This window comes from Sphingomonas sp. BL-S-28, from assembly GCF_055521515.1.
The window spans coordinates 3,677,792-3,733,994 of the sequence record NZ_CM145484.1 but is presented as its reverse complement, the minus strand read 5'-3'; the positions used below and the strand labels follow the sequence as shown (position 1 = coordinate 3,733,994).

Annotated in this window: 49 protein-coding genes (2 of these 49 cut by a window edge); 32 read left to right on the top strand and 17 right to left on the bottom strand. The window is 66.0% G+C overall.

Going from position 1 to position 56,203, the window contains the following annotated elements; translation table 11 throughout:
• The 4 genes in view from ACZ1JC_RS26065 to ACZ1JC_RS26050 are tightly spaced (at most 11 nt apart) and all read left to right on the top strand, a layout consistent with a single transcriptional unit that may run on beyond the window.
• Window positions 1–511, top strand: partial view of an MBL fold metallo-hydrolase gene (locus ACZ1JC_RS26065; protein WP_465137400.1) — the 3' portion only. The gene continues 503 nt to the left of window position 1, outside the view; 511 of the gene's 1,014 nt are visible here — the last part of the coding sequence; its start codon lies beyond the left edge, outside the window; the stop codon is at window positions 509–511.
• The gene (locus tag ACZ1JC_RS26060; RefSeq protein WP_465137401.1) at window positions 508–966 is read left to right on the top strand and encodes a hypothetical protein; all 459 of its coding nucleotides are present in this window, start codon (window positions 508–510) and stop codon (window positions 964–966) included. Before ACZ1JC_RS26065 ends, ACZ1JC_RS26060 begins: the two co-directional genes overlap by 4 nt.
• Window positions 963–1,835, top strand: coding sequence for an alpha/beta hydrolase (locus tag ACZ1JC_RS26055; RefSeq protein WP_465137402.1), 873 nt, complete (start codon window positions 963–965; stop codon window positions 1,833–1,835). The genes ACZ1JC_RS26060 and ACZ1JC_RS26055 overlap by 4 nt, the downstream gene beginning before the upstream one ends.
• Before the next feature lie 11 nt (window positions 1,836–1,846).
• Window positions 1,847–3,172 carry a family 1 glycosylhydrolase gene (locus ACZ1JC_RS26050; RefSeq protein WP_465137403.1) on the top strand — a complete coding sequence of 442 codons (1,326 nt, stop codon included), beginning with the start codon at window positions 1,847–1,849 and terminating at the stop codon, window positions 3,170–3,172.
• A gap of 133 nt (window positions 3,173–3,305) precedes the next feature.
• On the opposite strand, the gene ACZ1JC_RS26045 is transcribed toward ACZ1JC_RS26050, so the two are convergent.
• The 4 genes from ACZ1JC_RS26045 to ACZ1JC_RS26030 all read right to left on the bottom strand — a co-directional run bounded on the left by ACZ1JC_RS26045 (window position 3,306) and on the right by ACZ1JC_RS26030 (window position 7,811).
• Window positions 3,306–4,079, bottom strand: a complete 774-nt coding sequence (locus ACZ1JC_RS26045; RefSeq protein WP_465137404.1) for a DeoR/GlpR family DNA-binding transcription regulator — start codon at window positions 4,077–4,079, stop codon at window positions 3,306–3,308.
• Window positions 4,080–4,147: 68 nt separating this feature from the next.
• Complete coding sequence (rhaT, locus tag ACZ1JC_RS26040) at window positions 4,148–5,224, bottom strand: L-rhamnose/proton symporter RhaT (RefSeq protein WP_465137405.1); 1,077 nt, start codon at window positions 5,222–5,224, stop codon at window positions 4,148–4,150.
• 26 nt (window positions 5,225–5,250) lie between these two features.
• A complete protein-coding gene (gene lldD / locus ACZ1JC_RS26035) occupies window positions 5,251–6,396 on the bottom strand; it encodes an FMN-dependent L-lactate dehydrogenase LldD (RefSeq protein WP_465137406.1) in 1,146 nt (381 codons plus the stop codon).
• Window positions 6,396–7,811, bottom strand: coding sequence for an FGGY-family carbohydrate kinase (locus ACZ1JC_RS26030; RefSeq protein WP_465137407.1), 1,416 nt, complete (start codon window positions 7,809–7,811; stop codon window positions 6,396–6,398). The genes lldD and ACZ1JC_RS26030 overlap by 1 nt, the downstream gene beginning before the upstream one ends.
• A 110-nt stretch (window positions 7,812–7,921) precedes the next feature.
• On the opposite strand from ACZ1JC_RS26030, the gene ACZ1JC_RS26025 reads away from it, so the two are divergent.
• The 3 genes from ACZ1JC_RS26025 to ACZ1JC_RS26015 all read left to right on the top strand — a co-directional run bounded on the left by ACZ1JC_RS26025 (window position 7,922) and on the right by ACZ1JC_RS26015 (window position 14,889).
• On the top strand, window positions 7,922–10,045 hold the full coding sequence (locus ACZ1JC_RS26025) for a bifunctional rhamnulose-1-phosphate aldolase/short-chain dehydrogenase (protein ID WP_465148424.1): 2,124 nt from the start codon (window positions 7,922–7,924) through the stop codon (window positions 10,043–10,045).
• A 64-nt stretch (window positions 10,046–10,109) separates the two neighbouring features.
• Complete coding sequence (gene rhaI, locus ACZ1JC_RS26020) at window positions 10,110–11,402, top strand: L-rhamnose catabolism isomerase (protein ID WP_465137409.1); 1,293 nt, start codon at window positions 10,110–10,112, stop codon at window positions 11,400–11,402.
• A 97-nt stretch (window positions 11,403–11,499) separates the two neighbouring features.
• On the top strand, window positions 11,500–14,889 hold the full coding sequence (locus ACZ1JC_RS26015) for a glycosyl hydrolase (RefSeq protein ID WP_465137410.1): 3,390 nt from the start codon (window positions 11,500–11,502) through the stop codon (window positions 14,887–14,889).
• Window positions 14,890–14,989: 100 nt separating this feature from the next.
• Here ACZ1JC_RS26015 and ACZ1JC_RS26010 read toward each other — a convergent pair whose 3' ends face one another.
• Both ACZ1JC_RS26010 and ACZ1JC_RS26005 read right to left on the bottom strand, forming a co-directional pair.
• A complete protein-coding gene (locus tag ACZ1JC_RS26010; RefSeq protein WP_465137411.1) occupies window positions 14,990–16,648 on the bottom strand; it encodes a SulP family inorganic anion transporter in 1,659 nt (552 codons plus the stop codon).
• A gap of 64 nt (window positions 16,649–16,712) precedes the next feature.
• Window positions 16,713–17,582 carry a helix-turn-helix domain-containing protein gene (locus tag ACZ1JC_RS26005; protein ID WP_465137412.1) on the bottom strand — a complete coding sequence of 290 codons (870 nt, stop codon included), beginning with the start codon at window positions 17,580–17,582 and terminating at the stop codon, window positions 16,713–16,715.
• A 133-nt stretch (window positions 17,583–17,715) separates the two neighbouring features.
• Between ACZ1JC_RS26005 and pobA the strand changes: the two genes are divergently transcribed.
• Window positions 17,716–18,885 (top strand): 4-hydroxybenzoate 3-monooxygenase, encoded by a 1,170-nt coding sequence (pobA, locus tag ACZ1JC_RS26000; RefSeq protein WP_465137413.1) that lies wholly within the window; start codon window positions 17,716–17,718, stop codon window positions 18,883–18,885.
• Between the two features lie 321 nt (window positions 18,886–19,206).
• On the opposite strand, the gene ACZ1JC_RS25995 is transcribed toward pobA, so the two are convergent.
• A complete protein-coding gene (locus ACZ1JC_RS25995; RefSeq protein ID WP_465137414.1) occupies window positions 19,207–19,518 on the bottom strand; it encodes a 2Fe-2S iron-sulfur cluster-binding protein in 312 nt (103 codons plus the stop codon).
• 14 nt (window positions 19,519–19,532) lie between these two features.
• The gene (locus tag ACZ1JC_RS25990; RefSeq protein WP_465137415.1) at window positions 19,533–20,738 is read right to left on the bottom strand and encodes a cytochrome P450; all 1,206 of its coding nucleotides are present in this window, start codon (window positions 20,736–20,738) and stop codon (window positions 19,533–19,535) included.
• A gap of 281 nt (window positions 20,739–21,019) precedes the next feature.
• Between ACZ1JC_RS25990 and ACZ1JC_RS25985 the strand changes: the two genes are divergently transcribed.
• The 4 genes from ACZ1JC_RS25985 (at window position 21,020) to mdoH (ending at window position 26,992) form a co-directional block, all read left to right on the top strand.
• A complete protein-coding gene (locus tag ACZ1JC_RS25985; protein WP_465137416.1) occupies window positions 21,020–22,201 on the top strand; it encodes a TolC family protein in 1,182 nt (393 codons plus the stop codon).
• The gene (locus tag ACZ1JC_RS25980; protein WP_465137417.1) at window positions 22,194–23,411 is read left to right on the top strand and encodes an efflux RND transporter periplasmic adaptor subunit; all 1,218 of its coding nucleotides are present in this window, start codon (window positions 22,194–22,196) and stop codon (window positions 23,409–23,411) included. The genes ACZ1JC_RS25985 and ACZ1JC_RS25980 overlap by 8 nt, the downstream gene beginning before the upstream one ends.
• A 180-nt stretch (window positions 23,412–23,591) precedes the next feature.
• A complete protein-coding gene (locus ACZ1JC_RS25975; protein WP_465137418.1) occupies window positions 23,592–25,175 on the top strand; it encodes an OpgD/OpgG family glucan biosynthesis protein in 1,584 nt (527 codons plus the stop codon).
• Entirely contained in the window at window positions 25,172–26,992 is a 1,821-nt protein-coding gene (gene mdoH / locus ACZ1JC_RS25970) for a glucans biosynthesis glucosyltransferase MdoH (RefSeq protein ID WP_465137419.1), read from the top strand. The genes ACZ1JC_RS25975 and mdoH overlap by 4 nt, the downstream gene beginning before the upstream one ends.
• A 161-nt stretch (window positions 26,993–27,153) precedes the next feature.
• Here mdoH and ACZ1JC_RS25965 read toward each other — a convergent pair whose 3' ends face one another.
• On the bottom strand, window positions 27,154–28,041 hold the full coding sequence (locus tag ACZ1JC_RS25965) for a LysR substrate-binding domain-containing protein (protein WP_465137420.1): 888 nt from the start codon (window positions 28,039–28,041) through the stop codon (window positions 27,154–27,156).
• Window positions 28,042–28,137: 96 nt separating this feature from the next.
• On the opposite strand from ACZ1JC_RS25965, the gene ACZ1JC_RS25960 reads away from it, so the two are divergent.
• The 3 genes from ACZ1JC_RS25960 to ACZ1JC_RS25950 are packed head-to-tail and all read left to right on the top strand — an operon-like array spanning window position 28,138 to window position 30,493.
• Window positions 28,138–29,250: an S-(hydroxymethyl)glutathione dehydrogenase/class III alcohol dehydrogenase gene (locus tag ACZ1JC_RS25960; RefSeq protein ID WP_465137421.1), complete on the top strand. Its 1,113-nt coding sequence runs from the start codon at window positions 28,138–28,140 to the stop codon at window positions 29,248–29,250.
• Window positions 29,250–30,083, top strand: a complete 834-nt coding sequence (fghA, locus tag ACZ1JC_RS25955) for an S-formylglutathione hydrolase (RefSeq protein WP_465137422.1) — start codon at window positions 29,250–29,252, stop codon at window positions 30,081–30,083. The genes ACZ1JC_RS25960 and fghA overlap by 1 nt, the downstream gene beginning before the upstream one ends.
• Complete coding sequence (locus ACZ1JC_RS25950; protein WP_465137423.1) at window positions 30,080–30,493, top strand: ketosteroid isomerase-related protein; 414 nt, start codon at window positions 30,080–30,082, stop codon at window positions 30,491–30,493. Before fghA ends, ACZ1JC_RS25950 begins: the two co-directional genes overlap by 4 nt.
• A 139-nt stretch (window positions 30,494–30,632) precedes the next feature.
• On the opposite strand, the gene ACZ1JC_RS25945 is transcribed toward ACZ1JC_RS25950, so the two are convergent.
• The 4 genes from ACZ1JC_RS25945 to ACZ1JC_RS25930 are packed head-to-tail and all read right to left on the bottom strand — an operon-like array spanning window position 30,633 to window position 36,516.
• Window positions 30,633–32,171 (bottom strand): DcaP family trimeric outer membrane transporter, encoded by a 1,539-nt coding sequence (locus ACZ1JC_RS25945; RefSeq protein WP_465137424.1) that lies wholly within the window; start codon window positions 32,169–32,171, stop codon window positions 30,633–30,635.
• Window positions 32,172–32,186: 15 nt separating this feature from the next.
• On the bottom strand, window positions 32,187–32,675 hold the full coding sequence (locus ACZ1JC_RS25940) for a GNAT family N-acetyltransferase (protein WP_159827998.1): 489 nt from the start codon (window positions 32,673–32,675) through the stop codon (window positions 32,187–32,189).
• A 15-nt stretch (window positions 32,676–32,690) separates the two neighbouring features.
• A complete protein-coding gene (gene adiC, locus ACZ1JC_RS25935; protein ID WP_465137425.1) occupies window positions 32,691–34,202 on the bottom strand; it encodes an arginine/agmatine antiporter in 1,512 nt (503 codons plus the stop codon).
• Between the two features lie 13 nt (window positions 34,203–34,215).
• Window positions 34,216–36,516 carry an Orn/Lys/Arg family decarboxylase gene (locus tag ACZ1JC_RS25930; RefSeq protein WP_465137426.1) on the bottom strand — a complete coding sequence of 767 codons (2,301 nt, stop codon included), beginning with the start codon at window positions 36,514–36,516 and terminating at the stop codon, window positions 34,216–34,218.
• 535 nt (window positions 36,517–37,051) lie between these two features.
• Here ACZ1JC_RS25930 and ACZ1JC_RS25925 point away from each other — a divergent pair.
• From ACZ1JC_RS25925 to ACZ1JC_RS25910, 4 genes are read left to right on the top strand one after another with little or no spacing between them, the layout of a single operon-like run.
• On the top strand, window positions 37,052–38,413 hold the full coding sequence (locus tag ACZ1JC_RS25925; protein WP_465137427.1) for a TolC family protein: 1,362 nt from the start codon (window positions 37,052–37,054) through the stop codon (window positions 38,411–38,413).
• Window positions 38,410–39,423: an HlyD family secretion protein gene (locus ACZ1JC_RS25920; protein WP_465137428.1), complete on the top strand. Its 1,014-nt coding sequence runs from the start codon at window positions 38,410–38,412 to the stop codon at window positions 39,421–39,423. The genes ACZ1JC_RS25925 and ACZ1JC_RS25920 overlap by 4 nt, the downstream gene beginning before the upstream one ends.
• Window positions 39,423–40,553, top strand: coding sequence for an ABC transporter permease (locus tag ACZ1JC_RS25915; protein WP_465137429.1), 1,131 nt, complete (start codon window positions 39,423–39,425; stop codon window positions 40,551–40,553). Before ACZ1JC_RS25920 ends, ACZ1JC_RS25915 begins: the two co-directional genes overlap by 1 nt.
• The gene (locus tag ACZ1JC_RS25910) at window positions 40,550–41,650 is read left to right on the top strand and encodes an ABC transporter permease (protein ID WP_465137430.1); all 1,101 of its coding nucleotides are present in this window, start codon (window positions 40,550–40,552) and stop codon (window positions 41,648–41,650) included. The genes ACZ1JC_RS25915 and ACZ1JC_RS25910 overlap by 4 nt, the downstream gene beginning before the upstream one ends.
• A gap of 1 nt (window position 41,651) precedes the next feature.
• Here ACZ1JC_RS25910 and ACZ1JC_RS25905 read toward each other — a convergent pair whose 3' ends face one another.
• Window positions 41,652–42,527 carry an amidohydrolase family protein gene (locus tag ACZ1JC_RS25905; RefSeq protein ID WP_465137431.1) on the bottom strand — a complete coding sequence of 292 codons (876 nt, stop codon included), beginning with the start codon at window positions 42,525–42,527 and terminating at the stop codon, window positions 41,652–41,654.
• The gene (gene ligK / locus ACZ1JC_RS25900; protein WP_465137432.1) at window positions 42,520–43,194 is read right to left on the bottom strand and encodes a 4-carboxy-4-hydroxy-2-oxoadipate aldolase/oxaloacetate decarboxylase; all 675 of its coding nucleotides are present in this window, start codon (window positions 43,192–43,194) and stop codon (window positions 42,520–42,522) included. The genes ACZ1JC_RS25905 and ligK overlap by 8 nt, the downstream gene beginning before the upstream one ends.
• A gap of 137 nt (window positions 43,195–43,331) precedes the next feature.
• Here ligK and ACZ1JC_RS25895 point away from each other — a divergent pair, with 137 nt between their 5' ends.
• Complete coding sequence (locus ACZ1JC_RS25895) at window positions 43,332–44,486, top strand: LysR family transcriptional regulator (protein ID WP_465137433.1); 1,155 nt, start codon at window positions 43,332–43,334, stop codon at window positions 44,484–44,486.
• A 61-nt stretch (window positions 44,487–44,547) separates the two neighbouring features.
• Here the strand turns inward: ACZ1JC_RS25895 and ACZ1JC_RS25890 are convergent, their stop codons facing one another.
• A complete protein-coding gene (locus ACZ1JC_RS25890) occupies window positions 44,548–44,847 on the bottom strand; it encodes a GIY-YIG nuclease family protein (RefSeq protein ID WP_465137434.1) in 300 nt (99 codons plus the stop codon).
• 443 nt (window positions 44,848–45,290) lie between these two features.
• Between ACZ1JC_RS25890 and ACZ1JC_RS25885 the strand changes: the two genes are divergently transcribed.
• From ACZ1JC_RS25885 to ACZ1JC_RS25835, 11 genes are all read left to right on the top strand, one after another.
• Complete coding sequence (locus tag ACZ1JC_RS25885) at window positions 45,291–46,154, top strand: NAD(P)-dependent oxidoreductase (protein WP_465137435.1); 864 nt, start codon at window positions 45,291–45,293, stop codon at window positions 46,152–46,154.
• A gap of 2 nt (window positions 46,155–46,156) precedes the next feature.
• Window positions 46,157–47,182, top strand: a complete 1,026-nt coding sequence (locus ACZ1JC_RS25880) for an amidohydrolase family protein (RefSeq protein ID WP_465137436.1) — start codon at window positions 46,157–46,159, stop codon at window positions 47,180–47,182.
• A complete protein-coding gene (gene ligA, locus ACZ1JC_RS25875; RefSeq protein ID WP_465137437.1) occupies window positions 47,179–47,616 on the top strand; it encodes a protocatechuate 4,5-dioxygenase subunit alpha in 438 nt (145 codons plus the stop codon). The genes ACZ1JC_RS25880 and ligA overlap by 4 nt, the downstream gene beginning before the upstream one ends.
• Before the next feature lies 1 nt (window position 47,617).
• Window positions 47,618–48,517, top strand: coding sequence for a class III extradiol dioxygenase subunit beta (locus ACZ1JC_RS25870; protein ID WP_465137438.1), 900 nt, complete (start codon window positions 47,618–47,620; stop codon window positions 48,515–48,517).
• Between the two features lie 69 nt (window positions 48,518–48,586).
• On the top strand, window positions 48,587–49,543 hold the full coding sequence (locus ACZ1JC_RS25865; RefSeq protein ID WP_021234768.1) for a Gfo/Idh/MocA family oxidoreductase: 957 nt from the start codon (window positions 48,587–48,589) through the stop codon (window positions 49,541–49,543).
• Complete coding sequence (locus tag ACZ1JC_RS25860) at window positions 49,543–50,547, top strand: aldo/keto reductase (RefSeq protein WP_465137439.1); 1,005 nt, start codon at window positions 49,543–49,545, stop codon at window positions 50,545–50,547. Before ACZ1JC_RS25865 ends, ACZ1JC_RS25860 begins: the two co-directional genes overlap by 1 nt.
• Window positions 50,548–50,709: 162 nt before the next feature.
• Entirely contained in the window at window positions 50,710–51,606 is an 897-nt protein-coding gene (locus ACZ1JC_RS25855) for a formate/nitrite transporter family protein (protein ID WP_465137440.1), read from the top strand.
• 35 nt (window positions 51,607–51,641) lie between these two features.
• Entirely contained in the window at window positions 51,642–52,478 is an 837-nt protein-coding gene (fdhD, locus tag ACZ1JC_RS25850; protein WP_465137441.1) for a formate dehydrogenase accessory sulfurtransferase FdhD, read from the top strand.
• A 93-nt stretch (window positions 52,479–52,571) separates the two neighbouring features.
• Complete coding sequence (locus tag ACZ1JC_RS25845; RefSeq protein ID WP_465137442.1) at window positions 52,572–53,789, top strand: toxic anion resistance protein; 1,218 nt, start codon at window positions 52,572–52,574, stop codon at window positions 53,787–53,789.
• Between the two features lie 18 nt (window positions 53,790–53,807).
• On the top strand, window positions 53,808–54,533 hold the full coding sequence (locus ACZ1JC_RS25840; protein ID WP_465137443.1) for a hypothetical protein: 726 nt from the start codon (window positions 53,808–53,810) through the stop codon (window positions 54,531–54,533).
• A 72-nt stretch (window positions 54,534–54,605) separates the two neighbouring features.
• Window positions 54,606–54,974: an EthD domain-containing protein gene (locus ACZ1JC_RS25835; RefSeq protein ID WP_465137444.1), complete on the top strand. Its 369-nt coding sequence runs from the start codon at window positions 54,606–54,608 to the stop codon at window positions 54,972–54,974.
• Between the two features lie 143 nt (window positions 54,975–55,117).
• Here the strand turns inward: ACZ1JC_RS25835 and ACZ1JC_RS25830 are convergent, their stop codons facing one another.
• On the bottom strand, window positions 55,118–55,909 hold the full coding sequence (locus ACZ1JC_RS25830; protein ID WP_465137445.1) for an SDR family oxidoreductase: 792 nt from the start codon (window positions 55,907–55,909) through the stop codon (window positions 55,118–55,120).
• A gap of 197 nt (window positions 55,910–56,106) precedes the next feature.
• Between ACZ1JC_RS25830 and ACZ1JC_RS25825 the strand changes: the two genes are divergently transcribed.
• Window positions 56,107–56,203 carry the 5' end (the start) of a CoxG family protein gene (locus ACZ1JC_RS25825; RefSeq protein ID WP_465137446.1) on the top strand. Its footprint extends 617 nt past the window's final position, so 97 of the gene's 714 nt are visible here — the first part of the coding sequence; the start codon lies at window positions 56,107–56,109; its stop codon lies beyond the right edge, outside the window.

Below are 56,203 nucleotides of genomic sequence, written 5' to 3'. Positions count from 1 at the left end.
TGCCGATGGCCAGACGCTCGATCTGGGGCAGGGGGTGACCGTCAAGGCCGCCGCCAACAGCCACTTCGATCATGACGGCAAGCCCGATGCGAAGAACGTCTCGCTCAGCTATCGCTTTGGCTTGGGATCGCGCAGCGTCACTTACACCGGGGATACTGGGCCCAGCGCCGCCGTCACCGCGCTGGCGAAGGGCAGCGACATGTTCGTCAGCGAAGTGATCGCGCTGGATGCTCTGCTGGGCGAGATCCGCAGCCGCCGCAAGGACGCCTCGCCGGAGATGCAGGCAGGCATGGAGCGCCATCTTTCCACCCATCACCTGAAGCCGCAGGCCGTGGGCGAGATTGCCGCGCAGGCGGGCGTGGGCCGGGTAGTATTGACGCATTTCGCCGTGCCGCCGGGGCCGCTGCCGCAGTTCGAGCCTGCCATTCGCGCAGGCATCGCCGCCAGTTATCCGGGCGCCGTCGATCTCGCGCGCGATCTTCAGAGCTTCGATGTGGGATGCCGGCCATGAACATTGCAGCCCGGCTGCGACGCGAACAGCGCGTCAGCGGCGCGATCAACCTTGTGCTGAGCGCGGCGTTCTTTCTCGGTGTGTTCGGCGTGGAAGTACGCCCACTGCGTTTCTCCGCCCCCGATCATTTCGCGCTGGATTTCTTTCCGCAAGCGGCCGCGATCGGGCTGATGTCCGCGCTGGTTCCGCTGCTGGTGGTTTCGGCCAGTTTGCGCAAGACGGGACTCTATTCCGGCGGCAGCGGGTTCATTGCGTGGACGGTGATCCGCGTGGTGCTGGCCGGGCTGGCAAGCGCCGCCGTTCTTGCCGCGATTTGCCTACTGGGTCCATGGCGCGAGATCGCCTGGTCCGTCGCGCTCGTATCGAAGCTGATCTATGGAACCGTGCTGGGCGTGGCGGGCACGACATTCGCGCTGACCCGGCTGTTCCAGAACCAAGGGAGTGATGCTACATGACCCATCCCGATGTCGGCAGCGCCATCGCAGCGATGGGCACGAAGCTGGGCCCGGACGTGGTGGCGGCATGCCGCGACCTGTTCGATGCAGAGCAGCAGGCCCTTGCGGCGCGCATTGCCCCCGTCGCGCTTGACTGCGCCTATGGGCCGGACGCGCGCAACCGGCTTGACCTCTATCGTCAGGGCGAGGCGGCCGAACCGCGCCCGGTCTTGCTCTTCGTCCATGGCGGCGGCTTCCTGGTGGGGGATAAGGGCGGACAAGGCGGCGGCCCGGATAGCTGGGCCAATGCCCATGTCGGCCGCTGGGCAGCGGGTCACGGCATGGTGGGCGCGGTGATGAACTACCGCCTTGCCCCCCAGCACATGTGGCCCTCGGGCGCGGAGGACGTGGCCCTCGCAGTCGAGTGGCTGCGCGCGAATATCGCGGGCCATGGCGGCGATCCGGAACGGATATTCCTGCTCGGCACTTCGGCCGGGGCCGTCCATATCTCCGCCTTCCTGAAGGCGCGCGAGGATCATGCCGATCTGGTGCGCGGGGCGGCGTTGCTCTCTGGGCTCTACGGCGTTACCCCGCTGGATGAGCGGGACATGCGCTATTACGGCCCGCAGGATTGCTATGCCCTGCGCATGCCGCTGACGGCGGTGATGGAAACGCGCCTGCCGCTGTTCATGGCCAGTGCGGAGTTCGATCCGCCACGCTTCCAGACCGAATGGGCCAGCATGCTGCAGGGCCGCCTGGGCCGCCACGGGCGCCTGCCGCGCGCGCATTATGCCAGCGGGCACAATCACTACTCGATGGCGATGCATCTGGGCACGGCGGACCGCCGCCTGTCCGACGAATTGCTCTCCTTCTTCGCAGACCATTCCTGAGGGGCCCTACGATGACCGACGCTTTCAGTCTGAACCGCCGCGGCGTGCTCGCCGCCGGCGCCATGCTCGCCGCTGCGCCGATGGCCGCCCGTGCTGCCGCCAAGCGCCCCAACCCCGCATTCCCCAAGGGCTTCCTCTGGGGTGCCGCCACCGCGCCGCACCAGATCGAGGGTAACAACACCGCCTCCGACCTCTGGTTCATCGAGAACCAGCAGCCGACCATCTTCGCAGAGCCTTCGGGCGATGCCTGCAACAGTCTGGACTTGTGGGCGACCGACCTCGACATCGTGAAGTCGCTGGGCCTCACCTCCTACCGCTTCGGCGCCGAATGGTCGCGGATCGAACCGGAGAAGGGCCTGTTCTCGCAGGCGATGCTCGATCACTACAAGCGCATCGTCGAAGGCTGCCACGCGCGCGGCCTGGCCCCGCTGGTGACGTTCAACCACTTCACCGCGCCGCGCTGGTTCAGCGCGCAGGGGGGCTGGACCAACCTGGAAGCGCCGCAGCTTTTCGCGCGCTATTGCGACAAGCTGGCCCGCGCCATCGGCGCCGATATCGCCATGGCCATGACGCTCAATGAGCCGAACCTGCTGCTGATCCTGAAGAACATGCTGCCGCCCCCGGTCTGGGACATGCAGAAGAAGACGCTGGACGTGGCGGCCAAGCGCCTTGGTGTCGAGAAGTTCGTCTGCGCCAACGTTGCGGGTGCAGAGGATATTCCTGCGCTCGAACAGGGCCTGCTCGCCGGGCACAAGGCCGCTCGTGCCGCGATCAAGGCCGTTCGCGGCGACTTGCCGGTGGGCTTCACGCTCTCGGTGCTGGACGATCAGGCGGCTGGCAAGAACTCGATGCGCGACAAGGTCCGCGCCGAACTCTACGGCGCGTGGCTGGATGTCGCCCAGGGGGACGACTTCATCGGCGTGCAGAACTACGAACGCGCCGTCTGGAACGACAAGGGTCGCCTGCCGGCGCCTGCGGACGGCGATCACAACTGGTCCGGTACCGAAGTCTGGGCACCGTCACTGGCCGGCGCGGTGCGCTATGTCCATGCCGAGACCAAGGTTCCGGTGCTGGTTTCCGAACACGGCGTCGGCACCGAAGACGACAGCCTGCGCGCGCGCTTCATTCCGGCAGCGCTGGAAGGGCTGAAGCAGGCGATGGACGACGGCGTGCCGGTGCTCGGCTACATGCACTGGTCGTTGCTCGACAACTTCGAGTGGATATTTGGCTACAAGCCGCGCTTCGGCCTGTGCAGCGTGGATCGCACGACGTTCGCCCGCACGCCGAAGCCGAGTGCTTCGGTGCTGGGCGGGATTGCCAAGCGCAATTCGTTGTAAGGGGAACCGGTTCCTCCCCTGCAAGGGGAGGGGGACCATGCGAAGCATGGTGGAGGGGTATCCGCGCCGGCGGTGACACCCCTCCGTCAGCGCTTCGCGCTGCCACCTCCCCTTGCAGGGGAGGATTGTGGCCTCACGCCACCACAACCCGAACCCCGGCTTCCCTGAGCCGCTCGGCCATCTCATCGGGAATGCCGGCGTCGGTGACCACAACGTCCACCTCGTCCAGCCCGCAGACGATCGCGCCGGAGGAGGAGCGGAACTTGGAACTGTCCACCAGCAGGATCACTTCCTCGGCCCGGTCCATGAAGCGGCGCTCGGCGGCGACGAGGATCACGTCCTGCTGCATCACCCCCTGCGGCCCGACGGCGGCGGCGCCCATGAACAGCTTGGGTGCGTGGAAGCGCGGCATCGAATCTTCGCCAGCCGGGGCAAGCACGATGTTCTGTTCGCGGAACACCGTGCCGGAGGGCAGCAACACGCGCGTGCCCGGCTGGGGCAGCAGGGCCTGCACGATGTGGAGCGAGTTGGTCAGCACCTGACAGTCCAGACCATCCAGATGCGCGCACATCTGCAAGGTGGTGGTGCCGCCGTCGAGCATGATCGCCTCTCCCGGCTGGCAGAGCGCGGCGGCGGCCTTGCCGATGGCCTGCTTGGCGGGAAGGTGCTGGGTGATCGACTGTTCGAACGGCGTGCCGGCAAGGCCCGGCTGGCGGTCAGCGCGTTCCTCCGGCAGCTTGGCGCCGCCGTGAACGCGCAGAAGCTGGCCTTCCTCCTCCAGTCGCGAGAGGTCGCGCCGGATCGTCGCGGGGGAGGCGGCAAGCTGCGCTTCCAGATCGCGATAAGTCACGAACCCCGTGGGGCGCAGGGCTTCGAGGATCAGTCTTTCACGCTCGGTAGAATGCATCGGTTCCTGTCCGCCATGCCGGGGGATCGCCCTGCCAACCCCATGCCGCCAATTTCGCTCAAAATCCATCAAATCGATCCACCGGCATCGAGCATGTTGCCTGCGCCGATCACGATCGTTGCACCCAGCAGCATGCCGATGCCGGTCAGCACCATGGCCCGCGTGCGGGTGCTGGCGCCGCGCCATTCCTTCAGCGCAAAGCCCCAGAGTGTGGAGAACAGGATGATGGAGGCCATGTGCAGCGTCCATGAAGAGAAGCCGTAGCGGCCCATCTGGCTCTCGCCCATCGTGTAGAAGAAGAACTGGAAGTACCACAGCGTGCCGCCCAGCGCGGCCAGCAGATAGTTGGCGAGAAGCGGTGCGCGGGCATTGCCGCCTTCCGCGTTGCTGGCGCCGAAGAACTGGCCGAAGCTGCGGTTGCGGCGGATCAGCAGCGCGCACCAGATCAGGTTGGTGGTAAGGCCGCCCGCCAGCACCACGCAAAGCACCGGCAGGCCCTGGCTCAGCGGATCGGTGCCCGCCGCCAGTGTCAGATCGCGGATCGGCTGGCCCGCGTCGAGCCCCCAGGCGAAGCAGCCCGACATCACACCGGAAAACACCGCGATCAGCAGGCCCTTGCGCAAGTCGAACTCGGCCACGCCTTCGCTCGCCTGGCCGCCCAGATCCTTGTCCTTCGAATGCCCCGCCCGTGCGACGACGACGATGGCGACCAGCGTGATCACGATGCCCAGCAGGGTAAGCTGGCCGCTGGTGCGGCTGGCGATTTCACCGATGGTGCCGTGGAAGATCGGCGGCCCCATCGTGCCGATCACCGTGGTCAGCCCCAGCGCCACCGCCATGCCCAGCGAGAGGCCGAGGTAGCGCATGGTCAGCCCGAAGGTCAGCCCGCCGAAGCCCCACATCACGCCCCAGAACCAGCACCACAGCAGCGTGGAGGTTGGCGTGGCGGAGAGCACGCCCAGCAGGTTCTCGGTCCGCAGCGAGGCGAAGACCCAAGGCGCGATCAGCCACGAGAAGATGCCCCCGGCCAGCCAGAAAATCTCCCACGACCACAGCTTGATCCGCTTGTAGGGCACGTAGAAACTTGCCGAGGCAAAGCCGCCCAGCCAGTGAAACACGACGCCGAGCGCCGGATTGCCTCCCATCGGTGTGTTATCCTCTCGTTTTGTTGTTATGAGTCAGCAAGGCAGCTGCGGTTGATCTCGGAGATTTTCGTGGTTCCGGTCAGCGCCATGGCGACGCGCATCTCTGCCTCGATCAGCTTCAGCATCTTGGTCACGCCCGCTTCGCCGCCGGCGCCCAGCGCCCAGGCCCATGCGCGGCCCAGCAGCACGCCCTTGGCGCCCAGCGCCAGCATCCGCACCACGTCGAGGCCGGAGCGGATGCCGCCATCGGCCAGCACCGTCATCCGGTCCCCCACCGCATCGGCAATCGGCGGCAGTGCGCGGGCGCTGGACAGCACGCCGTCCAGCTGGCGGCCGCCGTGGTTGGACACGACCAGCCCGTCCGCGCCGAGTTGAGCGGCTTCCTTCGCGTCCTCCGGATCAAGGATGCCCTTGATGACCAGCGGCCCTTTCCATTCGGAGCGGATGAAATCGAGGTCGCGCCAGTTGATCGAGGGGTCGAAATTGTTGCGCATCCAGGCGAAGAAATCCTCGATCCCGGTCTTGCCCTGCAGCACCGGCGCGACATTGCCCAAAGTGTGCGGGCGGCCGTTGATGCCGACGTCCCAGGCCCAGTCGGGCTTCACGGCGGCCTGGGCGAAGCGCCACGCCGCGCCTTTCAGGCCGCCGGTGCCGGCTAGGCCGGTGTGATAGTCGCGGTAACGGCTGCCGGGCACGGGCATGTCCACCGTGAAGACCAGCGTGGAACAGCCGGCCTCCACTGCCTTTGCCAGCAGGTCCTTCATGAAGGCGCGGTCGCAGATCATGTAGAGCTGGAACCAGAACGGCTTGGCTGCCGCCGCTGCCACTTCGCCGATGGTGCAGGCGCCCACGGTGGAGAGCGTAAAGGGAATCCCCGCCTTGTCCGCCGCGCGCACGGCCTGACATTCGCCGCGCCGGGCATTGAGTCCGGCAAGGCCGATGGGCGCAAGGGCTACGGGCAAGGCCAGCTTCTGGCCGAACAGTTCGGTCGAGAGGTCCAGCGCGGAGACGTCGCGCAGCACGCGCTGGCGCAGGGCAAGGCCGGCAAGATCGGAGACGTTGCGGCGCAGCGTTTCCTCGGCATAGGAGCCGCCGTCGATATACTCGAACAGGAAGCGCGGCAGGCGGCGGCGCGCGGCCTCGCGGAAATCGGGGATCGAGGCAGTGATCATCAGGCAGGTTCCCGCAGGTGTTCGCGCCACTTCGCGCGGTAGGCTTCAAGGCGGCCTTCCAGCGGCTCGACGCGCCGAAGGCCGCCTTGCGCCTGCAGCAGCGGGTTGATCAGCCGCAAGGCACCGAACGAGACGTCGTTATGGGCATTGGCGACATAGACCTTGGTGTCCGGCCGCAGCGCGGCGAGGGCGCGCACGAAGACTTCGGCATCGGCGAAGCGCCCTTCGATCAGCAGGCGCTCCTTCGATCCGATCAAGTCCAACGAAGTATCCGCGACCATCGCCGCGTAGAGGCAGATCGCGGCGCGGCGGGCATACCAGGTGCCGGCCCATTCCTCCGGCCGGTTCATCCACTCGGCCTTGCCGTCGGGGAAGGGGCCGAAGCCGGGGGCGAGTGTGGGCAGCATCATCGTGCCGCGTTCCAGCAGGGCGGGCACGGCCTCCATCAGCTTGGGCTGGTCGGGGCGGATATCGACGCGGCGGGTGTCGATCTGGATCACCGATTCAATCTCGCGCCCGCCCATGAAGCGCGCGGAGGGCACCGGCCAGCCATAGGCATCGACATTGACCAGCGTGTCGCGCGCCTCGGGCAAGGCGGAAATCGCGAAAGGCTCTGCCGCAAGGCGCATGGCGATGAACCATGTGCCGGTGGAGAGGATCGTCGCTTCCTGTCGGGCGATCTCGGCAAACCCCCGCGCGGCGAGCAAGGCGGCATTCGAATCGTGCAGACCGGCAAGCACTTTGGCGTTGGCCGGAAGCCCGGTTTCGGCGGCGATTTCTGGGCGCAGGGTGCCGACGACATCGCTGGCCTTGGCGAGCGGCGCAAAGCGCTCTGCCCAGCCGAGCCGCTCCGCCATCGGCGAAAAGCGCGCGTCCGCCGGGCACCAGAGGTCGCTGTGGCAGCCAAGGCTGGTTACTTCGCTGGCAAGCCCGCCGGAAAGGAACCACGCCCAATATTGCGCCCATGGCACCAAGGTCGCGCGTTCCATCGCCTCCGGGTGGCGCTGCGCCATCCAGTAGACTTGCGCGCCAAGGTTCAGGCCATCGGGCAGGGCGGGCGACCCGGTCAGCACGAATCGGTCCCGCTCCTTGCGGTAGGCCGCCATGACGTCAGCGGGGATCGGCTGTTCGTAGTCGAGCGGGGGGAACAGCAGGCCCTCTTCATCGAGTGCCGCGAACCCCGCGCCGTGGGCGACCGGGATCAGCGCTTCCACCGGATGGCCGGACCAGCCGCGCAGCGTGGCGCGCAGCCATTGGCCGATTCCTGCGGCATCCAGGCAGCGCACGCCGTCCACTTCGCAAGGCATGTTGGGCCGCACCTGACGGTCGATCATGCGCCCGTCGCGCGTCCACAGCGTCAGCTTGCTGAGCGTCTTGCCGATATCGACGACAATGAAAGTGCCGCTTCCTGCCATTCTCTCTGCCCGTTTGTCGCCATGCTTGAACATGGTGTTGTTTGATTGGATTTGATCGTTTAGTATCGAATCAGATTGAACCTGAAAAGAGGTTTCGTTAGAGGATGCCCATGGACACTATCGCACCGGCCAAACCGGCGGCTCTCAGCGCCGCGCTTCCCTTCTCGGTCCCCTCCAGCCGTTGGGACGACTCGGTTGCCGCCACGCTCTCCCCCGCCGAATTGCTGCTCTATCGTTCGAACCTGCTCGGTTCGGACCTGACCGTCACCAACTTCGGCGGCGGCAATACCTCCGCCAAGCTGGAAGAGATCGACCCGCTGACCGGCGAGACGGTGGAAGTGCTGTGGGTGAAGGGTTCGGGCGGCGACATCGGTTCGATGAAGCTGGACGGATTCGCCACGCTCTACCAGCACAAGCTGCTCGGCCTTGAGAAGCACTACGCAGGGCCGGAAGACGACGACAAGATGGTCGGTTTCCTGCCGCACTGCACGTTCAACCTGAACGGCCGCGCTGCCTCCATCGATACGCCGCTGCACTCGCTGCTGCCCTTCGCGCATGTCGATCACGTCCACCCCGATGCGATCATCGCGCTGGCTGCCAGCTCGGGCGGCGAGGCGGCTACCAAGGAAATCTGGGGCGGCAAGATCGGCTGGCTCGGCTGGAAGCGCCCCGGCTACACGCTGGGCGTGATGCTGCGCGATTATGTGGCGGCCAACCCCGGCGTCGAGGGCGTCATGCTCGCCGGCCATGGCATCATCTGCTGGGCGGACAGCGCCAAGTCCTGCTACGAACATACCGTAGAGCTGATCGCCGATGCGGCGAACTACCTCAACGCGAAACTTTCCGAAAAACCTGCTTTCGGTGGTGCGGTCCATTCCTCCTCCTCGGACCGCGCGGCCATTGCTGCCGACCTTATGCCCCGCCTGCGTGCCAACATGACGGGCGCGCGGCGTAAGGTCGGCCATTTTTCGGACGATGCCGAAGCGCTGGAATTCGTGAACTCGGCCGAGTTCGAACGGCTGGCTGCCCTCGGCACCTCGTGCCCCGATCACTTCCTGCGCACCAAGATCGCTCCCCTGACGCTCGATCCCGCGCGGCTTCAGGACGATGCCTATCTGGCGCAGAAGATTGCCGATTATCGCGATATGTACGCAGCCTATTACACGCGCTGCAAGCGGGCGAACTCGCCTGCCATGCGCGATGCCAACCCAGTGGTCGTGCTGGTGCCGGGCGTTGGCCGCATCACTTTCGCCACCGACAAGACCACCGCGCGCCTTGCCGGGGAATTCTACGGCAACGCCATCAATGTGATGCGCGGCGCCGAGGCCATCGGCGACTACATCGCGCTCGACGAGCAGGAAGCGTTCGACATCGAATACTGGCTGCTTGAGGAAGCCAAGCTCCAGCGCATGCCCGCACCCAAGCCCTTGGTCGGCCGCGTGGCGCTGGTCACCGGCGGCGCAGGCGGCATCGGCGCCGCTACCGCCGCGCGCCTGATGGCGGACGGCGCCTGCGTGCTCTTGGCCGACCGCGATGCGGGTGCCGTGGAGGAAGTCCGCGCCGGTTTCGCCAAGCAGTTCGGCAAGGACGTTGTCCGCGCCGCCGTCTGCGACGTAACCGACGAAGCGCAAGTCTCCGAAGCCTTCGCCGTGGCGGCGCGGGAATTCGGCGGGCTCGATATCCTGGTCGCCAATGCCGGTATCGCCTCCTCGGCCCCGATCGAGGAGACCACGATCGAACTGTGGAACCGCAATTACGACGTGCTGGCGCAGGGCTACTTCCTCACCAGCCGCGCCGCATGGCCGCTGCTGAAGGGCATGAAGGAGCAGGGCGGCACGTCGGTGGTGTTCATCGGTTCGAAGAACGGCGTGGCGGCGGCTACCAATGCCTCCGCCTATGCCTCTGCCAAGGCGGCGGCGAACCACCTTGCGCGCTGTCTGGCGCTGGAAGGCGCGCCGCACGGCATCCGCGTCAACGTCGTCAACCCCGATGCGGTCATCAAGGGCAGCAAGATCTGGGACGGCGACTGGCGCAAGGAACGCGCGGGCGCCCACGGCATCGACACCGGCAAGGAACTGGAAGAGCACTACCGCAACCGCTCCATGCTGAAGCGCGACGTGCTGCCCTCGGACATTGCCGAGGCGGTCTATTTCCTGGCCGGCGACCAGTCGGCGAATTCCACCGGCAACATGATCAATGTCGATGCCGGTAACGCACAGGCCTTCACGCGCTGATACAAGATGATTTCGGGGAACGCGCGAACCGGCGCGTTCCCCGATCGGGCAAGAGGATACAAGAATGAGCAGACTGCCGATTTCCGAAGAGCTGATCGCCGAAGCCAACGCCCGTGCGGCGGATGCGCTGGAGGATGAATATGCCTCGCTCGGCCGCAAGCTGGAGCGTTCGGGCATCGCCATCGATGCGATCAAGGACAAGGTTGCCGGTTTTTCGGTCGCCGTTCCTTCGTGGGGCGCGGGCCGGGGCGGCACCCGCTTCGCCAAGTTCCCACTGGCGGGTGAACCCACCAACATTCACGAAAAGCTGCAGGACTGCGCCGTCATCAACCAGCTGTCGCGCCTGACCCCGCGCGTCTCGCCGCATTTCCCGTGGGACAAGGTGAGCGATTACAAGGCGCTGCGTGAGGAAGCCGCCAGCCTCGGCCTTGGCTTCGATGCGGTGAATTCCAACACCTTCCAGGACCAGAAGGATCAGGCGCACACTTACGCGACCGGTTCGCTTTCCTCGACCATCGAGGCCACGCGCCAGCAGGCGGTGGAGCACAACATCGAATGCATCGAGATCGGCAAGCAGCTCGGCTCCACCGACCTGACCGTCTGGGTGGGTGACGGCACCAACTTCCCCGGCCAGCAGGACCTTGGCCGCAGCCTCGATCGCTATCTGGATGCTGCTGCGCAAGTCTATGCCGCGTTGCCCGACGACTGGCGGATGCTGCTGGAACACAAGATGTTCGAACCGGCGTTCTACTCCACCGTCATCAGCGACTGGGGTTCCTCGATCCTTGCCGCGCAGGAACTGGGCCCCAAGGCCAAGTGCCTTGTCGACCTTGGCCACCACGCGCCGAACGTGAATATCGAGCAGATCGTGGCCCGCCTCCACCGCTTCGGCAAGCTCGGTGGCTTCCACTTCAACGACAGCAAGTACGGTGACGACGATCTCGATTCCGGTTCGATCAACCCGCACCAGCTGTTCCTGGTGTTCAACGAACTGGTCGAGGCGGAACTGGCCCCGCGTGACGGGTTCAAGCCCGCCTACATGATCGACCAGTCGCACAACGTCACCGATCCGATCGAGTCCATGCTCTCCTCCGCCGAAGCCATCGGCTCCTGCTATGCCAAGGCGCTGCTGGTGGACCGCGAGGCGCTGCATCTGGCGCAGGAAGCCAACGATACGATGATGGCCTTCCAGGCGCTGCGCCGGGCCTACAACGTCGATGTCGGCCCGATCCTTGCCAAGGCGCGCGTGGAGGCGGGCGGCGCGGCGGACGTGCTGGGCGTCTACCGCGAAAGCCGCTGGCGCGACCGCAAGGCGCAGGAACGCAAGGCCGTGGGCCTGGGCGCCGGGATCGTCTGATCCGCCTCGATACCTGAACTGCCGCCGGGAAGGGCAAAAGCCCTCCCGGCATCGCCACTGCGCGAAAAATCATAACCATCTGGATCCGGGAGGGACTATGCCGATCCACACGCTGCGTACTCTGCTGTGCGTTGCCACCGCACTTGTTGCCGTTCCCGCCATCGCGCAAGAGCAGGCGCCTGCTTCTGCCGATACCTCCGCTGCCCCGCTGGAAGACCAGTTTCGCGATCCGCCCAATTCCGCGCGGCCGCGCGTCTGGTGGCACTGGATGAACGGCAATATCTCGAAGGACGGCATCGCCAAGGACATGGCATGGATGAAGCGCGTCGGCATCGGTGGCCTCCAGAACTTCGATGCCAATCTGCAGACGCCGCAAGTGGTCGATCACCGCCTCGTCTACATGACGCCGGAGTGGAAGGATGCCTTCCGCTTCGCCGCGCATGAGGCGGATCGGCAGGGGCTGGAACTGGCCATCGCGGCCTCGCCCGGCTGGTCCGAAACCGGCGGCCCCTGGGTCAAGCCCGAGGATGGCCTGAAGAAGCTGGTCTGGAGCGAGACGGCGGTGACGGGCGGCAAGCCCTTCGCTGGCAAGCTCACCGCACCGCCGGTCTCGACCGGACCTTATCAGGACCTGCCGATGGGCAGGAGCATCGAGGAGATGATCTCCGGCAAGAAGGGTGAGGAGCCGCCGCAGCACTATCAGGACGTGGCCGTACTGGCAGTGCCCATGGCGACCCCCGCGCAGGTAATGCCGCGCGCGACCTTAGCGGACGGCACCGCGATCGACGGTCAGGCTATCGGGGACGGCAACCTGAACACCGGTATCGATGTGACCCATGGCACCCCGGACAGTCCCAGCGCGATCCTGCTCTCCTACGCCAAGCCGCAGACGATCCGCTCCGCCTCGATCTTCCTGCCCGGCGCGCGGCAGATGTTCGGCGGGCCTTCGGTCGCGCCCAGCCTCGAAGCCAGCGACGATGGCAAGACCTGGCGCAAGGTGGCCGATTTCCATGTCGAGCAGGTGCCCACCACCATCGCTTTCGCGCCGGTCACCGCGCGCCAGTTCCGCGTGGTGCTGACGCCGCTTTCGCCGTCGATGTCCAACATGGGCGCGCCCGCGCCGGGCATCGCCATGGATTTCGGCGCGATGATGGGCGGCGCCGCGAAAATGCCGTTCCGCCTGGTGGACCTGCGGCTTTCGGGCGAAGCGGTGATCGATCAGTCGCAGCTCAAGGCCGGCTATGCCACCGTGCATGACTACTACGCGCTGGCCAATCCGGCCGACGGCGCCAAGGGCCCTGATGCGGCGAAAGTGATCGACCTTACCGGCAAGATGCGGCCGGACGGCACGCTCGACTGGACGCCTCCTGCCGGCAACTGGCGCGTGATCCGCATGGGCTATTCGCTGCTGGGCACCACTAACCATCCCGCGCCGCCCGAGGCGACCGGGCTTGAGGTGGACAAGTTCGATGGCGACGCGGTGCGGCGCTACCTCGAACACTATCTGGGCATGTACAAGGATGCCGCCGGGGCGGATATGGTGGGGCAGCGCGGCGTGCGCGCATTGCTGACGGACTCGATCGAAGTCGGCGCCGCCAACTGGACGCCGAAGATGGTGGAGCAGTTCAAGCGCCTGCGCGGCTATGACCCGACGCCGTGGCTCCCTGCGATCACCGGCACCCTGATCGGCAGCCGCGAGGACAGCGACCGCTTCCTCTACGACTATCGCCGCACTCTGGCCGACCTGATGGCAAGCGAGCACTACGGCACCGTTGCCAAGGTAGCACACGAGAACGGCCTGAAAGTCTATGGAGAAGCGCTGGAAGATCATCGCCCCTCGCTGGGCGACGACATGACCATGCGCAGCCACACCGATGTGCCGATGGCGGCGATGTGGACGCACTCGCGCGAGCAGGGGGCAAACCCCAGCTATCTGGCCGACATCAAGGGCGCGGCATCGGTCGCGCACCTCTATGGGCAGAATCTGGTGGCAGCGGAATCGATGACCGCCGCGCTCAATCCGTGGAACTTCGCGCCGAAGGACCTGAAGCGGATCATCGATCTGGAGTTCATCACCGGCGTCAACCGGCCGGTGGTGCACACATCGGTCCACGTGCCGGTGGATGACAAGAAGCCGGGCCTCTCGCTGTTCATCTTCGGCCAGTATTTCAACCGGATGGAAAGCTGGGGCGAGATGGCGAAGCCCTGGGTGGACTACATCTCGCGCTCCTCACTGCTGCTTCAGGAAGGGCGGAACGTGGCCGATGTGGCCTATTTTTATGGCGAGGAAGCGCCGCTGACCGGGCTTTACGGCGATAAGCCGGTGGCCGATGCGCCGGTTTCGCATGCCTACGATTTCCTCAGCTACGATGCGCTGACCGGGCTGCTGTCCAATGACGGAAACGAAGTCGTCGCACCCAGTGGTGCACGCTATCGGGCGATCTACCTTGGCGGATCCTCGCAGCGCATGACGCTGGGGGCGCTCAAGAAGCTGGCGGCGCTGGTCGAAGGCGGTGCGACGGTGATTGGCAATGCGCCGGTCTCGACGCCCAGCCGAATGGCTGCGCAGGACGCGGAATGGTCCGCGCTGGTGGCGAAGCTCTGGCCGGGCAGCGGCGATGCGACCGTCGGCAAGGGTCGCGTGATTGCGGGCAAGGACGTGGAAAGCGCGCTGGGGACCATGGGCGTGGCGCCGGACTTCCGCTTCACCGGCGCGGCGCCGGGCGCGAAAATCCCCTTCGTCCACCGCCGCGACGGACAGGGGGAGATCTACTACCTTTCCAACCCGCAGGCGGCGCCGCAGAGCATCGAGGCGCACTTCCGCGTCACCGGCAAGGTGCCCGAACTCTGGCATCCCGAAACCGGCAGTGCCGAGCCGGTCAGCTACCGGATCGAGAATGGCGAGACGGTGGTGCCGCTGTCGCTGGTCGCGGACGATGCGGTCTTCGTGGTTTTCCGCAAGGCGGCCACGCAGCAGAGCCTGACGCTGCCGGCCAAGCCGGTGCAGACGCTCGCCTCGCTGGACGATGGCTGGGCGGTACGCTTCCAGGCCGATCGCGGCGCGCCCGCTTCCGCGCAGATGGCGAAGCTGGCGCCGCTCAATGAGAGCAACGATCCGGGCGTGAAGTACTTCTCCGGCGAGGCGACTTATGCGCGCAGCTTCACGCTGCCGAAGGGCGCCAAGGCGGGGCAGCCGCTGTGGCTCGATCTTGGGCAAGTGGGCGATCTCGCCGAAGTGCGGGTGAATGGCCAACTTGTCGGCGCGGTCTGGCATGCGCCTTACCGGATCGACATCGGCAAGGCGGTGAAGAAGGGCGCCAATACCATCGAGGTGAAGGTGGCCGATCTTTGGGTGAACCGCCTGATCGGCGATGCCCAGCCGGGCGCCAAGCCGATCACCTGGAGTGCGATGCCGACTTACAAGCCGGATGCGCCTTTGCGGCCTGCGGGTCTGATCGGGCCGGTGGTGCTGGAAGGCGGCAAATAAGCTCAAGTCCTCCCCGGGACGGGGAGGGGGACCGCCCGAAGGGTGGTGGAGGGGAGTCGCGGTTCACACGAACGTCTCGTGAGGACGCCAATCCCCTCCGTCAGTCCTGCGGACTGCCACCTCCCCGTGCCGGGGAGGACAGGTCTTCCGAAACCTCCGCCGCGCGCCGCGCCGCCTGCGCCACGCTGAACGTGGACCCTTCCGCCAGCACATCGCATCCCGCCGCCGCCAGCACATCACGCACCCGGTCATGCGCGCGGGCGAGGATCACGTGCTTGCCGGCTTTCTCCAAAGCTTGCGTGAACTCGGCGACAACCTCGATGGCGGTGCTGTCGAGATCGTTGCTCTCCTCAAGGCTGAGCACCACCACTCGCGCGGCGCTGGCCCGAGCGCGGCGGGCGATCGTGCCCAGCACCGTCTCGGCATTGGCGAAGACGAGCTGGCCGTTGGGCCGGAAAATCACGACGCCCGGCAGCCGATGCGCCTGCGTATGGCGCGTGAGATCGACGAACTCATGCCCGTCGCCCAGTTGGCCCAGTTCGCTGATCGACGGGTTCGCCAGTTCGTACAGCATGTGCATGATGGATAGCACCACCGCCAGCAGCATGCCGTTGAGCACGCCCAAAGTCAGCACGCCCAGAACGGCGGCCAGCGCGATCCAGTGGTCGCGGCGGATGCGGAACAGGCGCAGCAGCGGCCCGGGCGAAAGCGCGTGGGTCAGCGCAGCGATGACGATGGCCGCCAACATCGGTTGCGGAATGCGCGCGATCCAGCCGGAAGCGAACAGCGCCATCGCCAGCAGGGCAAGGCTGGCCGCCGTCGCCGCCCAGCGGCTGGATGCGCCGGCTGCCTCGTTGGCGGATCCGGCCGAGAAACCCGCGCCCACCGGCATCCCCTGCACCAATGCGGAGGCGAGGTTGGCGGTGCCGATAGCGGCCAGTTCGCGATCGGCCGAAAGCGCGTCGCCATGGCGCAGGGCCAGCGTGCGCATGGTGCCCCAGCTTTCGGCAAACAGAATCAGCGCAATCGGCGCGGCGAGTTGGACGAGGTGCGAGAGCGTGGTGGTGGAGAACGGCCATGCACTGTCCGGCCATTCCAGCCCGACCGGTCCGGCGATGGCGATGCCATGGGCGGGCAGGTCCACTGCGGCCCCTAGCGCGACGGCAGCGACCAGCACGATCAACGCGCCGGGAATCTGCGGCATCCGGCGCAGCGCCAGCAGCACCGCCAAAGTCGCCATGCCGAGCAGGCAACTGAGCACGTGCCACTGCGTCACCCGCCCTGCGAGACCGGTTAGAACCGTGAAGATCGTGCCCGATGGCACCGAGATGCCCGCTATCGCCGGCAACTGCCGCACGATGATGGTGATCGCGAGCCCGAAAGCAAAACCCCGCAGCACCGGGCGCGAGACGAAGCTGGCAAGGCTCCCCAGCCGCAGCAGCGACAGCAGCAGGAAAATCAGCCCGGTCATGCCCACCAAAACCGTCGCCAGTCCCTCCCGCGCGGGGCCGGTGGCGGAGAGGCTGGCCAGCGTCGCGGCAAGGATCGCGGCGGCGGAGGAGGTGGGGGAAACCACGGCGAAGCGGCTGCGCCCCACCAGCACATAGGCCAGTCCCCCGGCAATCGCCGCCGCCAGCGCGCGGCCGGGCGCAAGGCCGGCGATCTCCGCATAGGCGACGCTTTCCGGCAGGATCAGCCCGGCCATGGCCAGCCCGGTTAATCCATCGCGCGGGCCATCGCGCCAGACGGGTTTGCTCATCGCGGGAATGCGCCTTTCATCTCTCTCGAATGTGTCTCTTAACCCGGCGCAGCAGCGGAATAAATCAGGCTTCTGCCGTGTGGCCGTGGGTGGATTTGTCCAGATGCGGCCGGTGCCCGGTCATCCGCAGGTAGAAGCGCGAGAAGTACGAAGGGTCCGAAAAGCCCAGTTCGTTGGACACCTGCACCACGCTGGCATTGGCGAAGCAGAGCAGCCGCTGCGCCTCCAGCGCCAGCCGGGCGTGGAGCATGTCCTGCGGCGTGCAATCCAGCCGCGCGCGGGTGAGGCGTGTCAAAGTGCGCGTGGTCATGCCCAGCCGCTCCGCATACCAGCCCACCGGCAACTGGTCGCGAAAGTGCAGTTCGACCAGATGGCGCAAATGCGAAATGCGCTGGTCGCCGCTGCCGTCGTCCGCTGCTTCTTCCTCTGGCAGCAGAGAGCGCAGCAGCGCCTCCGCCATCGACAGGAACAGCGCATTCGGCCGTCGCCAGTCCTGCGGGATGGCCAGCATCTCGGCGCAGAGAAATTCGACCCGCCCCAGTATTTCCAGTGGCGTCGATGCGAAACGGCCGTGGGTCGCGGCGTGGAGCAGTGGATCGCCCGCTCCGCTGCGCCGCTCCGCAAAACCGCTGCTGAGCATCAGCACATAGCCGACCGTCTCGGGCCGAAAGCGGAAACCGTGGATGCTGCCGGCGGGGATGACGATGTGGCAGGGCGCTTCCAGAGTCTCGGTCGTATCGTCGATGGTGAGCGTCACCTGTCCCTTCGATACCAGCATGACCTGCACGCCGCGGACATGGCGATGCGGGGCAATTTCCCAGTCGTGCAAGGAACTTCGCGCCGCAATCGTCTCGATATGTCCGAATTCCGCTAGGCTTTCGGCGATCTCCTCACCGTAGAGGACGTAGCTGGGAACGGGGCGAGAGGTGGGCATGACCGACTCGAATGTGTCCTGAAAGTACCTGAACAATGGCCGTCCGGTGCATTCCGCCAGAACCGCCGTGGTGTCAATCCAAGGGCAAGTATTGCGGTGGCCCCAGCGGCGCACCCGATCGGGAGAAGGATCTATGCGTACCCAAGTTGCCATCATCGGCGCAGGCCCTGCCGGCCTGCTTCTCGGCCATATGCTGCGGGCCGACGGGATCGACTGCGTCGTCCTCGAACGTCAGACCGGCGACTACGTCCTCTCGCGCATCCGCGCCGGCGTACTGGAACAGGGCACCGTCGCGCTGATGGAGCGGCTGGGCCTCGATGCCCGCATGAAGGAAGAGGGGCTGCCGCACGATGGCTTCAACCTTGCCGACGGCGAGCGCCTGATCCGTATCGACATCAAGGCGCTGACCGGCAAGCAGGTCATGGTCTATGGCCAGACCGAACTGACGCGTGACCTGATGGAAGCGAGCGAGGAACGCGGCCTTGAAGTGATCTATCAGGCCGCCGACGTTGCCCTGCACGATATCGAGAGCGACGCGCCCTACGTCACTTACACCAAGGACGGCGCCGAGCACCGCATTGACGCGCGCTTCATCGTCGGTTGCGACGGCTTCCACGGCCCCTCGCGTCAGGCGATCCCCGCCAGCGTCGGCCAGACCTTCGAGCGCGTCTATCCCTTCGGCTGGCTGGGCATCCTGGCCGACGTGCCGCCGTGCAACCACGAACTGATCTACGCGCACCACGAACGCGGCTTCGCGCTCGCCTCTCAGCGCAGCCACACGCGCAGCCGCTACTACATCGACGTGCCGCTGACCGAGAAGCTGGAAGACTGGAGCGACGACCGGATCTGGGACGAACTGGCGATCCGCCTCGGCCCCGATGCCGCCGCCAACATTACGCGCGGGCCTTCTATCGAGAAGTCGATCGCGCCGCTGCGGTCCTTCGTGTTCGAGCCGATGCGCCATGGCAGCCTGCTGCTCTGCGGTGATGCCGCGCACATCGTGCCGCCCACCGGCGCCAAGGGCCTGAACCTCGCCGCCAGCGACGTCTACTACGCCCACGAAGCGCTGACCGGCTTCTTCAAGAACGCCGATAACGACGCGATTCCGGCCTATTCGACCAAGGCCCTGCGCCGCGTCTGGGCGGCGGAGCGCTTCAGCTGGTCGCTGACCAAACTGATGCACCGCTTCCCCGAAGACGGCCCGTTCGAGCGCCGGATGCAGCTGGCCGAGCTGGACTACATCGCGTCGAGCGAGCATGCGCGGCGGGTGATTGCCGAGAATTATGTGGGGCTGCCGGTTTAAGGGGGGCGGTTTTGACGCGGTAGCGTCCCGGTTCTGAAGACCATGCTCTACGCTCACACCTAACGCTCGTCGCCCCCGCGCAGGCGGGGGCCCCGCTTTTCTTCTGCGACGTTGCGCGAAGGAAGCGGGATCCCCGCCTTCGCGGGGATGACGAAAAGGGGGCAGGCAGTGGTGGATCGGTTGTTTCGGCAACCCAAACCTTCCTCGTCATTGCGAGCGCAGCGAAGCAATCCAGGGCAGCACCACGCCGCTCTGGATTGCTTCGCTGCGCTCGCAATGACGAGGGATGCGTGAGGCCGGGCGGGCTAAACCCGCAACGTATCAACTCTGCGAGGCCGGCGTCTCCACAACCAGCCCCTCAAACGCCTCCGTCACCTGAAGCTGGCACGAAAGCCGCACACGCGGATGCTCGTCGCCGGATGCTTCGATCACCGGCCCTTCGTAGTCCCCCGGCGCGCCGAGCCGTTCGAACCACTCGGGCGTCAGATGCACGCGGCACGTGCCGCAATAGCAGTTCCCCCCGCAGACCGCCTCGATCGCCTCGATCCCTTGCGCGACCGCATTTTCCATCAAGGACATGCCTTCGCTCGCCTCGATTTCGCGCACGGTTCCCCCGGCGTCGATGAACCTCACACACACCATAAGTGTCAGGCCGGATCGCAGGCGACGAGCGCCCCGCGCAGTTCGTAGCCCTGAATGAAGCTGTTCCAGATGATCCGGGGCTCCGAAACGAGGCGGATTCCTGGCAGGCGGAACATCCGGTCGAGGAAAATGCGCGTTTCGTGCAAAGCCACTTGCGCGCCGGGGCAGCGGTGCGGGCCGTCTCCGAAACTCATGTAGGGCCCGACGACTTTCATCCGCTTCGCCCGGTCGGGATCGAGTTCGAAGGGGCAGGGGCCGGTGATCGCCTCGTCCACATTGGCCTCGCGAATGGAGACGCACACCACTTCGCCTTCCGCCATCATCCCCGGCTGATCCTCCACCGCGCGGCGATGGAGCATCGAGGCGACCGGCTCCAGCCGCAGGATTTCCTCAAGGATGGCGGATTGATCCGCCTCGCTGCCCGAAAGATAGCGTTCGCGCAGGTCCGGTTTGTCGAACAGGTGCCAGGCGGCCATGACGATGAATTCGCGCGTGGTCATCATCCCGGCCCCGCCGTAGCTGAGGCACTCCATGATCATGCCCTTGCGCGAGTAATTCTCGCCCACCATGAACGAGATCACGTCCTCGCGCGGTTGCTTGCGGCGCGCCTCTATCGCCGGCACCATGTCCTTGCGGTAGAACCGGCCGACGCGCAGCAGCATCTTGGCATTGAAGATCAGGTTGCCCAGCCGGCCGGGGCGGCGCTCCAGCGAACTGTCCAGCACGGCCTTCACCCGCCTTGCGAGGTTGCGATTGCTGTCGCTGTTCGTCAGGCCGACGATTTCCGCCGTAACGTCCACCGCCATCTGGAAGCTCAGTTCGTCCAGCGGCAGCGGCTTGCCTTCGCGCAGCCGAGCGACGAGTTCGTCCATCGTGCGGTGCATCACCGCCTGATGGCGGGTGACGATGGTCTTGGGCGCGAACAGCCCGGCCACGGCGGCGCGGCGCTTGCGGTGCAGATCGCCGTCTAGGAAGAAGAAGGAGACTTCGTCCGGGTTGGCGATGTCGGTGTCTTCGGCATGGGCGCCGGCCTGTTTCACCTTGGGCGATCGCAGAACGTCGCGCCCCATGGCGAACGAGCCGACCACGCGCGAACCGGCCTGCGGGGTAAGGTTGGCCTCGGCAATGCGGGCGCTCTTGCGGTCGTCCCGCCCTGCGTAAGGGCACGTTTTGGCACTATCGGCCAGTCCGGGTGCGATTTCGGCGTTCATGGCCGCTCTCCTTCCGACAACCCTATTTCTCCCCGTGCGTTTGTACTTGCACGCGCCCGTCTCCGGGGCGCCGATCGGAGGATATGATACGCAATGGATCAAAAGTTAGCCAGCGGCAAATCGGCTTGTGCGGGTGGCATCGGTGGCACCGTCATGCCTGCGCCGGTGATCCGTTTTTGTCCCCGGCTGCAAGAACTTGTGGCCTTCGCACGCGCAGTATGATTGCCTCTCGGGACTTTGCTGCTATCGCTGCGCGCGTGCGAAATGTTGGAGCATCGAACTTGAGGCGCCTGCCCCTGGCCGTTTCCTTAGCCCTGTCGTGCGCGCTTGCGGCGTGCACGGGGCAGGACAAGCCGGCCGCGCAAATGCCGGCCGCGCCGGAGCCTGCGGTGGAGGCGCCAGTCGACGGCGATTGGTGGAAGAATGCCAGCGACCCGCTGCTGGCCGATCTGATCGCCCGCGGCATTGCCGCCGATCACGATCTGGCTTGCCGCGCCGCGCGGCTGAATGCGCAGATGCAGGAAGATGCCTCCGCCGATCGCCGCCTGACCGGCAAGATGCGCAAGCTGGTGGGCGCCGATCAGGGCCTTTCGCGGGCGGCAGCGCTGCGGGCGGACTCCTATGCCTATGCCCAGGCGCGCGCCGAACGCGCGGCCACTGTAGCGCTGGCCTATGTCGAAGTGCGGCGGCTGCAGAAAGTGCTGGTCCTGCGTACCGAGCGGCTGGACCAGTTCCGCGACAATGCCGCGATTGCCGAATTCCGCCGTCAGGCCGGGCTGGTCACGGCGATAGACGGCGGCATCGGCAGCAGCATGGCCGGTGTCGCCGATGCCGATCTGGCGGCGACGCGCGCCCGTTTCGATCGCGCGCGGGCCGAACTGGCGCGGATGACCGGGATGGAAGACGCCGCCCTGCTTTCCCTTCTGGGTGAAACCGGCGATGTGCCCGATCTGGGCCGCGATCCGCCCGGCATTGCCGATGAGGGGCCACTCCACCGGGCGGACCTGCTGGCGCTGCGCTATCGCCTGCTGGCCCGGATCGAGCAGGAGAAGATGACCCAGGCCGATATCGACGCGGCGGAGGCCAAACCGGCGGATCCGGCAACGCCGCCACTGCTGCGCGAAGGCCTGACCGAGTTGGACAAGGCTGAACTGGACGCGCGGGCAGAGATCGGCCGCACGCGTCAGGCGCTCGTCGCGCTCGATACGCGCGAACCGGCGCTGGCGCAGAGCGCGGAACGGTCGCGCCGGGCGGTGCAGGATGCCCGCTCCGCCTATCGCGCCGGCATGGGCGATTTCGCGACGCTCTATGTGTCGGAGGCATCGGCGCTTTCGGTTGAGGAAGCGCGGCTGGGCCTGCGTGCCGAACGCGCGTCGGGCATGATCCGCCTGCACCTTCAGCGCGGCGATGGCTGGTCGGCCGCCGACCTTGCGCCGGCGGCGGGAGATGCCAGCTGTGACTGAGAGCGATGAGGTCGCCCTCGACAGTTTTCTGGGCTTCGGCGCGCGGCGCGGGCGCACGCACCTCTTGCGTATCGCCCTGCTGGCGGCGGCGGTGGTGGCGCTGATCCTGCTGCTGGTGCGCTTTCTGGGCGGCAGCGATACGCCCTACTACACCGCGCTGGTGGAGCAGGGGAGCATCACCCCGCTATTGTCCGAACGCGGCACCGTGCATGGCAGCGGCGAAGTGGCCTTGGCCGCCGCGCTGGACGGCACAGTCACAGCCGAGGGCGTTCCTGCCGGGGGCAAGGTGGAGAAGGGTCAGGTCCTTGCCACCATCGATGCCGAACCGCTGCGCAGCACGCTCACCGCCGACCGCGCACTGGTGGCCGCGGCCGAGGCCGACCTTGCCGCCGCACGCGGCGCGCGGGATGAGGCGACGGCAAAGCTTGCCCGGTTCGAGGATGTCTGGCGCCGGTCCGGCCATCGCGTGCCCGCGATCAACGAACTGGAAGCCGCACGCGCCGCAGCGGAACGCACGTCACGCGAAGTCGCCGCCGCACAGGCACGGGTTGCCGCCGCGCGCAGCAGCCTGAAGGCGGACAGCGAGAAACTGGCCGCCGCCGTGGTGACCGCGCCCTTCGCGGGCTATGTGGTCGAACGCAATATCCGCACCGGGCAGCGCGTGCGCGTGGGCATGAAGCTGTTCACGCTGGCCGCCAGCGGCGAAACGCTGGAGATCGAGATTCCGCTGGCCCGTGCAGGCAATGCCGGGCTGGAGGCAGGCACCGTGGCGCAAGTGCGGCTGGATGCCATGCCGGACGAAGCGCAGCAGGCCACGCTGGCCCGCATCCTGACCGATCGGGCCGACGCACCCGGATCGCGCCGCGCCGTCTTCACGCTGGAAAACCCCACCGAGGCGATCCGCCCGGGCATGGGGGCAACGGTGGAAGTGGCTCTGCCGGAACGGAAAAACGTGCTGCTGGTGCCAGACGCAGCGCTGACGTTCGAGCCGGGTAGCCCGGGGGCCGGCAATGGCGAGGCTCGTCCGGGGGGCAACTCGACTGGTCGCAATCAGCCGCGCATCTATCTCGTCTCGGGCGACGGAGAGCCGCGCCGCGTCTATGTTTCGGCCGGCGCTGGCGACGGCAAGCGCACGGAAGTCTTCGCCAACGACCTTCGGCCCGGTGCCGAAGTCATCGTTGGATGGCGCAACCAGCCGCAGAAGCCATGAAACCCTACGGACCACGTCGGCACCAGCCGGTCATGGCCCGTTCATTCGCATTTGCATAATGTCTCCGACATTCGGGCTGCGCGTCCGGAATCGGATTGAAATGGAAGAAGGACCCTTACGACGCACTGCAGCGCAACTTTGCGATCGCCGGTGCGTATAGAGCCCATGACACGAAGCAACATGAGGGAAACGGGCCCGCAGACGGGCAACCCGGTCGCTGCCGAGCGCGGCTCCGCACTAGGCCGACGTGAATTTTCGGCCATGCTGGCCTCGATAGCTGGGATTTTCGCGATTCCGCGTCTGGCGGAAGCTGCGGTGGCAGCGGGCCGCGCCCCCAATCTCGGGCCGAATTTCGGACCTTCGCAGCCATTTTCGTGGGATAATCTGGTCAACAATGCCCAGAGTGCGGCGGCGCGTCCGTGGGCGGCACCGGCGGCCTCTGCCCATGCCGCGGCAGACTTCGACACCGCAGTGAAGCTGACTTACGGCAACGCGCAGTCGCTGGCCGGCGATGTGCGCCTGTTCCCCACCAGCCGCGGCGTCGCGCCGCAGGCCGTGAAGATCCACCTCGTGGAAAATGGAGCAGCCCGCCAGCTGATCGACACGCGGGGTTTCTTCGTCGGCAACAACCGCGCCGATCCGGCGGGTTTTCGCGTGATGACGGCCGACCAGCATTCGGACTGGCTGGCGTTCCTGGGGGCGTCCTACTTCCGCGCGTCCGGCTCGCGCGATCAATACGGGCTTTCGGCGCGCGGTGTCTCGATCGACACGGCCATGCCCAAGGCAGAGGAATTCCCTGCCTTCACAGAGTTCTGGATAGAGAAGCTGGGGCCGGAACGGGTGCGCATCCACGCCGCCCTTGATGGGCCTAGCGTGACCGGCGCCTATGCGTTCGACTGCACGCACGGTGTTTCAGGCGGCAAGCAGGCCGTCACCCAGGACGTGCGCGCCAGCCTGTTCTTGCGCCGCGATGTCGAGCGGCTGGGCCTGGCGCCGATCACCAGCATGTTCTGGTACGACCAGTCCGACCCCGCCAAGCGCGGTGACTGGCGCCCGGAAATCCACGATTCCGACGGTCTTGCCATCCACGCCGGCAATGGTGAGCGGATGTGGGTGCCGCTGAGCAACCCGCATCTCACCCGCACCAACGCCATGCGGGCGGACGGTGTGAAGGGCTTCGGCCTGTTGCAGCGCGATCAGCGCTTCGATCACTATCAGGACGACGGCGCGTTCTACGACCGTCGCCCCTCGCTCTGGGTGGAGCCGCAGGGGGATTGGGGCAAGGGCGCGGTCGTGCTCTATCAGATGACCACCAATACCGAGACGGTCGACAATATCGCGGCCTTCTGGCTCTCTGACGAGGCGGCCAAGGCCGGGCAGCGGCGCGATCTGGCCTACAAGCTGACCTGGACGTCCGACGATCCCAGCCAGACCGCATCGGCCCGCTGCGTCGATTCGTGGCAGGGTGCGGCGGGCAAGCCGGGGGACAGCAATGTCCCGAAGGACGCGCGCAAATTCGTGTTCGATTTCGAAGGCCCCGCGCTGAAGGGGCTGACCCGCGACAGCGGCGTTACCGCCGTGACCGGGCTGCCGGCCGCTGCCGTAGTGGCATCGGCCGCCTATCCGGTGGTGGGCGCGGAAAACCGCTGGCGCGTCACGCTGGACTTGCGCCCGTCGGCCATGCCGTCTCCCGAAGTCAGGGTCTACCTGTCTCGCGGGGGACAGGCGCTTAGCGAGACCGTGATTCAGGGAGTGCAGGCATGAACCGCAAGCTGACCCCGCTTCCGCCGGAAGCGCCGCTGGCGATGCCGGTGCAGGACCTCTATGGCATCGCGCCGGGCTCCATCGCCGTGCGCACCAGCCCCCACGGGATGCAAGTGAAGCGCCTGCTGCTGCTGGTCGTTACCGCCGTGATCGCGCTGGCCGCGTCGAGCGAGGTGCGCTTCGCATTGTCCCGCGATGGACTGAGCGTGCTGGACGTGGTGCTGCTGCTGTTCTTCGTGCCGCTGTTCGCGTGGATCTCGTTCGGCTTCGTCACTTCGGCAATCGGATTCCTGCAGCTGATCACCGGCAAGCATCCCGGCTTTACCGCCGTGCCCAGCCCGGCCTCGTCGCTGCGCCATCGCACTGCGGTGCTGATGCCGGTCTACAATGAGAGCGTGGAAGCCACCTTCGGCCGCGTGCGCGCCATGGCCGCATCCATCGCCGCTTCGGGCGGCGCCGAGTGGATCGACTTCTTCGTACTCAGCGATTCCAACGCCTTCCACGGCAAGCGCGAGGAAGCGGCATGGCGCGAAGTGGCCGCCGAAGCGCCGATCAACGTCTATTACCGCCGCCGCGAAAAGAACATCGCGCGCAAGCCCGGCAACATTGCCGAATGGGTGCAGCGCTTCGGCGCGGCTTACGAGAACATGCTGATCCTTGACGCCGACTCGCTGATGAGCGGCGATGCGATCATCGGCATGGCGGCAATCATGGAGGAACGTCCCTCCATCGGCCTGCTCCAGACCGTGCCGATGATCATCAATGCGCAGACGCTGTTCCAGCGCTGGATGCGCTTCGCCAGCGAGGCTTACGGGCCGATTGCTTCGGCTGGACTGCTCTGGTGGTCGGGCGCGGAAGCGAACTTCTGGGGCCACAACGCCATCGTGCGCACGCGTGCCTTTGCCGAATCCTGCGGTCTTCCCGAACTGCCGGGCAAGCCGCCGTTCGGCGGGCATATCCTCAGCCACGACATGTTCGAATCCGCGCTGCTGCGCCGCCGGGGCTGGGCCGTCCACATGGTGATGATCGACGGCAGCTATGAGGAATTTCCGCCCACCATCGTCGATCACGCGATCCGCGACCGGCGCTGGATGCAGGGCAATCTCCAGCACTTGCGCCTGCTCGATGCATCGGGCCTGCACTGGACCAGCCGCCTGCATTTGCTGATCGGCGCTTCGGCCTATCTGACCTCGCCGGGCTGGCTGCTGCTGCTGATCACCGCGATCGCGCAGGCCGCCATGGCACGGGGCGGACAGGGCTTCGTGGGGGCGACCCCGCCAAGTGTTTTGGGGCTTACGGTGCTGCTGCTGTTCGGCCCCAAGGCGATGGGGACGCTCTGGGTGCTGGCCGACCAGACCCGCCGCCGCGCGTTCGGCGGCTGGGGCGGCGCGTTGCGTTCGGTCGCGCTGGAGGTGCCGCTGGCCATCCTGCTGGCGCCGGTGACCATGGTCATGCAGGTGAAGGCGCTGTTCGGGCTGGCGCTGGGCATTCCCGTGCACTGGAACACGCAGGACCGCGACGCCCGGCGCATTGGCGTGCGGGAGGTTCTGCCGGACCTGAAGGAACACATCGCGCTGGGTCTGGCCTTTGCGGCGACGGTGTTCATCGATCCGATGACGGCGCTGTGGCTTTCGCCGCTGACGCTGGGCCTGCTCGCCTCGCCCTGGCTGATCAGCCTGACCTCGCGCGCGACCGTGGGCTCGCAGGCGGAAGCGGGCGGGTTCTTCACCGTGCCCGCGCCGACGATCGTTGCCGCAGACGAGCAGCGTCTGCTTAACGACGACGAGGCCGACGACGCTCCGCTGGCGATTGGGTGAGCCGGGACTTTTCGCGCTCAAACGGCGATCCAATCAAACTCGTCGCCCCCGCGAAGGCGGGGGTCCCGCTGCCTTCTCGCCTAGCCGCGAAGAACAAGCGGGATCCCCGCCTTCGCGGGGATGACGGGGGTGGTTTGGGTAAGCGTTGGTTTAGTGCGCGGTCATGCACTCGCCTCCGCCAGCCGCGCGGGCAGGTTGGCGCGCAGATGCGCCACTAGCGCGCCGACTTTGGGTGAGAGATGCCGGCGCTGCGGATAGACCGCCCAGATCGGCTCCTCCTCCGGCGCCAGTTCCGCCAGCACCGGCTCCAGCCGCCCCGCAGCGACATGATCGCCAAGGTAGAAGGCGGGCAACTGGCATAGGCCCATGCCTGCCAGCGCCGCTTCCAGCAGGGCATTGCCGCTGTTGCAGCGCCAGCGGCCTTGCGGGCGGAAGGTCTTGCCCCCGGTGAAATGCCACTGCGCCGCCGAACCGACGAGGCATTCGTGGTGCCGAAGGTCTGCCAGATCCTGCGGCCGCCCATGCGCATCGAGGTAGGCGGGCGAGGCCAGCGTCACCAGTGCGCGGCTCGCCACGCGCGTCGCCACCAGCCGAGAATCGTCGAGATGTCCGGTGCGGATGGCCAGATCGTACCCCGCCGCGATCAGGTCCACGAGCGCGTTGTCGAGGTCCAGCGTCACCGAAATCGCCGGATAGGCCTGCGACAGTTCGCGCACCAGCGGCGCCACGAACTTCTCGCCGAGCGCGTAGGAACAGGTAACGCGGAGGTGCCCGCGCGGCTCGCCCTGGGAGGTGATGGCGGCAATCGCCTCGTCCCGCTCCTCGATCAGGCGGCGGCAGGTTTCGAGGAAGATCTGGCCCGTTTCCGTCAGCCGCAGGGTGCGTGTCGTGCGCAGCATCAGCTGGACTTGCAGCCGCGTTTCCAGCCGCGCCAGCGCCCGGCTCATATGCGTGACGCTGGCGCCATAGGCCTCTGCCGCCAAGGTGAAGCTGCCGTGGCGCGCCACCATCACGAACTCCTCGATCCCGTCCCACTGGCCGAGCATCATTTTCCCCATATGGTGATAATACTTTTCAGAACGGGCGCTTTATCACAGAACTCGCCGGTCCTACAAAGCGCGCCAGCAGTTCAAGGAGCATACCCCATGAAGACCCGCGCCGCCGTTGCCTTCGAGGCGAAGAAGCCGCTCGAAATCGTCGAACTCGATCTTGAAGGCCCCAAGGCGGGCGAAGTCCTGGTTGAGATCATGGCCACCGGCATCTGCCACACCGATGCCTACACGCTGGACGGTCTGGACAGCGAAGGTATCTTCCCCTCCGTGCTCGGCCACGAAGGCGCCGGTATCGTGCGCGAAGTGGGCGCGGGCGTCACCTCGGTGGTGCCGGGTGACCACGTGATCCCGCTCTACACCCCGGAATGCCGCCAGTGTAAGTCGTGCCTTTCGGGCAAGACCAACCTCTGCACCGCGATCCGCGCCACGCAGGGCAAGGGCCTGATGCCGGACGGCACCACGCGCTTTTCCTACAAGGGCCAGCCGATCTACCACTACATGGGCTGCTCGACTTTCTCGAACTTCACTGTGTTGCCCGAGATCGCCGTCGCCAAGATCCGTGAAGACGCGCCGTTCCAGTCCTCTTGCTACATCGGTTGCGGCGTCACCACCGGCGTCGGCGCGGTCATCAACACCGCCAAGGTGCAGGTGGGCGACAATGTGGTGGTCTTCGGCCTTGGCGGCATCGGCCTCAACGTGATCCAGGGCGCCCGCCTTGCCGGTGCCAACAAGATCATCGGCGTGGACATCAACCCGGACCGTGAGGAATGGGGCCGCCGCTTCGGCATGACCGACTTCCTCAACACCAAGGGCATGAGCCGCGAGGACATCGTGGCGAAGATCGTGCTGATGACTGACGGCGGCGCGGACTATACTTTCGACGCCACCGGCAATACCGAAGTGATGCGCACCGCTCTGGAAGCCTGCCATCGCGGCTGGGGCACCTCGATCATCATCGGCGTGGCCGAAGCGGGCAAGACCATCGAGACGCGCCCGTTCCAGCTCGTGACGGGCCGCAACTGGCGCGGCACCGCGTTCGGCGGCGCCAAGGGCCGTACCGACGTGCCGAAGATCGTGGACATGTACATGACCGGCAAGATCGAGATCGATCCGATGATCACCCACGTCATGGGTCTGGAAGAGATCAACACCGCGTTCGACCTGATGCACGAAGGCAAGTCGATCCGTTCGGTCGTCGTCTACTGATGGAGACGGTCTCCACCAACCGGGCTTTCGGCGGGGTGCAGGGTGTCTACACCCACGCCTCCGCCGAGACCGGCACACCGATGACCTTTTCGGTCTTCGTCCCAGAGCATGCTGTGGGCGCGAAGCTGCCGGTGCTGTGGTATCTCTCGGGCCTCACCTGCACCCACGCCAACGTCACCGAAAAGGGTGAGTTCCGCCGCGCCTGCGCCGAGCATGGCGTGATCTTCGTGGCGCCGGATACAAGCCCACGCGGCGACGATGTGCCGGACGACGAAGGCTATGACTTCGGCAAGGGCGCGGGCTTCTACGTCGATGCGACGGAGGAACCGTGGAGCGCGAACTTCCGCATGCGCTCCTACATCGAGACCGAGCTTCCCGCCGTGATCGCCGAGCACTTCCCCGCCGACATGGCGCGGCAGGGCATCACCGGCCACTCGATGGGCGGCCACGGCGCGCTGACGATCGCGTTGCGCGATCCCAGCCGGTTCCGCTCGGTGAGCGCCTTTGCGCCGATCGTTTCGCCGCTGAACTGCCCCTGGGGCGAGAAGGCGCTGACGGGCTATATCGGCGCGGACCGCGCCGCATGGCGCGAGTACGACGCCTGCGCGCTGATCGAGGACGGCGCCCGCCTGCCGGATCTGCTGGTGGATCAGGGGACGGCCGATGGCTTCCTCGAAGGCCAGCTGAAGACGCATCTGCTGGAAGAGGCTTGCGCCAGGGCCGGCCAACCTGCGACGATCCGGATGCAGGAGGGCTATGACCACTCCTACTACTTCATCTCCAGCTTCATGGCGGACCATGTGGGCTGGCATGCGGAGAGGCTGAAGGCATGAGCGCACACGACAGCATCGCCCTGATCGCGAACTACTACGACGCGTTCAACCGCCACGATATGGAGGCGATGCTGGCGTTGTTGGCGGAGAATGTCGTTCATGAACCCAGTCAGGGCCAGCCGCGCCACGGCAAGGCGGCCTTTGCCGCGTTTCTGGCGCATATGAACCGCTGCTATCGCGAGCATGTGCACGAGCCGGTCGTGCTGGCCACGCCGGATGGTTCGCATGCCTCGGCCGAGTTCCGGCTGACCGGCGAATATATCGAGACGGACGATGGATTGCCGGCGGCTTCGGGGCAGGCTTATGCCTTGCGGGTGGGGGCGTTCTTCGATGTCGATCAGGGGCTGATCGCGCGGGTTTCGAACCACTACAACCTTGCCGACTGGATTGGGCAGGTGGAGCAGGGGTGAGTCCTGTAGATCCTCCCCCATCGGGGGAGGGGGACCGCCCGAAGGGTGGTGGAGGGGGCAGGCGCAACGCTGCCGAAAGCCCCCTCCGTCAGCGCTGCGCGCTGCCACCTCCCCCGAGGGGGGAGGATCTGGGCAATGCCTAACGCACGAAATCGTACTTGATCGAAGCTTGAATCCGGCTCGCATTTCGTGAGGAGCCGTCCTGCCGCTCCAGCCGACCCCACAGCCCTTCGACGCCTACCGAGAACGAGGTGGCCGGCGCCCAGATCACGTTCGCCGCGCCGTATTCACTGCTGGAGAAATCGTCCGCCGCCAGCAGCCCGCCATCGCGGATCCCCAAGGCGCCGAACACGAAGTTGGAGCGCACTTTGTCCGTCCAGTAATGGGTATAGGCGCCGAAGCCGCCGATGTGTTCGATCAGCCGCAGCGACCCGTCGGCGCGCAGCGCGGCGTCGAGGCCATAGCCGTTGATGTCGTTGACGTAGTGCGTCGCGCCTTTGCCCCAGGTGCCGCCCAGCGCGATCGAATCCTGCCCGAAAGTCGTGAGCGAGCCGGAGGCGGAAAGGGCGAAGCCGGTGGCATCCGCGCCGTTGCGCTCACCCTCGGCCGGGTCCGATGCGCGGTAGCCGATCCGGCGGACCACGCCGCCCAGTTGCAGGTGGCCCTTGGCATCCTCGTACCGGGCGACCAGCACCACATCGGGCATGGTTTCCGCCGTGCTCTGGTTGTCGGCCAGCGTCAGGTCGGAATCGGGCTGCTCCAGCGAGAACGTGAGGTGGGTGTTGGTGGCCACCTTGAACGACTGGCGCACCGATGCCGTGCGGAGGAACACCGCGCCGCCGGGGCCCCAGTTGTCGAGAGTATCGGGCAGGGCGTCCGCGTCGACCAGCGCCGAATAGCCGAAGCCGCCATACGTGTTGCCCACCTGCCCATAGGCATGGTTGAGGTGGAACTGATAGCTGGATCCGTCGCCGTAGAAGTCGTTTTCGACATAGAAACGCAGGTTGCCGAGTGCGGAGGGGCGGCGCACTTCGAGGCTGAAACGAGTGGCGCGGGCGCTGACGTCGGCGCGGTTGCGCCCGTGCGTGTCGAAGGGGATTTCGGGGACAGCGAACTCGTCCCGGTCGCCGCCGGCGGTCCTGGGGTCGTAGATCAGGTCCACTTTGGCGAAGCCGCCGATGCGCACGGCGGTTTCGGTGCCGGGGATCGGGATGAAGCCCTTGAGGTCGGGGTCGTTCGGCGGGCTCTGGTTGTTGGGGCGCGAGGCGCCGGTAATGCGATCGCCAATAGTGTCGCGGCCCGGCAGGGGGGAGGCAGTGACGCCAAGGTTGCTGGCGGCGCTGGCGACTTGCGCACTGTCGAGATGGGCCGGGGGCGCCGGCGGCGTTTCGAGCGGGGCGGCGGGCGTGCGGCCGGAGGCGGTGATCGTGCCGGGGGCGGCGGCAGCGGCAGCCGGTGCGGCGACTACTGCCGGGGCAGCTTGCGTCGGGGACGTGCCCGTTTGCTTCATCGCCACAATCTCGGCCTTCAGCGCTTCTACCGTGGCCCTGAGGTCGGCCACTTCGCCGCGCAGTGCGGCGACGTCCTGCGCGTTATCCTGCGCCTTTGCGGGCAGGGCGGCGGTCGCAGAGACTGCCGCGCAGGCCAGAGCAAGGCTCCGGCCGGAAGAGTGGATCATGCATAACCCCCTTCATCAGACAGGGCGCACGAGCATCCTCGCTTCGGGGCCGTAGCCCTTGGCCGGATCGAGCAGCCCGTCGCCGAGCAGGCCGAAGCCCTGCTTTTCCCAGAAGCCGTGGGCGTCCCCAACGGCGATCAGCACCACGCGCGAAAGCCCGCGCGCCTTGGCCTCGTCCACCGCGATCCGTACGGCCTCGCCTGCGAAACCGCGCCCGCGCGTGGAGGCGCCGAGGGCAAGGTCGTGCAGGAAATAGCAGTCGAACGGTTCGGCAAGGCCGGTCATCGGCGTGTCTATCACCGGCGGCCGGTCCTGCCGGCCGGGGTGGGAGACGAGGTAGCCGGCGACCTTTCCGTCATCCCCTTCCAGCACGTGGCAGCCGGAAGGGTAATGCCGGAAGCAGGCGGCGAAGACTTGCGCGTTCTCGGGGTAGTCGAGGTGGACGATGTCCGCCACGTCCGCCACATGAGCCACGTCGTCTTCGCGCATTTCCCGCCAGTGCATCGTCTTGCCGTTCCCTTAGTTCGCGCCAGACGGCGCCATCTGCTGCGCGGTCTCCCCCGCCTCTGCCGGCGCCTGTTCGCGCGAGCGGAGGTCGAGATCGCTGTGCCGGCCGACCGATAGCCAGAACATCACGACCAGGGCAACGACGGTCACCCCCAGCGCGAGGTAGCGCACCCAGACCGGGGCCACGCCGCCGGGGTGGATGTGCTTCTCCTCAAGATCGCGTTTGCGGGTGATGGAGGCGGAATAGAACACGATGGTGGCGATCACGAAGATCAGCGACCAGCGTGTCTGTTCGCCATCCGAACCGACCAGCGCGATCATGCAGTAGACCGCACCGGCAAGGCCCGCCGCCACGAAAAAGGTGTACTGGCCGTGCGGCATCTTGCCGTAGCCCAGCACCTTAATCGCGATGCAGGAGTAGATGTAGGGCAGCAGCGTCATGATGACGGCGATCGAGGCGATCTTGCCGAACTGTTGGCTGGCCGTGGGCGACATCGTGGCGAGCACTTGCACGCTCATGATGACAGCCACGATCACGAGGCCGAGCGAGGGCACGCCGCGCTTGTTCACTTTGGCGAAGATGCCGGGGAACAGCCCGTCGTCCGCCGCCGCCTTGGCCGACTGGCCGACCAGCAGCGTCCAGCCCGCCAGCGAGCCGAGGCAGCCCACCGCCGCGCAGAGCGCCACGGTGCTGCCTGCAAAGTCGCCCAATGCAAGCCGCGCCGCGTCCGCAAAGGGTGCGGAGGAGGCGATCAGTTCCTTGTTGGGGATCATGCCCATGATTACCGAGGAACTGAGCACATAGGCCACCGAAGCTAGCACCACGCCGCCCACCGTGGCGATCGGCACGTTGCGAGAGGGATTGGCGACGACACCGGCCGAGACCGAGGCGCTCTCCACCCCGATGAAGGCCCAGAGCGTGAAAGTCAGCGTGGCCATCACCGCGTTCGGGCTGGACTGGCCCGAGACGTTCCATGCGGAAGAGAAGATCTCCGGCTTGAACCAGAACCAGCCGAACAGCGCCATGCCGAAGATCGGCACGAGGGCGAACACCGTGGTGAAGCTCTGCAACCGCCCGACGACCTTGGGGCCGAGGATGTTGGCGTAAGCGAAGAACCAGATGATCGCGATCGACCCGAAGGCCATGACGATCGGGATCTTCAGCGCCGGGAAGAAGTGCGAGAGATAGCCCAGCCCCGCGACCGCCAGCGCCACGTTGCCGACCACGTTGGCCAGCCAGTAGATCAGGTTGGTCTGGTATCCCATGTAGTCGCCATAGGCCTTGCGGGCGTAGGCATAGGGCCCGCCCGCCGCCGGATCGATGGCGGACAGTTTGGCGAAGACCAGCGCCAAAGCCACCGCGCCCACCACGGTCAGAAGCCAGCCGATCAGCGCGATGGAGCCGATGGCCGAAAGGTTGGCGGGCAGCATGAACACGCCCGATCCCATCATGTTGCCCGCCACCATCAGGGTGGCGGGAACGAGTCCGATCTTGCCGCTGTCGTCGGCCGCTGCTGTTGCCATCACCGGTCTCCCCTTACGACTTCTTGGCCGAGTTCTTGACCACCAGGACGTTGTAGACGCCGTCCTCCGCCTCCACGCCGTGGGTATCGTGGCCGAACCCGGGGAAGCGCAGGTCGAAATGCTCCAGCGCGCGCAAGTAACCGATCAGCGCGCCCTTGGCGGGACCGGCGTTTTCGCCCGGCATCAGCAGCGGAATGCCCGGCGGATAGGGCACGATGCCGGTGGCCAGCGTGCGCCCGGCCAGGCCGTCCAGCGTTACCTTCTCGATATTGCCGCGCACCAGTTCCTCGTAGGCGGAAACCGGGCTCATGTCCGGCGTGGGCAGGATGCCGAAGGCTTCGGACATGGTGGCGGTGGTTTTCAGGTCGCCCATTGCCGCGAACATCAGGTCCGCCAGTTCGCGCAGGCCCATTCCGGAATAACGCTCCGGATAGTCGGCCACGAGCGAGGGGATCGTGCGTTCCAGCGAGACGTTGGCGTCGTAGTCCTGGCGGAAGTCCAGCAGGGCGTTGACCAGCGTGCCCCACTTGCCCTTGGTCACGCCCAGCGAGAACAGGAACAGCACGGTGAAGTCCGTGGTCTTCTCCACCACGATCCCCCGCGCGCCGAGGTAGGCGGTCAGGATGCTGGCCGGAATGCCGACCGCGCGCAGCGAACCATCCGGGTCCATGCCGGGCGTCAGCACCGAAACCTTGATCGGATCGAGCATGCAATAGCCCGGCTCGATATCGCCGAAGCCGTGCCAGTCGGCATTGGGAACGAGCTGCCAGCAGGCGGGATCGGTGGCCAGATGCTCCGGATCGCATTCGTGGAACGGCACCGTGCGGCCGCGCGCGTCATGCACTTCGTCGGGCTGCCAGATGTCGAAGAACCAGGCGTTATCGTCCGCGCTTTCGGCATTGAGGCGGGCGATCATCTGGCGGAAAGCCACCGCCTCGCGGATCGAGACATCGGTGAGATGCTCGCCGGAGGAGTCCATCATCGCCGCCGACACATCGTTGGAAGCGATGATCGGATAGCAGGGCGAGGTGGAGGCATGCATCATGAACGCCTCGTTGAAGCGGGCATGATCGATCGGATTTCGGCCGTCGCGCACATGGATCATCGAGGCTTGCGAGAGTGCCGCTAGCAGCTTGTGCGTCGATTGCGTGGCAAAGACCGATGGCTTCGACTTGTCGCGCGTTTCCGGATCGCCGTGCATGCCGAAGCGTTCGCGGTAGATCGGGTTGAAGCGGGCATAGCCGTACCACGCCTCGTCGAAATGCAGGCGGTCCACCGTGTCGCCCAGCAGTTCCTCGACCCGGGCGACGTTGTAGCAGAGGCCGTCGTAAGTCGAATTGGTGATCACCGCGTGGACGGGCTTGGCCCCTTCGGGCGCCAGCGGATTGTCCGCCACCAGCAGGCGCAGATGCGCGGGCGTCAGATGCTCGGGCGGGATCGGGCCGATGATGCCCAGCGCATTGCGCTTAGGCATCAGGTAGCACGGGATCGCGCCGGAAAGCGTCATCGCGTGCTCCACCGACTTGTGGCAGTTGCGGTCGCACAGCGCCACCTGATCGCGGGTGACGGATGCCATCAGGATCACGCGGTTCGATGTCGAGGAACCGTTGGTGACGTAATAGGTGCGGTCCGCCCCGAAGACGCCCGCCGCATAGCGTTCGCCCGCGCCGATCGGGCCGGAGTGGTCGAGCAGCGAGCCAAGATCGCCGACCGAGATCGACAGGTCCGACCGGAACAGACTTTCCCCGAAGAATTCGAAGAACGCACGGCCCGCGGGAGAGGTGAGGAAGGCAGTGCCGCCGGTATGGCCGGGGGTGTGCCAGGAATATTCGTAAGTCTGCGCGAACTTCACCAGCGCGCCGAACATCGGCGGCAGCACGGTGGAGCGATAGCGCTCGATCGCGGCGCGGATGCGGCCGCCGATGAAATCGGTGGTGTCTTCCAGCAGCCAGACGAAGTCGTCCGCCTTGGTCATCGCGTCCACCGGGATTACCGATGCGGCGGAGCGGTCGGCCAGCAGGAAGATCGGCACATCGGCATTGAATTCGCGCATGGCGTCCAGCACGCGGTGCGCCTCCGCATGGTTTTCGTCGGTGCCCAGGTCCCAGTCGAGCAGCAGGCACTGGATCGAAGGATCGGTGGAGACGACGGCCACCGCATCCTCCACATGGTCCGAGACGATCACCTCGATCTCGCGGCGGTCCAGTTCCTCCACCAGCGCGGTCAGCGCGCGGCCGGGGGCGGAAACATCCTCGAAATCCTCGCGCACCAGCAGCGCGCGCATGGCCAGCCTCAGGCTCGAACGTGATACCATTGGATTGGGCTCCTCAATCTTGCGATCCGGGCCTTCGGGAATGATGAGGGCGAGCGATTACGATGCACGGACACGATAATACGCGCTCGACACCCACCGGATCGAAGAATTTAAACAGTATTGTGTGAAAACGTCATCGTGCATTCGCCAAGTAGCGATTGCCTATTGAAGTCCATCTGTTCGGAGACGTGTCAAAGTCGGGCACCTCCATGCAGTCGCGATACTTCGCGATTCGGTTCCCCCAACCACGCCCGGAACATTGAACGAAATGTCTTTCGGTTCAAGGGGAAATGTGCAAACCATTGCCCAGCACATTCTCCGGTGGAACAGGATGGTCGCCTCGGGAATTCGTAATCGAACCGTCATTGTTGGGGCAGGACTACTTTCGCTTCTGGCGATGAACCCTTCCGAACTACATGCGCAGGACGCGGATGGAGCGGGGGCTGTTGGGCAGGATGCTTCGGTTAATTCTGATCCCAATTCTACCAATGCTGCTGCACTCAGTTTCGATGCGGCGCGGCGGCGGCTCGATCAGGTGTCCTCTGCGCTTGGCGCGGCGTCGGACGATGTGAAGGCGGCCGAATCCATGGCCCATTCGCTGAAGGCGCTGAACCGGCCGCTGGTCTCCACCTCGGTATCGGTGATCACCTATCAGAAGACGCTGTCGGTCGACCTCACCGGCCAGAAGGACAGCTTCAGCAATTCGGCCAACGAGTTCCTGAGCGGCCTGCCCGGCCAGTTTCCGGCAGAGTTCGCCGGCATCGTCGAACAAGTGACGGGGCGGGTCAGTCAGGCCTTGCCGGGGCTGCTCTCCGCGATCCCGGACGAACTGGACTATACCGCGCGGCAGACGGTGATCCGCCCGAACGTGACGGCGGTGATGCCGCTCTATTCGGGCGGGGCGATCCCGGCGATCCAGCACGGCGCGGAGGCTGGGGCCGAACTGGCCCGCGCCAAGCAGGCGGGCGCGCAGGACCTTTCCCAAGTGCGGCTGGTGCAGGCCTATTTCGGCCAGCAACTGGCCGCCGCGCTGCTGACTTCCGCCACGCAGACGCGCGATGCCTTCGACAAGCATCTGTCGAACGCGCAGGCGCTGTTCCGCGAAGGGGTGATCCCGCGATCGCGCGTGCTGGAAGTGCAGGTGGCGCGCGATGCCGCCCAGCGCTCGGTCGAACGCGCGACGATGGAGCAGGCGAATGCGGCGGACACGCTGGCCCGCTTGCTCGACGCGACTGGCGGCGTGCAGCCGACGACGCCGCTTTTCGTGAACCGCAATCCGCTTGAACCGCTGCAGGGCTTCCTCGCCAGCGCCACTTCCGAAGGCCAGCCGCAGATGCGCGTGGCCGCCGCGGCCGAGCATCTGGCCGATTCCGGCGTGGACCTTGCCAAGTCGCGGATGCGGCCGCAGGCCTATGCTTTCGGGTCGTACAACTTCAACCGCAGCGATGCGATCCCGATCGACCCGGACTGGATCGCGGGGGTGGGCGTGCGTTTCACCCTGCTGTCCAACATCGACCGCAAGGACACGCTGGACGCCGCCCGTGCCCGCCAGCGCTCCGCCGCGCAATCGGCGGACGATACCAAGAAGACCATCGAGATCGAGACCAGCCGCGCCTGGAACCTGGTCGAGACCGCGCGGCGATCGTTCCTGCTGCTGGACAGCAACATCGCGGCGGCCGAGGAGAACCTGCGCGTCCACGAAGTGGGCTTTCGCGAGGGCGAGGATACCGCCAGCCAGTTGATCGACGCACGCACGGCGCTGTCCGTCGCGCAGACGCAGCGGATTGCCACGGCTTACGAATATGTGATGGCGCTCAGTGCCTTGCTGGTCGCCAGCAATCGCGGCACCGACTTTCCCGCCTATGTCCTCCGCCCCGACAGGATAACCGCTCCATGACCGAAGACGCTGGCGAGCTGGCGCGCACATCGCCCGTGAAGAGCCGCCTGCTGGTCGGCGGGCTGGTGCTGCTGGGCGTGGTGCTGGCGCTGGGCCTCTGGGTCGCGGCGAGGCCCGCGCCGGAACAGTTGCAGGGTATGGTCGATGCGGACGAAGTGAACGTCGCCACCAAGGCGCTGGCGCGGGTGGATACACTGCTGGCGGAAGAGGGCGATCCGATCCGCAAGGGCACCATGATGGCTACGCTCTCCAGCCCGGAGATCGACGGCGGCAGGCAGCAGGCCGAAGGCGCGCTGAAAGGGGCGGAGGCGGTGCGCGATCTGGCCGATAATGGCCTGCGCAAGGAAGACGTCGCCTCGCTGAAGGCGGTATGGCAGGCGGCGCAGGCGGGCGCGGATCTGGCCGCCGTTACCGCGCGGCGGGCGGACAGCCTCTATGCTGAAGGCGTGATCGCCGCCCAGCGCCGGGACGAGGCCCATGCCGCGCGCGATGCCAGCGCCAGGCAGGCCGAAGCGGCCAAGCTGCAATACGTGAAGGCCCAGTCCGGCGCGCGGGTGGAGGAAAAGGCCGCCGCCGCCGCGCAAGTGCAGGTGGCGCAGGGCGGCGTTTCCATTGCCGATGCCCTGACCACCGAAAAGCGCCTTGTCGCCCCCATCGACGGCGAAGTGACGCGCAAGCTGGCCGAACCGGGCGAGATCGTCGGCCCCGCCGTGCCGGTGTTCCAGATCATCGATGTGGCCCACCCATGGGTCTCGCTGAACTTGCGCGAAGACCAGTTCCACGGCCTCGCCAAGGGCAAGGTGATGAAGGGCACGGTGCCGGCGCTGGGTGGCAAGACCGCCTCTTTCCGGGTCAGCTACATCAGCCCGCAAGGCGATTTCGCCACATGGCGGGCGACGCGGCAAAGTTCCGGTTTCGACGTGCGTAGTTTCGAAATCCGCCTGCGCCCCACTACGCCGGTGGAGGGGCTGCGACCGGGCATGAGCGTGCTGTTCGACTGGCCTCAATAATGGCCTTCATGGCTGCCCTGCGGCGTGAACTGGCGCATCTGGCGCGCGACCGTTGGGATCTCGGCATGCTCACGCTGTTCCCGGCCTGCGCGATCACGATAGTCGCCGCGATGTTGATCGCCGCCGTGCCGCGCGGGCTGCCGGTGGCAGTGCTGGACCAGAGCAACGGCAGCGTCAGCCGCGCGATCGTGCGCGCCGTGTCCGCCTCGCCCGCCGTGACCATCGCCGCGCGCCCCACTTCGATGGCGGAGGCGGAAAGGCTGGCGCGCGCCGGGCAGGTCTGGGCGATTCTGGCGATCCCCGAGGGCGTCGATAAAGGCCTTACCCGCGTTGATACGCCGGCGATCCAGATCTTCTACAACGCCTCCTTCCTCACCATCGGCGGCAGCGCGGAATCTGCGCTCCAATCGGCTGTGAGCGCGGTGCTGGCGGAAAAGGGGCTGGACGCCTTGCGCGCGCGCGGGCTTCCGGCGATCCGCATCACGCCGCCCGCCGTGCAGGCGACCGTGCTGTTCAACCCGCAGACCAGCTTCGAATGGTACTTGCAGGCGCTGATCCAGCCCGCCGTGCTGCACCTTCTGACCGCCTGCGTGGTGGTGATGGCGATGGGGCGGGAGCTTCAGGGCAAGTCGCTCATCACATGGAAGCGGGAAACGGGGGGAGGACTTGCGGCGTTGCTGGGCAAGCTGATGCCCTACCTCACCGCGCTGACGTTCTGGGGGGCGGTCTGGCTGATCTGGCTCTGCGGCGTGCGCGGGTGGACGATGAACGGCAGCCTGCTGCTGACCCTCTTCGCGCAAGCCCTGCTGTTCGCAGGCACGGCGGCGATCTCGCTGCTGCTGGTGATCGGCGTGCGCAAGGCCAGTTTCGCCTTCTCCGCCAGCGCGCTCTATGCCGGATCGGCGCTCGCCTATTCGGGGGGCACGCTGCCGCTGGACGGCGGCTCCGGTTTTGCCCGCAACTGGAGTGCGGCGCTGCCCTTCACGCACTACCTGCGGTTGCAGATGGACCAGTTCCTCGGCGCGCCGCTCTCGGTCGCGCTGCCGCAACTGGGTGTGCTGTCGCTCTATCTCGTGGTGCCGTTGGCGCTGGTCCTGCTGCTGCTTCGGCGGCCGGAGGCGACGGCATGACCTTCTGGCAGGGTTTCCTCGGCGTCTTTCGCGAGGTGATTTCCACTTTCGCGCTGGCCTCGATCATCGTGCTCGCGGTGGTGCTCTACGGCTTCTACTACCCCGCGCCCTATGCGCACCAGACCGCCACGCAATTGCCCGTCGTGCTGGTGGATGAGGAGAATTCCACGCTCACCCGGGCGCTGGCGCGCAAGCTGTCCGACACCCGCGAAGTCCGCATCGTTGCGGAGGTCCAGTCCACCGACGAGGCGGAGCGCATGGTGCGACACCGTGAGGCGGATGGCATCCTGATCGTCTCGAAAGGCTTTACCCGCAGCCTGCTGACCGGCGCGCCCGGCGGCGGCATCGGCATATTCGTCAACGGCACCTACCTGATCCGCGCGCGCGATATCGGCAGCGGCGTGCAGGCGGCGATCATGGCGGTGGCGATGGAGCAGCTGGGCCCCGTGGCGCAGGGCCTGCACTTGCGCGCGCCGGTGGAAGTGGTGGAGCGCCCGCTGTTCAACACGCGAGAGGGCTATGCCGATTACGTGTTCCCGGCCGTGGCGGCGATCATCCTGCAGCAGACGCTGCTGTTCGGCACCGCCATGCTCGCCGCCGACCGCCGCAAACGGGGGGAGGGGCAGTGGTCCGCGCCGGCCTTCCTAGGCACATGGAGCGCGCTGGCGCTGATCGGCTGCTTCGGCGCGACGTTCTACTTCGGCTGGATCTTCTGGTTTCAAGACGTGCCGAGGGCGGGCAATCTTGCCGGACTTGCACTGGCCGTGCCGCTGTTCGCTTTCGCGGTGACAGGGCTGGGCCTGATGCTGGGCAGCGTGTTCGACAGTGCCGAGCGCGCGCTTCAGGTGTTGATCCCCACTTCGATCGTGCTGTTCTTTCTGGCGGGGGCGGCGTGGCCGTTGACTTCGATGCCGCGCTGGGTCTCGGCGCTGGCGCATCTGTCGCCCGCGACATGCGGTGCGCAGGCTTTCGTGCGGCTCAACGAGATGGGTGCGCCCTTGCGCGATGTCGCGGGGTATCTTGCCGGACTTGCGGCTTTGGCCGCGATCTACGGCGCGATCGCCGCGCGGCGCTTGTGTGCGCCGCGCGGCGAATAGCTCAGAGTTCTTCCGGCCAGTAAAGGCGCATCGGGTTGGTCACGAGCAGCTTGCGCTGAAGCTCCGCCGTGGGCGCGATGCGGGGGATCATGTCGACGAGGTGGCCGTCGTCGGGGATGTTGTCCTGCATGTTCGGGTGCGGCCAGTCGGTGCCCCAGATCACGCGGTCCTGATAGTCCGCCACCAGCGGCGCGACTGCTTCGCCGAACTTGTCCCACGGGTCATTCGTCGGGTCGAGGCGGTCCGGGCAGGTGGCCTTGAACCAGATGTCGTCCCGGCTGTCGAGCAGGCTGCGGAACGCCTTCATGTCCGCGCCGTCGGGCCCCTGCGTCACGTCCGGGCGGCCCATGTGGTCGATCACGACCGGCACCGGGATCGCGGCGATGAAGGCACGCATTTCCTCAAGGATATCCGCTTCGAAATAGATCACCACGTGCCAGCCTTCGGGCAGGCGGCTGGCGACTTCGAGGAACTTGTCCTTCGGCGCATCGTCGACAAGGCGCTTCAGGAAGTTGAAGCGGATGCCGCGAATGCCGCCTTCATGCAGCTTGGCAAGCTCGGCGTCCGAGATCGCCGGATCGACTACGGCCACACCGCGGGCCTTGCCGTTCGACTTGGCGATGGCGTCCAGTGTCGCCGCATTGTCGGTGCCGTGGCAGCTGGCCTGCACGATCACATTGCGGGCAAAACCCAGATGATCGCGCAGCGCGAACAGCATGTCCGGACCGGCGTCTTCGGGCAGGTACTTCGCCTTGGCGCTGAACGGGAACTCAGCCATCGGGCCGAAGACGTGGCAATGCGCGTCTACCGCGCCGGCGGGCGGCGTGTAGAGCGGCTTGCTGGGGCTGGCGTGCCAGGACGTGATCCGGTCAGACATACTTCAGACCTTCCTTCTCCAGGCGCTCCCGCATCTTGTACATGTCGAGCCCGAGCACGCCGGCGGCCAGCTTCTCGCGCTTTTCGCCTTCGTTGGCTTCGCGGGCCTGCGCTGCGGCCAGCACTTCGGCAGCCTTTTCGCGCGGCACCACCACCACGCCGTCATCGTCGGCCACGATCACGTCGCCCGGGCGCACCGCGGCATTGGCGCAGACCACCGGCACGTTGACCGAACCGATGGTGTTTTTGACGGTGCCCTGCGCGCAGACGGCCTTGGACCAGACGGGGAATTCCATCTCTGTCAGGTCGCGCACGTCGCGCACGCCGGCATCGATGATGAGGCCGCGGCAACCGCGGGCGATGGCGCTGGTGGCCAGCAGGTCGCCGAAGTAGCCGTCCTCGCACGGGCTGGTGGGGGCGAGCAGCAGCACGTCGCCTTCCTTCAGCTGTTCGATGGCGACATGGACCATCCAGTTGTCACCCGGAGGCGAGCTGATGGTCACGGCCGAGCCGGCGATGCGGGCGCCGGCATAGATCGGGCGCATGTAGCTGGCGAGAAGGCCGGTGCGGCCCTGTGCTTCGTGGACGGTGGCGACGCCGCACTTGGCGAGGCCGTCGATCACTGCGGGATCGGCGCGTTCGATGTTCTGGACGACGATGCCACTCATGATCTGCTCTCCTTCGATCTTTGGGTTCCGGCGCAGGTTTGATGGGCCGGGTAGGGCGATGCTGTCTTGGGCTTCCGCCCATTCAAGGGGAAAGAGAAACTTTGGACACGTGATAGGATTTGGCTAATAACGATGCCATGGATATCTGGAGTCTCAACCTTCGGCACTTGCGGGCTGTCGCAAAAATCGCGGAATTGGGCACGGTCAATGCCGCTGCCCTGGCCGTGAACCTCAGTCAGCCAGCCATAACACAGGCGTTGGCCCGGCTCGAGTCGCAGATCGGCCTGCCGCTGTTCGAACGCCGTCATGACGGCATGGTGCCGACCAAGGCCGGAGAAATTCTCGCCCCCCGCATCGATGCCGCGCTGGGGCATGTGAACAGCCCCCACGTCACCATGTCGCGCCTGCGCGCGCTGCTGGCGCTGGTGGAGACGGGCTCCTACGCCGGGGCAGGGCAGGAGACGGGGCTGTCGCTCCCCTCGATCCACCGCGCGGTCAACGACCTGTCGCTGGCGCTGCGCCGCCCGCTGGTGGTGCGCCGGGGCAAGTTCGTCATCACCACCGAGGCGGGAACCCAGCTCGCCCGCGAGTTCCGCCTTGCCAAAGTGGAGCTGGAGGCGGGCCTGTCCGAAGTCGCCGCGCTGCGCGGGGTGGAAACGCGGCATATCGCAGTGGGCGCCATGCCGCTTTCCCGAGCGCGCATCCTGCCTGCCGCCGTGGCGCGCTTCCTCGCCCGCCGCCCGCATGTGAAACTGACCATCGTGGAGGGCTCACGCGCCGAACTGGTGGAGCCCTTGCGCGGCGGCGTGCTGGACCTGATGGTCGGCGCGCTGCGCGATCCGCTGGTGGAGCCGGATCTCGTCCAGCGCCCGCTGTTCGAGGATCGCCCCGCCGTCTACGGCCGCAAGGGTCATCCGCTGGAAGGCACTGACTCGACGCCGGCCGACCTCGCGCGCTATCCCTTCACGCTGCCGCCGAAGGGCACGCCGCTGCGCGATTCCTTCGAACGCTATTTCGAGGCGAACGGATTGCCGCATCCCAAGGTGCCGGTGGAATCGGGCTCGGTGATGATGATCCGCCAAGTGATGATGGGCGGCGATTTCCTCACCGTGCTCTCGCCCGATCAGGTGACGGTGGAACTGGAAGCCGGCTGGCTCTGCGAACTGGCGCGCCTGCCGGAGAACTTCACTCGCCTGATCGGCATGACCACCCGTTCGTCGCTGCGCCCGACCGAAGTGCAGGCGGAATTTATCGCGGACCTTGAATGGGCGGCGAAGCGGGTGGGGGATTAGGCTCGCTCGTCATCCTAGCGAAAGCTGGGATCGCCGTCGGTTAAACGAGACGGTCGAAGAGTTAAACGAGATGCTCGAAAAGATCGCCCCACGCGGGATTCTGCTTTTCGATCAGTTCGATTTTCCAATCGCGTTTCCACGCTTTCAGTGCCTTTTCGCGTGAGATGGCTGCGGTAATCTCGGCGTGTTCCTCGATCAGAACCAGCGTTTTCAGGCCATATTTGCGGCAGAACGCCGATCCTGTCCCGGCGCGATGTTGCATCATTCGGGCGGCGATGTTGCTCGTCACGCCGACATAGAGCACGCCGCGCGGCTTGTTTGTCAGGATGTAGGTCCAGCTGGCCATGCCGCGAGCGTACATGATGCGGAAAGCGATCCCAGCTTTCGCTGGGATGACGACAGGATTTTAATGGCGGTGGGCGAAGGGCGGCCTCGCGCAGTTTTGGGAAATTGCGCGTCATTTGATGTGTCGTTCACAATACTCAGCGGCGCCCGGCCTCATCACGTCATCCCAGCGAAAGCTGGGATCGCTATCCGCAAGCGTTGCCGTCTGATCGTGGCTCTATGGCTTGTGAGCGCAGTCTGGTTCGTGAAGCGCCGCGTCTGCGATGGCGCGCCAGGTTGCGAGCGGTCCCAGCTTTCGCTGGGATGACGGGGCATTGGTAATCCGCAAACTGGATTGCCCGAACGTGGCTTAATCTTTCTGCCATCTACGCATCCTGCAGTCGGATAAATTACACCAACCTTATAGCCGAAAGCCGCTTCCGATTGGCCCATTCCCTGCCGTGCGGGCAGGGTGGCGTAATGGATAGATCGATCGCCCTTATCGGGTTCGGAGAAGCCGGATCGACGTTCGCGGGAGCTGGAGACTGGTCGGCGCAGGCTCGTGCCTTCGACATTCTTCCCGCGCGTCGTGACGACATGGCCGAACTTGGCATCACCGCCTGCGACAGTGCGGCCGAAGCGCTTGCGGGCGCGTCGCTGGTGCTCTCGCTCGTCACCGCAGATGCGGCGCCGCTGGTGGCTGAAGCCGTTGCGCCGCTCTTGGGTGAGGGCGCGTTGTTCTGCGACATGAACTCGGTCGCGCCGGGCACCAAGCGGGCCGCCGCCAAGGCCATCGCTGCCGGCAAGGGCCGCTATGTCGATGTTGCCGTGCTCGCGCCGGTGAACCCTGCGCGGATGAAGGTTCCGCTGCTGGTTTCCGGCCCCGATGCCGCAGAGGCCGAAGCGGCGCTGACGGCGGTGGGCTTCACCAATGTGCGCGTCGTCGGCGATGCGGTCGGCCGGGCTTCGGCGATCAAGCTGGTGCGCTCGGTCATGGTCAAGGGGCTTGAGGCGCTGACGGCCGAGATGATGATGGCCGCCCATGCCGAAGGCGTGGCGGACGAGGTGCTGTCCTCGCTCGACGCCAGCGAGAAGACCATTCCCTGGGCGGAGCGCGCGGACTACAATCTCGACCGTATGCTGGTCCACGGCCGCCGCCGCGCCGCCGAGATGGACGAGGCCGCGGAAATGCTGCGTTCGCTGGGCATTCCGCCGCTCATGACCGAAAATACTGTCGCCTGGCAGCAGGCGCTGGGCGCGCTGGGCTTGGTGCCGCCGCCCGAAGGATTCGAAGCCAAGCTTGCGGCAGCTGTCGCGGCAGGCGTACTCAAGGGAGAGAATTGAGCATGTCGCTCATCATCGACTGTCACGGACATTATACCGTCCTGCCCAAGGCGCATGACGCCTGGCGCGAAGCCCAGATCGCTGCGTTCAGGGCCGGCGAAGCCGCGCCGCCCTACCCGGAAATCTCGGACGCCGAGATCCGCCAGACGATCGAGGACAACCAGCTTCGCCTCATCAAGGAGCGCGGTGCCGACCTTACCGTGTTCAGCCCGCGCGCCAGCGCCATGGCGCACCACGTCGGCGATCAGGCGGTGTCAGAGGCATGGGCCGTCCACTGCAACAATCTTATCGCCCGCGTGGTCCACATGTTCCCCGAGACGTTCGTGGGCGTGTGCATGCTGCCGCAGAGCCCCAAGGCGGACCTTTCCGCCTCGGTGAAGGAACTGCGCCGCTGCGTCGAGGAACTGGGCTTCATCGGCTGCAACCTCAACCCCGATCCGGGCGGCGGCCACTTCGAGCATCCGCCGCTGACCGACGAATACTGGTTCCCGATCTACGAGGCAATGTGCGAGCTGGACGTTCCGGCGATGATCCATGTCTCGGGTTCGTGCAACCCGGCGATGCATGCCACCGGCGGCTTCTACATCGCGGCGGACACCGTGGCCTTCATGCAGCTGATGCAGGGTAACCTCTTCGCGAAGTTCCCCAAGCTGCGCTTCATCATCCCGCACGGCGGCGGTGCGGTGCCGTACCACTGGGGCCGCTATCGCGGTCTGGCGGACATGCTGAAGAAGCCTTCGCTTGACGAATACATCATGAACAACGTGTTCTTCGACACTTGCGTCTACCACCAGCCGGGCATCAACCTGCTGGCCGACGTGATCGACAACAAGAACATCCTGTTCGGCTCCGAAATGGTCGGCGCGGTGCGCGGGATCGACCCGCAGACCGGCTTCTACTTCGATGATACCAAGCGCTATGTCGACGCGCTCGACATCTCCGATGAGGAGCGCCACGCGATCTTCGAAGGCAATGTGCGCAAGGTCTTCCCGCGCCTTGACGCCAAGCTCAAGGAACGTGGCCTGTGAGTGACAAGAATCCTTGCGAGAATGCGGGCGGTCCGATCGACATCCACGCCTATCTCGGTGAGTTCGACGATATTCCGGGCACGCGCGTCTACACGGCGAAGCGCGCGCGGCAGGGCTATCACCTGAACCAGTTCGCGATGAGCCTGATGAAGGCGGAAAACCGCGAGCGCTGGAAGGCGGACGAGCGTGCCTATCTCGACGAATGGCCGATGACCGAGGACCAGAAGCTGGCCGTTCTCGCCCGCGACTACAACCGCCTGCTCGATCTGGGCGGCAATATCTACTTCCTCGCCAAGGTCTTCTCGACCGATGGCCTGAGCTTCCTTCAGGCCGTCTCGACGATGACCGGTATGTCGGTCGAGGATTATCAGGCGATGATGATCGCCGGCGGTCGCTCGCCCGAAGGCCAGCGGTCGATCAAGGAGCACCGCTAAGATGGCCCGCATTACGCACGGCATCGCCTGCAGCCACATCCCGGCGCTGGGCGTCGCGTCCGATTTCGACAAGTGGGAAGATCCCTACTGGAAGCCGATCCAGGAAGGCTTCGCGCCCACCCAGAAGTGGGAAGCGGAGAACCTGCCGGACGTCGTGATCCTGGTCTACAACGATCACGCATCGGCCTTCGACATGAAGATCATCCCCACGTTCGCGATCGGCTGCGGCGAAAGCTACAAGCCGGCGGACGAGGGCTGGGGCCCGCGCGCGGTGCCCGACGTGGAAGGCCATCCGGACCTTGCCTGGCACATCGCCCAGAGCCTGATCCTCGACGAGTTCGACATGACCATCATCAACGAGATGGATGTCGATCACGGCCTTACCGTTCCGCTGTCGATGGTGTTCGGCAAGCCGGCAAAGTGGCCGGTGAAGGTGATCCCGCTGGCGGTCAACGTCGTTACCTATCCGCCGCCGTCGGGCAACCGCTGCTGGGCGCTGGGCGAGGCGATCGCGCGCGCCGTGGAAAGCTTCCCCGAAGACCTGAACGTGCAGGTATGGGGCACCGGCGGCATGAGCCATCAGCTTCAGGGCCCGCGCGCGGGCCTGATCAATGCCGAGTGGGACAACATGTTCCTCGACAAGCTTTCGGGCGATACGCAGGAACTGCGGTGCATTCCGCATATCGAATACCTGCGCGAAACCGGCAGCGAAGGCATCGAGATGGTCATGTGGCTGATCATGCGCGGCGCGCTGGGCAAGGAAACCCGCGAACTGCTGCGTTTCTACCACGTGCCCGCCAGCAACACGGCGGTCGGCCATATCGTGCTGGAGCCGGTGAACGGCGATGTGCCGCCCTCGGCCACCGTCGAAGGCGCGGCCACGCAACACCTCGTCGACTGATCGATTCCGCGTGCCGGTGGTTGACGCCGGCACGCTCCTTCCCTTGATAGAGTTTCCAAGGAGATTCCCATGCGTATTGCCCTCGTCGGCGCCGGCGCTTTCGGTGAAAAGCACCTCGACGGCCTCAAGAACATCGACGGCGTAGAGATCGCCTCGGTCATCAGCCGCTCAGCCGAGCAGGCTGCCGAAGTCGCCGCCAAGTATGGCGCGCCGCACTCCGGCACCGATCTGGCCGAAGTGCTGGCCATGCCCGATGTCGATGCCGTGATCCTCTGCACCCCCACGCAGATGCACGCCGAACAGGCCATCGCCTGCATGAACGCCGGCAAGCACGTTCAGGTCGAGATTCCGCTGTCGGACAGCTGGGCCGATGCCGAAGCCGTGGTGGCGAAGCAGAAGGAAACGGGCCTGGTCTGCATGGTCGGCCACACCCGCCGCTTCAATCCTTCGCACCAGTACGTGCACAACAAGATCACCGCGGGTGAGTTCAACGTCCAGCAGATGGACGTGCAGACCTACTTCTTCCGCCGCAAGAACATGAACGCCAAGGGCCAGCCGCGCTCGTGGACGGACCACCTGCTGTGGCATCACGCCGCGCACACGATCGACCTGTTCGCCTATCAGTCGGGCAAGATCGTCGCCGCCAACGTGCTGCAGGGCCCGAAGCACCCGGAACTGGGCATCGCCATGGACATGTCGATCCAGCTGAAGGCGGAAACCGGCGCGATCTGCACGCTCTCGCTCTCGTTCAACAACAACGGCCCGCTCGGCACCTTCTTCCGCTACATCGGCGACAGCGAGACCTATATCGCGCGTTACGACGATCTGGTGAACGGCCGCGAAGAACCGATCGACCTGACTGGCGTGACCGTGTCGAACAACGGCATCGAGCTGCAGGACCGCGAATTCGTCGCCGCCATCCGCGAAGGGCGTGAGCCTAACTCGTCGGTCGGCAAGGTGCTCGATTGCTACCGCGTGATCGGCGAACTAGCGCAGAGCCTCGAAGCACAGGATGGTTGGTCCTGATGACGCTTAAGCCTTCTCGGGGACGCCTGCTCGCGGGCCGTCCGGTCCACTCCGTCGGTCTCGGCTGCATGAATGTGGCCTGGGCCTACGGCAATCCGCCGTCTCGCGAGGAGGCGGTCGCGCTGTTCCGCCACGCCTTGGATGCTGGCTGCGATCACTTCGACACCGCCAACATCTACGGCATGGGTCTCAGCGAAGAGATCCTCAGCGAAGCGATCATGGACCGGCGGGACGAGTTCCTGCTGGCCTCCAAGACCGGCATCCTGATCGACGGCGCCCGCCGCGGCATCGACTGCGCGCCGGAGAGCATCACCGCCTCGCTCGATGCCAGCCTGAAGCGGCTGGGCACCGATCATATCGATCTGTTCTATATGCACCGCTTCGATCCGAAGGTGCCGATTGCCGATTCGGTGGGCGCCATGGTGCGCGCGATCGAGGCGGGCAAGATCGGCGCCTATGGCGTGTCCGAATGGTCTACTGCGCATATCCGTGAGGCGCACGCGGTGCATCCGGTGGCGGCGGTGCAGACCGAATATTCGCTCTGGACCCGCAACGTGGAACTGGGCGTGCTGGATGTCACGCGAGACCTCGGGATCGCGCTCGTCGCCTTCTCGCCCGTCGCGCGCGGGGCGCTGGGCGGCGAACTGACCGATGTGAACACACTCACCGAGAAGGACCTGCGCCGCAATTTCCCGCGCTTCATCGGCGAGAACTGGGCGCATAACCTCGCACTGATCGAGGAGTTCAACGCACTCGCCTCGTCGATCCGCGTCACGCCTGCTCAATTGGCGCTGGCCTGGGTTCTCGCGCAGGCCGAGCATGTCCACGCAATCCCCGGCACCCGTTCGATTGCTCACTTCGACGACAACCACGCGGCCGCCGCGCTGGAAATCGATGCGGGCATTCTGCAGAAGGCGGGCGAACTGATGAACCAGCAGACCATCGCCGGTCATCGCTATCCGGACATGATCAAGCCCACCATCGACACCGAGGACTACGTCTGAGGCGTTCGATCTAATCGCTCTGGATTGCTTCGCTTCGCTCGCAATGACGAAGCAAGGGGCGCCTTACGCTCCCCCTTCGTCATTGCGAGGAGCGTAGCGACGAAGCAATCCAGGGTAATAAAGCGCCACGGAACATCCCCCCTCCGGGTCGGTTCTGTGGGCATGGACGATGCCCGAACCGACCCCGAGCCGGCTGAAGAACTGGCCCACGACGACCCCGATCGCCGCAAGAGCGACCGAGAGATCGAGCGGGACGAGGCCGGCCTGACCCGCCACGAACGCGGGCAGATCAAGGACAATCTGCGGCTTTCCGCCCGCACCGTCTTCTCGGTAATCCGGCGAGAGGGGGAGGAGGAACTGCACCGCCCGGCGATGTCGCTCTGGTGGTCGGGCATTGCCGCCGGGATCGGCATATCCACCTCGATTTTCGCGCAGGGCCTGCTTCACAATGCCTTCGAAACCCATCCGCAGCGCGAGCTGATCGCGGCTTTCGGCTATGCGATGGGCTTCGTGCTGGTGGTGCTTTCACGCCTGCAACTCTTTACCGAGAACACGCTGACGGCAGTGCTGCCGCTGCTCGCCGGGCCGAATGGGGAGCGGCTGTGGCGCACTGCCCGGCTCTGGGGTGTGGTGCTCGCGGCCAATCTCTTCGGCACGTTCCTGACCGCGCTCTTGATCGACATCCTGATCAATCCCGCGCACCCCACGCTGGCCGGGATGCTGGCTGTCTCCAGCAAGGCGGCGGAGGCGAGCGGCACGGTGGCCTTGCTGGACGGCATTCCCGCCGGCTTCTTCATCGCCGCCTTCGTGTGGATGCTGCCCAGTTCGAAGGGTTTCGAAATCTTCGTCGTCGCGCTGTTCACCTGGCTGATCGCGGCGGGCGGTTTCACCCATGTCGTCGCCGGGTCTACCGAGATGTTCCTGCTGGCATTCCACGGCGCAATGCCGATGACGGAGGCTTTCACGCTGCACCTGCTGCCCACCCTCGCGGGCAATGTGCTGGGCGGCACCGGGCTGTTCGCGCTCTTGGCCTATGCGCAGATCAAAGCGGAAATCTGAATGACCCGCGCGGCGGGCTGGGCTAGGCCGGGCATATGGACGGCGCCGAACTCATCCCCGTTTCCCGCAGCCATTACGGCATAGGCCCGGACGCGGGCGAAACGCTCGCCGTGCCGGTCGAGGCGCCCATTGCCATTGAGACCAACGGCATCGCTTATGCCGTTATGATGGCCACACCCATCGAGATCGAGGATTTCGTCACTGGCTTCCTGCTGGCCGAAGGCTTGGCGGCGGCCGGCGAGATCGGCGAAGTCGCCGTGCATGCGGTTGAGAATGGCGACTGGGGCAGGGGCTACGTAGCCCGCGTAAATCTCCCGCCCGAACGCCTTTCGCTGATCGTCGAACGTGCGCGGCGGCGTACGGGGGACAGTTCCTGCGGCATCTGCGGCATCGAGGGTGTCGAATCCGCCTTGCGCCCATTACCACCCCTCTCACGCCAAAGTGCGGCGAGCCCGGAGGCGATCCGGCGCGGTCTCGATGCGCTGGATGCCGCGCAATGGCTGGGCCGCGAAACCCGCGCCACGCATGCTGCGGCGTTCTGCGACGAGGAGGGGGCCTTGGTGGCGATGCGCGAGGACGTCGGCCGCCACAACGCGCTCGACAAACTGGTGGGCGCGCTGGCGCGCAGCGGCATCGATCCGGCGCAAGGCTTCGTCGTCATGACATCGCGCTGTTCTTACGAACTGGTCGAGAAGACCGCGCGCGCGGGCATTCCGCTGCTGGTGACGATCTCCGCCCCCACCGATCTGGCCGTGCGGCGGGCGCAGGCGGCAGGGCTCTCGCTCTGCGTCGTCGCGCGCGACGATGCCATGCTGGTGGTGGGCGATACCCAGCCTTCCGACGAAGGCGCCACGCCGCTCGTCGAACCGTAAAGCGGGCCATTCCTGTTTTGCTTGTAGTTTTTTCGGCCCAACCTAGATTCGCGTGAGACGACACCATTTCTTGAAGGACGGGGATTTTCTTCCATGGCCACTACGACCGATCAGGCGACCGCGGGCGAGCTGAAGCTGACGCCTCCCGATCCGGTGCCGGTGGTCCAGCCCGAACGGGCGGCTGGCCTTGTGCCGGTGGGCGATGAGCAGAAGTCGAAGCTGCAAGTGCGCGTCGACGAATTCGTCGACGATCTTGTCACGCAGGATGTGAATTCGCCCGAATTCGGCCGCCGCGTCGATCAGATCACCAACATGGGCCGCAAGGAAATTGCCGAAGCGTCGGGCCAGTCCAACCGTTTCCTCGATCGTCCGGTGCGCGCAATGGATAAGGATGCCGGCGTCGGTGCCGACCTTGCCGAACTGCGCCGCACGGTGGAAGATCTCGACCCCTCGACCAAGGGCGATCTGCTGTCGCGCCGTAAGATCTTCGGGATCATCCCGATGGGCAACAAGCTGCGCAATTACTTCGACAGCTACTCCAGCGCGCAGGGCCACATCAGCGCGATCCTCGCCCGCTTGCAGGGCGGCAAGGACGAACTGCTGATGGACAACGCCGCCATCGATGTGGAGCGCCAGAACCTCTGGGCGGCGATGGGCAAGCTCGAACAGATGATCTTCATGTCGAAGGCGCTGGACGAGACGCTGGAGCAGAAGGCGAACGACCTCGACCATACGGACCCCGCCAAGGCCAAGGCCGTGCGCGAGTCTGCGCTGTTCTACGTGCGCCAGCGCACGCAGGACCTGCTGACGCAGATGGCGGTTTCGGTGCAGGGCTACCTCGCGCTCGATCTGGTCAAGAAGAACAATGTCGAGCTGATCAAGGGCGTCGATCGCGCTTCCACCACCACGGTCGGCGCGCTGCGCACGGCGGTGACGGTGGCGCAGGCGATGGCCAACCAGAAGCTGGTGCTGGACCAGATCACCGCGCTCAACACCACGACTGCGAAGATTATCGACGGAACCGGCCAGATGCTGAAGGACAATACCGCGCGCATCCATCAGCAGGCGGCGAACTCCACGATCCCGTTGGAAACGCTCAGCCGCGCGTTCCAGAACATTTATGACACCATGGATTCGATCGACACCTTCAAGATGCAGGCGCTCGATTCGATGAAGCAGACGGTGCAGTCGCTGGAAGGCGAAGTCACCAAGTCCAAGGCCTATATCGCCCGCGCCCAAGGGCAGGCCGAAGGCGCCGCAGCGCTGGGCGATACGAAGGCGGCCAAGGCGCTGCTGGAGGCGCTGGACTGAGCCTGATAGATTAGCAACATGCCAGACCCCACCTCGCGCGCGGTTTCCACGCGCAATGCCATGAATCAAGAGATCATCCGCGCCGCCCGCCGCCAGCGGGCCGCGCGGCTCTACACCGCGCGCCGCGAACGCTGGGCATTCCGCTGGCGCCGTATCCGGCGGGCGTTTCTGGCGGTGGCGGGGATCTTCATCGTCGCGCTGACCGCGGGGCTGATCCTTGGCGGGCTCTCTTTCGCGACCACGGTGCTGACCACGCTGCTGGCTTTCGCGGTGTTTTGCTTCCTGTCGATCTACCCTTCGAGCCCGCGCCTCAATGCCGGCGATCTGGGCAACGCGACCTTGCCGGAACTGGCGGGATCGACCGAGATCTGGCTGGAAAACCGCCGCCGTGCATTGCCCAGCGCCGCCGTGGACGCGGTGGACATGATCGGCGTCCGCCTCGAACAGATCGCCCCGCAATTGGCCTCGCTTCAGGAAAACGGCCCCGCCGCGCACGAGGTGCGCAAGCTGCTGTCCGAACATCTGCCCTCGCTAGTGGACAGCTACACGCGCATTCCGGCGGAACTGCGCAACAAGCCGCATGCGGGCGGCACCACTCCGTCCCAGCAATTGGTCGAAGGGCTGGACGTGATCGCCGGCCAGATCGAGGCAATGAGCCTGGATCTCTCGCGCAACGACCTTGACGCGCTGGCCACGCGCGGCCGCTTTCTGGAAGCCAAGTACATCGATTCCCGCGACGAATAGCGGCCATCGCTCCGGCGGTTGGGGTGGGCAGGGGCCGGGTGTTACCGCTGCCCTCCAATCGGGAGTGAAGGCATGGCCGGTACGGTGTTCAAGATTCTGCTGTTCATGAAGCGCCGGCCGGACCTGACGCCGCAGCAGTTCCGCGACTACTACGAAACGCGCCATGCGCCTTTGGCGGAGCGCTATTCGCAGGGGCTTTCGCGCTATGTGCGGCGCTATCTGGAGCCGCAGGTCCATCCGGAGACGGGCGCGTTCACCGATGGGCCGGACGTCATCACCGAACTCTGGTTCGAGGACGAGGCGACCTTTCGCGGCACCTTGCGCTATATGACCACCAGCCTGATGCCCGAGGAGATCGTGGCCGACGAGGCGAACCTGTTCGACCGCGCCTCGTTCCGGATCGCCACGGTGGTGGAGTGCGAGAGTGACCTAGGAACCTGACGCTGCCCTAAAAGATCCTCCCCCACCGGGGGAGGGGGACCGCCCGAAGGGTGGTGGAGGGGGCAAGCGCAACGCTGCCGAACGCCCCCTCCGTCAGCGCTACGCGCTGCCACCTCCCCCGATGGGGGAGGAACTGCGCCGGCTCAAATCCCCAACCGCCCCAGAATCCCACCATCCACCTTGATATCGCACCCGCTGATATACGAGGCCCCCGGCGAGCACAGGAATTCCGCCACCGAGGCGATCTCGTCCCCCACGCCCAGACGACCGGCGGGCGTCATAGTGATCATCTGGCGCATCTGTTCGCTCTCTTCCTGCTCGGCGCGGCTCATCGGGGTGTCGATGAAGCCCGGCGCGATCGAGCAGATGCGCAGCCCGCGCGCGCCGTAAGCCGCCGCCTCGCGCCCGACCAGCGCGATCACCGCGCGCTTGGAAAGGGTGTAACCCATGCCGGGATTGACGGCGAAGCGCTCCACATCCGCATGACCCTTGCCGGCCACCATGTCGCGCACGGCCGAGACCATTGCCGGATCGGTCAGCAGATAGCCTGACATGGACGAAATCAGCACGGCGCAGCCGCCTTCCTCGAAGCGCGGCAGCAGTGCGGCGACCAGCCGCTCGGTAGCGAAATAGTTCACTTCCAGAATGCGCAGCGGATCGGCCATCGTCGGCGAGAGCCCGGCCGTATGCACCAGCGCATGGAGCGGCGCTTCGCCCAGCGCGTCGATCAGGTCCTGCGGGAACGAAGGCGCGGAAATGTCGCCCGCCAGCGTGGTCACCTGCGCGCCATCGGCACGCAGTTCCGCCGCGAAAGCCTCCAGCTTTTCGGCGCTGACGTCGCAAAGCAGAAGCGGGCGGCCCTGCGCGGCAAAGCGCTTCGCGGTGGGAATGCCCATGCCGCCGGCGGCTCCGGTAACGATGACGGTTGCGCTCATGCCTCTCCTCCTGCCTCGGTTTTCCGGGTTTCGGGCGAGAGTGGTAGTGGCAGTGCGGGGTGATCGCCACCGAGTGGCGGCAGTCATCGCCCCGGGGAATAAGATACAGAGACGCTCATAAGTCTTGCGCCCGGCGGGAAGATCGCGTTCACTCCGCCACCGAAAGAAGAATACGGCCGAGCGGGGGAGAGCGCGGGATGCAGATGACGGGCGAGCAGCAGGTTGCAGCGCCGCGCCAGCGGGTGTGGGAGGCGCTGAACGATCCGGCCGTGCTCGCGCAGTGCATTCCGGGCT

What these genes read in the sequence shown, in the direction of transcription:
- ACZ1JC_RS25855 (WP_465137440.1), top strand. Translation starts at nt 50,710, where the DNA reads ATGGACGATGCCCGAACCGACCCCGAGCCGGCTGAAGAACTGGCCCAC.
- ACZ1JC_RS25945 (WP_465137424.1), bottom strand. Translation starts at nt 32,171, where the DNA reads ATGATCCACTCTTCCGGCCGGAGCCTTGCTCTGGCCTGCGCGGCAGTC.
- ACZ1JC_RS26005 (WP_465137412.1), bottom strand. Translation starts at nt 17,582, where the DNA reads ATGCCCACCTCTCGCCCCGTTCCCAGCTACGTCCTCTACGGTGAGGAG.
- ACZ1JC_RS26025 (WP_465148424.1), top strand. Translation starts at nt 7,922, where the DNA reads ATGGACACTATCGCACCGGCCAAACCGGCGGCTCTCAGCGCCGCGCTT.
- ACZ1JC_RS25890 (WP_465137434.1), bottom strand. Translation starts at nt 44,847, where the DNA reads ATGTACGCTCGCGGCATGGCCAGCTGGACCTACATCCTGACAAACAAG.
- ACZ1JC_RS25960 (WP_465137421.1), top strand. Translation starts at nt 28,138, where the DNA reads ATGAAGACCCGCGCCGCCGTTGCCTTCGAGGCGAAGAAGCCGCTCGAA.
- ACZ1JC_RS25910 (WP_465137430.1), top strand. Translation starts at nt 40,550, where the DNA reads ATGACCTTCTGGCAGGGTTTCCTCGGCGTCTTTCGCGAGGTGATTTCC.
- ACZ1JC_RS25930 (WP_465137426.1), bottom strand. Translation starts at nt 36,516, where the DNA reads ATGGTATCACGTTCGAGCCTGAGGCTGGCCATGCGCGCGCTGCTGGTG.
- mdoH (WP_465137419.1), top strand. Translation starts at nt 25,172, where the DNA reads ATGAACCGCAAGCTGACCCCGCTTCCGCCGGAAGCGCCGCTGGCGATG.
- ACZ1JC_RS26055 (WP_465137402.1), top strand. Translation starts at nt 963, where the DNA reads ATGACCCATCCCGATGTCGGCAGCGCCATCGCAGCGATGGGCACGAAG.
- ACZ1JC_RS25905 (WP_465137431.1), bottom strand. Translation starts at nt 42,527, where the DNA reads ATGTCTGACCGGATCACGTCCTGGCACGCCAGCCCCAGCAAGCCGCTC.
- adiC (WP_465137425.1), bottom strand. Translation starts at nt 34,202, where the DNA reads ATGGCAACAGCAGCGGCCGACGACAGCGGCAAGATCGGACTCGTTCCC.
- ACZ1JC_RS26015 (WP_465137410.1), top strand. Translation starts at nt 11,500, where the DNA reads ATGCCGATCCACACGCTGCGTACTCTGCTGTGCGTTGCCACCGCACTT.
- ACZ1JC_RS25950 (WP_465137423.1), top strand. Translation starts at nt 30,080, where the DNA reads ATGAGCGCACACGACAGCATCGCCCTGATCGCGAACTACTACGACGCG.
- ACZ1JC_RS25920 (WP_465137428.1), top strand. Translation starts at nt 38,410, where the DNA reads ATGACCGAAGACGCTGGCGAGCTGGCGCGCACATCGCCCGTGAAGAGC.
- ACZ1JC_RS25845 (WP_465137442.1), top strand. Translation starts at nt 52,572, where the DNA reads ATGGCCACTACGACCGATCAGGCGACCGCGGGCGAGCTGAAGCTGACG.
- ACZ1JC_RS26045 (WP_465137404.1), bottom strand. Translation starts at nt 4,079, where the DNA reads ATGCATTCTACCGAGCGTGAAAGACTGATCCTCGAAGCCCTGCGCCCC.
- ACZ1JC_RS25915 (WP_465137429.1), top strand. Translation starts at nt 39,423, where the DNA reads ATGGCCTTCATGGCTGCCCTGCGGCGTGAACTGGCGCATCTGGCGCGC.
- ACZ1JC_RS25830 (WP_465137445.1), bottom strand. Translation starts at nt 55,909, where the DNA reads ATGAGCGCAACCGTCATCGTTACCGGAGCCGCCGGCGGCATGGGCATT.
- ACZ1JC_RS25870 (WP_465137438.1), top strand. Translation starts at nt 47,618, where the DNA reads ATGGCCCGCATTACGCACGGCATCGCCTGCAGCCACATCCCGGCGCTG.
- ligK (WP_465137432.1), bottom strand. Translation starts at nt 43,194, where the DNA reads ATGAGTGGCATCGTCGTCCAGAACATCGAACGCGCCGATCCCGCAGTG.
- ACZ1JC_RS25880 (WP_465137436.1), top strand. Translation starts at nt 46,157, where the DNA reads ATGTCGCTCATCATCGACTGTCACGGACATTATACCGTCCTGCCCAAG.
- ACZ1JC_RS25860 (WP_465137439.1), top strand. Translation starts at nt 49,543, where the DNA reads ATGACGCTTAAGCCTTCTCGGGGACGCCTGCTCGCGGGCCGTCCGGTC.
- rhaT (WP_465137405.1), bottom strand. Translation starts at nt 5,224, where the DNA reads ATGGGAGGCAATCCGGCGCTCGGCGTCGTGTTTCACTGGCTGGGCGGC.
- ACZ1JC_RS26010 (WP_465137411.1), bottom strand. Translation starts at nt 16,648, where the DNA reads ATGAGCAAACCCGTCTGGCGCGATGGCCCGCGCGATGGATTAACCGGG.
- fghA (WP_465137422.1), top strand. Translation starts at nt 29,250, where the DNA reads ATGGAGACGGTCTCCACCAACCGGGCTTTCGGCGGGGTGCAGGGTGTC.
- ACZ1JC_RS25885 (WP_465137435.1), top strand. Translation starts at nt 45,291, where the DNA reads ATGGATAGATCGATCGCCCTTATCGGGTTCGGAGAAGCCGGATCGACG.
- rhaI (WP_465137409.1), top strand. Translation starts at nt 10,110, where the DNA reads ATGAGCAGACTGCCGATTTCCGAAGAGCTGATCGCCGAAGCCAACGCC.
- ACZ1JC_RS25895 (WP_465137433.1), top strand. Translation starts at nt 43,332, where the DNA reads ATGGATATCTGGAGTCTCAACCTTCGGCACTTGCGGGCTGTCGCAAAA.
- ACZ1JC_RS26060 (WP_465137401.1), top strand. Translation starts at nt 508, where the DNA reads ATGAACATTGCAGCCCGGCTGCGACGCGAACAGCGCGTCAGCGGCGCG.
- ACZ1JC_RS26030 (WP_465137407.1), bottom strand. Translation starts at nt 7,811, where the DNA reads ATGGCAGGAAGCGGCACTTTCATTGTCGTCGATATCGGCAAGACGCTC.
- fdhD (WP_465137441.1), top strand. Translation starts at nt 51,642, where the DNA reads ATGGACGGCGCCGAACTCATCCCCGTTTCCCGCAGCCATTACGGCATA.
- ACZ1JC_RS25940 (WP_159827998.1), bottom strand. Translation starts at nt 32,675, where the DNA reads ATGCACTGGCGGGAAATGCGCGAAGACGACGTGGCTCATGTGGCGGAC.
- pobA (WP_465137413.1), top strand. Translation starts at nt 17,716, where the DNA reads ATGCGTACCCAAGTTGCCATCATCGGCGCAGGCCCTGCCGGCCTGCTT.
- ACZ1JC_RS25835 (WP_465137444.1), top strand. Translation starts at nt 54,606, where the DNA reads ATGGCCGGTACGGTGTTCAAGATTCTGCTGTTCATGAAGCGCCGGCCG.
- ACZ1JC_RS25865 (WP_021234768.1), top strand. Translation starts at nt 48,587, where the DNA reads ATGCGTATTGCCCTCGTCGGCGCCGGCGCTTTCGGTGAAAAGCACCTC.
- ACZ1JC_RS25975 (WP_465137418.1), top strand. Translation starts at nt 23,592, where the DNA reads ATGAGGGAAACGGGCCCGCAGACGGGCAACCCGGTCGCTGCCGAGCGC.
- lldD (WP_465137406.1), bottom strand. Translation starts at nt 6,396, where the DNA reads ATGATCACTGCCTCGATCCCCGATTTCCGCGAGGCCGCGCGCCGCCGC.
- ACZ1JC_RS26050 (WP_465137403.1), top strand. Translation starts at nt 1,847, where the DNA reads ATGACCGACGCTTTCAGTCTGAACCGCCGCGGCGTGCTCGCCGCCGGC.
- ACZ1JC_RS25965 (WP_465137420.1), bottom strand. Translation starts at nt 28,041, where the DNA reads ATGATGCTCGGCCAGTGGGACGGGATCGAGGAGTTCGTGATGGTGGCG.
- ACZ1JC_RS25840 (WP_465137443.1), top strand. Translation starts at nt 53,808, where the DNA reads ATGCCAGACCCCACCTCGCGCGCGGTTTCCACGCGCAATGCCATGAAT.
- ACZ1JC_RS25990 (WP_465137415.1), bottom strand. Translation starts at nt 20,738, where the DNA reads ATGAACGCCGAAATCGCACCCGGACTGGCCGATAGTGCCAAAACGTGC.